50 protein-coding genes, 5 tRNA genes and 1 pseudogene (1 of these 56 running past the window's edge) are annotated in these 57671 nt (G+C 35.4%); 44 read left to right on the top strand and 12 right to left on the bottom strand.

The window, feature by feature from the left end; all coding sequences use genetic code 11:
- On the top strand, positions 1-469 hold the end of the coding sequence (locus tag ACFEMA_RS08650; RefSeq protein WP_411767742.1) for an O-antigen translocase. 821 nt of this gene lie to the left of the window's left edge; 469 of the gene's 1290 nt are visible here — the last part of the coding sequence; the start codon falls outside the window, past its left edge; the stop codon is at positions 467-469.
- 14 nt (positions 470-483) lie between these two features.
- Here ACFEMA_RS08650 and ACFEMA_RS08645 read toward each other — a convergent pair whose 3' ends face one another.
- On the bottom strand, positions 484-1623 hold the full coding sequence (locus ACFEMA_RS08645) for a glycosyltransferase (RefSeq protein ID WP_411767741.1): 1140 nt from the start codon (positions 1621-1623) through the stop codon (positions 484-486).
- 23 nt (positions 1624-1646) lie between these two features.
- On the opposite strand from ACFEMA_RS08645, the gene ACFEMA_RS08640 reads away from it, so the two are divergent.
- Entirely contained in the window at positions 1647-2735 is a 1089-nt protein-coding gene (locus ACFEMA_RS08640) for a glycosyltransferase (RefSeq protein ID WP_411767740.1), read from the top strand.
- Positions 2736-2738: 3 nt separating this feature from the next.
- Positions 2739-3152, top strand: coding sequence for a sugar 3,4-ketoisomerase (locus ACFEMA_RS08635; protein WP_411767739.1), 414 nt, complete (start codon positions 2739-2741; stop codon positions 3150-3152).
- On the opposite strand, the gene ACFEMA_RS08630 is transcribed toward ACFEMA_RS08635, so the two are convergent.
- Together ACFEMA_RS08630 and ACFEMA_RS08625 are read right to left on the bottom strand one after the other, a co-directional pair.
- Complete coding sequence (locus ACFEMA_RS08630; RefSeq protein ID WP_411767738.1) at positions 3129-4067, bottom strand: glycosyltransferase family 2 protein; 939 nt, start codon at positions 4065-4067, stop codon at positions 3129-3131. The two genes, ACFEMA_RS08635 and ACFEMA_RS08630, sit on opposite strands and share 24 nt — an antisense overlap.
- Complete coding sequence (locus ACFEMA_RS08625) at positions 4064-5023, bottom strand: glycosyltransferase family 2 protein (protein WP_411767737.1); 960 nt, start codon at positions 5021-5023, stop codon at positions 4064-4066. The genes ACFEMA_RS08630 and ACFEMA_RS08625 overlap by 4 nt, the downstream gene beginning before the upstream one ends.
- Before the next feature lie 21 nt (positions 5024-5044).
- Between ACFEMA_RS08625 and ACFEMA_RS08620 the strand changes: the two genes are divergently transcribed.
- Positions 5045-6652: a right-handed parallel beta-helix repeat-containing protein gene (locus tag ACFEMA_RS08620; RefSeq protein WP_411767736.1), complete on the top strand. Its 1608-nt coding sequence runs from the start codon at positions 5045-5047 to the stop codon at positions 6650-6652.
- On the opposite strand, the gene ACFEMA_RS08615 is transcribed toward ACFEMA_RS08620, so the two are convergent.
- Positions 6649-7332: a cell division ATP-binding protein FtsE gene (locus tag ACFEMA_RS08615; RefSeq protein ID WP_411767735.1), complete on the bottom strand. Its 684-nt coding sequence runs from the start codon at positions 7330-7332 to the stop codon at positions 6649-6651. The genes ACFEMA_RS08620 and ACFEMA_RS08615 overlap by 4 nt on opposite strands.
- A 254-nt stretch (positions 7333-7586) precedes the next feature.
- Between ACFEMA_RS08615 and ACFEMA_RS08610 the strand changes: the two genes are divergently transcribed.
- The 3 genes from ACFEMA_RS08610 to ACFEMA_RS08600 all read left to right on the top strand — a co-directional run bounded on the left by ACFEMA_RS08610 (position 7587) and on the right by ACFEMA_RS08600 (position 15888).
- Positions 7587-10610 (top strand): tetratricopeptide repeat protein, encoded by a 3024-nt coding sequence (locus ACFEMA_RS08610; protein WP_411767734.1) that lies wholly within the window; start codon positions 7587-7589, stop codon positions 10608-10610.
- Positions 10611-10615: 5 nt separating this feature from the next.
- The gene (locus ACFEMA_RS08605) at positions 10616-12388 is read left to right on the top strand and encodes a TonB-dependent receptor (protein ID WP_411767733.1); all 1773 of its coding nucleotides are present in this window, start codon (positions 10616-10618) and stop codon (positions 12386-12388) included.
- Positions 12389-12660: 272 nt separating this feature from the next.
- Positions 12661-15888 carry a S41 family peptidase gene (locus tag ACFEMA_RS08600; protein WP_411767732.1) on the top strand — a complete coding sequence of 1076 codons (3228 nt, stop codon included), beginning with the start codon at positions 12661-12663 and terminating at the stop codon, positions 15886-15888.
- Between the two features lie 51 nt (positions 15889-15939).
- Here ACFEMA_RS08600 and ACFEMA_RS08595 read toward each other — a convergent pair whose 3' ends face one another.
- The 3 genes from ACFEMA_RS08595 to ACFEMA_RS08585 all read right to left on the bottom strand — a co-directional run bounded on the left by ACFEMA_RS08595 (position 15940) and on the right by ACFEMA_RS08585 (position 18292).
- Positions 15940-16623: a class I SAM-dependent methyltransferase gene (locus tag ACFEMA_RS08595; RefSeq protein WP_411767731.1), complete on the bottom strand. Its 684-nt coding sequence runs from the start codon at positions 16621-16623 to the stop codon at positions 15940-15942.
- A 91-nt stretch (positions 16624-16714) separates the two neighbouring features.
- The gene (locus ACFEMA_RS08590; protein ID WP_411767730.1) at positions 16715-17425 is read right to left on the bottom strand and encodes a DUF6090 family protein; all 711 of its coding nucleotides are present in this window, start codon (positions 17423-17425) and stop codon (positions 16715-16717) included.
- Positions 17426-17536: 111 nt separating this feature from the next.
- Positions 17537-18292, bottom strand: a complete 756-nt coding sequence (locus ACFEMA_RS08585; protein WP_411767729.1) for a DUF6090 family protein — start codon at positions 18290-18292, stop codon at positions 17537-17539.
- A 68-nt stretch (positions 18293-18360) separates the two neighbouring features.
- On the opposite strand from ACFEMA_RS08585, the gene ACFEMA_RS08580 reads away from it, so the two are divergent.
- The 6 genes from ACFEMA_RS08580 to ACFEMA_RS08555 all read left to right on the top strand — a co-directional run bounded on the left by ACFEMA_RS08580 (position 18361) and on the right by ACFEMA_RS08555 (position 22649).
- Positions 18361-18855 carry a YkgJ family cysteine cluster protein gene (locus ACFEMA_RS08580; protein WP_411767728.1) on the top strand — a complete coding sequence of 165 codons (495 nt, stop codon included), beginning with the start codon at positions 18361-18363 and terminating at the stop codon, positions 18853-18855.
- Positions 18856-18866: 11 nt separating this feature from the next.
- On the top strand, positions 18867-19778 hold the full coding sequence (locus ACFEMA_RS08575; RefSeq protein ID WP_411767727.1) for a hypothetical protein: 912 nt from the start codon (positions 18867-18869) through the stop codon (positions 19776-19778).
- Entirely contained in the window at positions 19778-20617 is an 840-nt protein-coding gene (locus ACFEMA_RS08570; protein ID WP_411767726.1) for a sterol desaturase family protein, read from the top strand. The genes ACFEMA_RS08575 and ACFEMA_RS08570 overlap by 1 nt, the downstream gene beginning before the upstream one ends.
- A gap of 31 nt (positions 20618-20648) precedes the next feature.
- Positions 20649-21479: a glycerophosphodiester phosphodiesterase family protein gene (locus ACFEMA_RS08565; protein ID WP_411767725.1), complete on the top strand. Its 831-nt coding sequence runs from the start codon at positions 20649-20651 to the stop codon at positions 21477-21479.
- 144 nt (positions 21480-21623) lie between these two features.
- Complete coding sequence (locus ACFEMA_RS08560; protein ID WP_411767724.1) at positions 21624-22079, top strand: hypothetical protein; 456 nt, start codon at positions 21624-21626, stop codon at positions 22077-22079.
- A gap of 138 nt (positions 22080-22217) precedes the next feature.
- The gene (locus ACFEMA_RS08555) at positions 22218-22649 is read left to right on the top strand and encodes a hypothetical protein (RefSeq protein WP_411767723.1); all 432 of its coding nucleotides are present in this window, start codon (positions 22218-22220) and stop codon (positions 22647-22649) included.
- Positions 22650-22755: 106 nt separating this feature from the next.
- Here ACFEMA_RS08555 and ACFEMA_RS08550 read toward each other — a convergent pair whose 3' ends face one another.
- A complete protein-coding gene (locus tag ACFEMA_RS08550; RefSeq protein ID WP_411767722.1) occupies positions 22756-24045 on the bottom strand; it encodes an exo-beta-N-acetylmuramidase NamZ domain-containing protein in 1290 nt (429 codons plus the stop codon).
- A gap of 8 nt (positions 24046-24053) precedes the next feature.
- On the opposite strand from ACFEMA_RS08550, the gene ACFEMA_RS08545 reads away from it, so the two are divergent.
- Together ACFEMA_RS08545 and ACFEMA_RS08540 are read left to right on the top strand one after the other, a co-directional pair.
- A complete protein-coding gene (locus tag ACFEMA_RS08545; protein ID WP_411767721.1) occupies positions 24054-25286 on the top strand; it encodes an ABC transporter permease in 1233 nt (410 codons plus the stop codon).
- 81 nt (positions 25287-25367) lie between these two features.
- A complete protein-coding gene (locus tag ACFEMA_RS08540) occupies positions 25368-26348 on the top strand; it encodes a PLP-dependent cysteine synthase family protein (RefSeq protein WP_411767720.1) in 981 nt (326 codons plus the stop codon).
- A gap of 2 nt (positions 26349-26350) precedes the next feature.
- On the opposite strand, the gene ACFEMA_RS08535 is transcribed toward ACFEMA_RS08540, so the two are convergent.
- Positions 26351-26809 (bottom strand): YciI family protein, encoded by a 459-nt coding sequence (locus ACFEMA_RS08535; RefSeq protein WP_411767719.1) that lies wholly within the window; start codon positions 26807-26809, stop codon positions 26351-26353.
- 85 nt (positions 26810-26894) lie between these two features.
- Here ACFEMA_RS08535 and ACFEMA_RS08530 point away from each other — a divergent pair, with 85 nt between their 5' ends.
- From ACFEMA_RS08530 to ACFEMA_RS08395, 28 genes are all read left to right on the top strand, one after another.
- Positions 26895-28169: a DUF2851 family protein gene (locus tag ACFEMA_RS08530; protein ID WP_411767718.1), complete on the top strand. Its 1275-nt coding sequence runs from the start codon at positions 26895-26897 to the stop codon at positions 28167-28169.
- Between the two features lie 12 nt (positions 28170-28181).
- On the top strand, positions 28182-28409 hold the full coding sequence (locus ACFEMA_RS08525) for a PspC domain-containing protein (RefSeq protein ID WP_411767717.1): 228 nt from the start codon (positions 28182-28184) through the stop codon (positions 28407-28409).
- 2 nt (positions 28410-28411) lie between these two features.
- The gene (locus ACFEMA_RS08520) at positions 28412-29434 is read left to right on the top strand and encodes a potassium channel family protein (protein ID WP_411767716.1); all 1023 of its coding nucleotides are present in this window, start codon (positions 28412-28414) and stop codon (positions 29432-29434) included.
- A gap of 93 nt (positions 29435-29527) precedes the next feature.
- A complete protein-coding gene (locus tag ACFEMA_RS08515; protein ID WP_411767715.1) occupies positions 29528-31150 on the top strand; it encodes an alanine/glycine:cation symporter family protein in 1623 nt (540 codons plus the stop codon).
- Between the two features lie 16 nt (positions 31151-31166).
- The gene (locus ACFEMA_RS08510; RefSeq protein ID WP_411767714.1) at positions 31167-32036 is read left to right on the top strand and encodes a ComEA family DNA-binding protein; all 870 of its coding nucleotides are present in this window, start codon (positions 31167-31169) and stop codon (positions 32034-32036) included.
- A gap of 12 nt (positions 32037-32048) precedes the next feature.
- Positions 32049-33215 carry an acyl-CoA dehydrogenase family protein gene (locus ACFEMA_RS08505; RefSeq protein WP_411767713.1) on the top strand — a complete coding sequence of 389 codons (1167 nt, stop codon included), beginning with the start codon at positions 32049-32051 and terminating at the stop codon, positions 33213-33215.
- Positions 33216-33223: 8 nt separating this feature from the next.
- Entirely contained in the window at positions 33224-34645 is a 1422-nt protein-coding gene (locus ACFEMA_RS08500) for a carboxypeptidase-like regulatory domain-containing protein (protein WP_411767712.1), read from the top strand.
- Positions 34646-34730: 85 nt separating this feature from the next.
- Positions 34731-34925, top strand: a complete 195-nt coding sequence (gene rpsU, locus ACFEMA_RS08495) for a 30S ribosomal protein S21 (protein ID WP_411767711.1) — start codon at positions 34731-34733, stop codon at positions 34923-34925.
- 114 nt (positions 34926-35039) lie between these two features.
- Positions 35040-35933, top strand: coding sequence for a tyrosine-type recombinase/integrase (locus tag ACFEMA_RS08490; protein ID WP_411767710.1), 894 nt, complete (start codon positions 35040-35042; stop codon positions 35931-35933).
- Positions 35934-35957: 24 nt separating this feature from the next.
- On the top strand, positions 35958-36257 hold the full coding sequence (gene hpf, locus ACFEMA_RS08485) for a ribosome hibernation-promoting factor, HPF/YfiA family (RefSeq protein WP_411767709.1): 300 nt from the start codon (positions 35958-35960) through the stop codon (positions 36255-36257).
- 114 nt (positions 36258-36371) lie between these two features.
- Positions 36372-36445 (top strand) — tRNA-Thr (locus ACFEMA_RS08480).
- Positions 36446-36542: 97 nt separating this feature from the next.
- Positions 36543-36625: transfer RNA gene (locus ACFEMA_RS08475), tRNA-Tyr, on the top strand.
- Positions 36626-36860: 235 nt separating this feature from the next.
- Positions 36861-36933, top strand: a tRNA-Gly gene (locus ACFEMA_RS08470).
- A 69-nt stretch (positions 36934-37002) separates the two neighbouring features.
- Positions 37003-37074: transfer RNA gene (locus tag ACFEMA_RS08465), tRNA-Thr, on the top strand.
- Between the two features lie 104 nt (positions 37075-37178).
- A complete protein-coding gene (tuf, locus tag ACFEMA_RS08460; protein ID WP_411767708.1) occupies positions 37179-38366 on the top strand; it encodes an elongation factor Tu in 1188 nt (395 codons plus the stop codon).
- A 110-nt stretch (positions 38367-38476) separates the two neighbouring features.
- Positions 38477-38549: transfer RNA gene (locus tag ACFEMA_RS08455), tRNA-Trp, on the top strand.
- Positions 38550-38565: 16 nt separating this feature from the next.
- Complete coding sequence (gene secE, locus ACFEMA_RS08450) at positions 38566-38760, top strand: preprotein translocase subunit SecE (protein WP_411767707.1); 195 nt, start codon at positions 38566-38568, stop codon at positions 38758-38760.
- Positions 38761-38784: 24 nt separating this feature from the next.
- Entirely contained in the window at positions 38785-39342 is a 558-nt protein-coding gene (nusG, locus tag ACFEMA_RS08445) for a transcription termination/antitermination protein NusG (protein ID WP_411767706.1), read from the top strand.
- A 66-nt stretch (positions 39343-39408) separates the two neighbouring features.
- Positions 39409-39849, top strand: coding sequence for a 50S ribosomal protein L11 (gene rplK, locus ACFEMA_RS08440; RefSeq protein WP_411767705.1), 441 nt, complete (start codon positions 39409-39411; stop codon positions 39847-39849).
- A gap of 11 nt (positions 39850-39860) precedes the next feature.
- Positions 39861-40556: a 50S ribosomal protein L1 gene (rplA, locus tag ACFEMA_RS08435; RefSeq protein ID WP_411767703.1), complete on the top strand. Its 696-nt coding sequence runs from the start codon at positions 39861-39863 to the stop codon at positions 40554-40556.
- A 23-nt stretch (positions 40557-40579) separates the two neighbouring features.
- Positions 40580-41101 carry a 50S ribosomal protein L10 gene (rplJ, locus tag ACFEMA_RS08430; RefSeq protein ID WP_411767702.1) on the top strand — a complete coding sequence of 174 codons (522 nt, stop codon included), beginning with the start codon at positions 40580-40582 and terminating at the stop codon, positions 41099-41101.
- 59 nt (positions 41102-41160) lie between these two features.
- Complete coding sequence (gene rplL, locus ACFEMA_RS08425) at positions 41161-41538, top strand: 50S ribosomal protein L7/L12 (RefSeq protein WP_411767701.1); 378 nt, start codon at positions 41161-41163, stop codon at positions 41536-41538.
- A gap of 134 nt (positions 41539-41672) precedes the next feature.
- Entirely contained in the window at positions 41673-45485 is a 3813-nt protein-coding gene (rpoB, locus tag ACFEMA_RS08420) for a DNA-directed RNA polymerase subunit beta (protein ID WP_411767700.1), read from the top strand.
- Positions 45486-45556: 71 nt separating this feature from the next.
- Complete coding sequence (rpoC, locus tag ACFEMA_RS08415; protein WP_411767699.1) at positions 45557-49858, top strand: DNA-directed RNA polymerase subunit beta'; 4302 nt, start codon at positions 45557-45559, stop codon at positions 49856-49858.
- Between the two features lie 430 nt (positions 49859-50288).
- On the top strand, positions 50289-50606 hold the full coding sequence (locus ACFEMA_RS08410; protein ID WP_411767698.1) for a DUF3467 domain-containing protein: 318 nt from the start codon (positions 50289-50291) through the stop codon (positions 50604-50606).
- 38 nt (positions 50607-50644) lie between these two features.
- The gene (locus ACFEMA_RS08405; RefSeq protein ID WP_411767697.1) at positions 50645-51100 is read left to right on the top strand and encodes an SMI1/KNR4 family protein; all 456 of its coding nucleotides are present in this window, start codon (positions 50645-50647) and stop codon (positions 51098-51100) included.
- A gap of 14 nt (positions 51101-51114) precedes the next feature.
- Complete coding sequence (locus tag ACFEMA_RS08400; protein ID WP_411767696.1) at positions 51115-51351, top strand: hypothetical protein; 237 nt, start codon at positions 51115-51117, stop codon at positions 51349-51351.
- A 165-nt stretch (positions 51352-51516) separates the two neighbouring features.
- Complete coding sequence (locus ACFEMA_RS08395; protein WP_411767695.1) at positions 51517-52104, top strand: hypothetical protein; 588 nt, start codon at positions 51517-51519, stop codon at positions 52102-52104.
- Positions 52105-52219: 115 nt separating this feature from the next.
- On the opposite strand, the gene ACFEMA_RS08390 is transcribed toward ACFEMA_RS08395, so the two are convergent.
- From ACFEMA_RS08390 to ACFEMA_RS08380, 3 genes are all read right to left on the bottom strand, one after another.
- Positions 52220-52453: a (4Fe-4S)-binding protein gene (locus tag ACFEMA_RS08390; protein ID WP_411767694.1), complete on the bottom strand. Its 234-nt coding sequence runs from the start codon at positions 52451-52453 to the stop codon at positions 52220-52222.
- 136 nt (positions 52454-52589) lie between these two features.
- Positions 52590-54182 (bottom strand): peptide chain release factor 3, encoded by a 1593-nt coding sequence (locus ACFEMA_RS08385; RefSeq protein ID WP_411767693.1) that lies wholly within the window; start codon positions 54180-54182, stop codon positions 52590-52592.
- Positions 54183-54284: 102 nt separating this feature from the next.
- A complete protein-coding gene (locus ACFEMA_RS08380; RefSeq protein WP_411767692.1) occupies positions 54285-54866 on the bottom strand; it encodes a TetR/AcrR family transcriptional regulator in 582 nt (193 codons plus the stop codon).
- 329 nt (positions 54867-55195) lie between these two features.
- Between ACFEMA_RS08380 and ACFEMA_RS08375 the strand changes: the two are divergent.
- Positions 55196-57671, top strand: a pseudogene (locus ACFEMA_RS08375) (hypothetical protein); the annotation flags it as partial.

The following is a 57671-nucleotide window of genomic DNA, read 5'->3' as shown; positions in this document are numbered from 1 at the left end:
GGTTTTTATTTCTGGGCTTTTAACCCTTTATGTTATACCACAGTTTGCCAATATATATAATCAAAAGGTCTTTAAACTAGAACTATTAAAGATTTATAAGACCATTTTACCTCTATTTGGTATAGGGATGGTCTTGATTTATTTATTTCGAGATTTAGTAATTGAAATCATCTATCCAGATTTTACTGGTATTAAACCTCTCTTTAAATGGCAGTTATTGGGTGATTTTGTACGACTGTGTTCTATAATAATTGCGCATCAATTTTTGGCAAAAGGTATGGTTAAGAGTTTTGTGATAACTGAAGTCATATCGTTGCTGTCATTCTTTATGTTAGCTCTTGTTTTAATTACAGATTATAAAACAGAAGGAGTGGTAATAGCTCATTTTATTCGTTATATAATTTATCTTATAGCGGTTGTAATTGCTATAAAAATCTACTTTAAAAGTCAATCAGTTGGTTCAAAATAAGCAGTGCTTATTTTCTAATTTAATGTCCACTTTTTCAAATAACGATTAGCACATTCTTTATGATCGTGAAATTTTTCAACATGCTTCCGAGCAGCAACCGAAATTTTATTTATTTCATTAGGATTATTAATTAACCATTCTAATTTCGCAACCAAGTAATCTATATTAGGTAGAGAGTTTATGACAACAGAATCTTCTTTAACCTTATAGTGATCTTGCCATTCTTTTTCAGCACCAGAAAACACCACTTTACCCATTGCCATAGCCTCAAGAGCATTAAACCCTAAATCATAAGAGTAGACTTGATCTAATAGGATATGACAAGACTCAATCGCTTTTATATATTCGGAATATGGGAGGTTAGTCACTGAAACTATTTTTACTTGAGACGCATATTTTTTTTCAATAACATTTAGCGCTTTTTCGAAAAGGTAATTTCCTTTCATGTAGTAATTGTCTTTGTTAATACCATGGAAAATGACTATTTCATTATTAATCTTTTGAGAGTTAAATTCAATAGTATCTAGATTTATCGCATGTGGTATAAGACCAAGATATTTTGGGTGATCTTTTAGAGGTAAGTGGTAGTCAAAATCACAAGCAATGACTCCCTTTACTTTTGAATATACAAAGTCATGATAAGCTATATACTTTGGCTCTATATAATTTAGAGCAAAGCGATAATTAGATTTTAAATCCGGATTTTCAAAAAATGGCGATAGGATTGAATATCGTAGTTTTTCATCATGCGCATAAGATATACTGGGATAATCCTTTCCAGATGATAGAACAAAGGCTTTTGTATTCCAGCTTACCAATTTGTTCAGAGCTTTCTTTTGACTTGAAATATTAATGGTGAAAGGGGACTCGCTTATAAATTGCACAATGTCAAAATGGGATAATTCGTGTTTATTTGACCTTATAACATGGTTGACATAAATCCCTAAAAGATCAATTTTAAATAATTTATAAAAGAGTATTCTAAGTTTTGAAGGCAGAAATCGTGTAAACGGGTTTTTTATTTTAATATCAACATCGACCTTCTTAAATCCATCTTGCATTCCGAAAGTTACAGCCTCGTGTCCATGATATTTTAGCCCTTCTTTTATATTCCAATGTGCTCTATTATATTCTCCTACCAGTAATACTTTCATTTTATATCTTTACCATCTACGATATGCAAAATAAACATAAAAAAAAGATATGCCTTGTAGTATTTTCCTTAGGTGAAGGAGGGGCGGAGAAATCGTCTGCGATATTATCAAAAATTTTGTACGATTTAGGCCATGACATCCATATTGTCAGTGTTTTAGATAAAGTTGATTTTGCTTATAAAGGACAATTATTAAACCTCGGGTTATTGAAAAAGAAGAATCCGGGTATTCTTGGAAGACTTAAAAGATTAGCAGTTTTTAAAAAATTTTTGAAAGAGAATAGTTTTGATTTTGTTATTGATAACAGGCCAAGAATTGGATTTTTAAAAGAATTTGTTTTATCTAGGTTAGTATATAAACCGCAAAAAACAATTTATTGTATTCGAAGCTATAATACAGATTTATACATTCACCCAAATCCTTTTTTGGCAAGATTAATTTATGGAAAGGCATTTAAATTGGTGGCTGTTTCTAAGGCAATATTTATAAAGTTAAAGGATGATTATAGGTTTAGTAATATAGAACTAATTTATAACCCAATTTCGTTTGAAGATAACGCTTCAGAATTGCAGGAAAATGACGGTGTTTATATTTTATTTTTTGGACGATTAGATGATGATGTTAAGAATATTTCGTTATTGCTTGAAGGCTATACAAGGTCAATATTACGACAAAATCAAGTTAAACTAAAAATCCTTGGTGATGGTAAGGACTACCAATTTCTTAAAGCTAAAGCTGATGATATGGATTTGGGCGATTCTGTTGAGTTTATGGGTTACATTAAAGAACCCGATTCTATTATTCGCAAAGCTTTGTTTACCGTATTGACAAGCCGTTGGGAAGGATTCCCAAGAGCATTGTTAGAATCATTGCAATATGGTATCCCCGTTGTATCGGTTGACTGTAAATCTGGACCAAGTGAAATTGTTCAGCACGAGCAAAATGGACTTTTAATAGAGAATAATAATCCAGATGCATTAGCTGATGCTTTAAACCGAATGTACGATGATAAACAGTTATATTTACATTGTAGATCAAACGCAAAATTAAGCGTCGCTCGTTTTTCTGAAGATGCTATTGCAGAATCCTGGAAAAAGATCCTAAATAATTAATACATGTCGTTCATAGAAAACATTCAGTTAATAGACATACCAAAAGTCCATGAGGAAAGAGGCAAGTTAGCCGTTATAGAAAAAGATATAATTCCCTTTGACATTAAGCGAGTGTATTATTTGTATGATGTGCCTAGTGATGCTTATAGAGGTGGACATGCACATCTTCATCAAAAGTCTGTTGTCATTGCCTTAAGTGGAAGTTTTGAAGTGATTATTGATGATGGAATGAATAGGAAATCTATTATGCTCAATAAGCCAGGTAAGGGGTTGTTTATACCAAATATGATGTGGCGTGAGATTGAGAACTTTTCTTCTGGTGCTGTTTGTTTGGTAATTGCATCAACTGAGTTTGAGGAGAATGATTACATAAGGGATTACGAGCAGTTTAAATCACTTAAAAGCAGTAAAGTATAAGTGATTTTGGATGAGGAAATAATGGGTTTTTTTAAGCAGTTTTAAAACTGGTTTAGGAAGTTTCAAAATCATATTTTGTAGCCTATTTAGGTTTGAAGGATCTATATCTTTTTTGAGGGTCTGATAAAGTTCGTTTTCATTATTCAACTTACATCTTAGTGCTACTGCATATCGATTTATATCTAGATATTCTTTTAATGAGCTATTATTTTTTTCTTGATCTTTGAAATTCTCTATAAAGTTATATCGAATTGAATTTAGGTCAGTTCTAGATAAGCTATTCCTGTCATAAAAACTGTAAGTCATGGTGATTTTTGGGTTGAATACAATCTTATATTTTAGAGCATATCTAATCCATAAATCAAGATCTTGAGCTGTTTTTAAGTCTTCATTATAACCACCAATCTGATTAAATGAGGATTTTGAAAAACATGCAGATGATGTCCAAACTATAGAGTTTTTTCTATTCGCTTTAAAAAAATCGTCAACTATAAAAGGTTTAGTCTTAATTGGAACGCTAAAACGTGCTGGTTTAATAAAATTATTGCCAAAATCAATTTCATAATTGTTAGAGAACAAATCACCTTCTGGAAATTTGCTTATTGTTTTTTGTAATTCGTCTAGATGATTATTATGCCAAATATCATCAGCGTCTAAAAGTGCAATATATGTTCCCCGAGATTGCGAAATACCATAATTTCTAGCTGCTGCTACACCCTTATTTTCAGTTGTGTATATTTTAAAACTAGGGTGCTTTATAAGTTTTATTTTTTCTAAGCTACCATCTGTAGAGCCATCATTTATAATTATGATTTCAAAATCTTTATAAGATTGATTGATAGCACTGTTAAGAGTGTTATAAATATAGTCTTCCTTATTGTAGAGCGGGATAACAACTGAAAAAAACGGGCTCATCTTTTATGATTAATAGAACTAAAGTAACCAAATCTGTATAAATCGTAAATAAAGAGCGATGGTGTCTTAGAACATAACTGTGCTTGGAAGGGTTTTTTTAAGACCGAATACATAAACTTTAGAATAAAGGTTACACCTAATCTTTCAATCTTTTTATAAATTCTAAGAAACCTAACAAAATTGTAATCAATTGTTTTTGAATAATAAAGACTTTTGAGATTCTGTAATGACAAATCCGTTTTATTTAAAAACTCAATATTTGTGTCAATAGTGTTATGGACGACCTCATTATCTATGTGCAATACGTTAACATTAGATAACGATAGTTGATAAGCCAGTAGTGTGTCCTCATGGCCATACGTATTGATGTCTGAACTGAACTTCACTGAAGAAAAGACAGTATTTTTTATCACTGTATTATTGAAAAGCAAGCATTTAAATTTTTTTAATTGTCGTTTTTGGGCATTTAAATCTTCACGTGCTACACCATACTTCCAGCGTAAGGTCTGTTGGGGCTCAACTTCTTTTGGATGAACCCTACCACCATATACAACATGATAGCCCTTCTGTAAAACGGTAATATATTTTTTAATATAATTAGCATTTGTTATTAAAGAATCGTTATCAATAAAGAGTAAATATTCGTATTTAGCTTTACTAGCGAGTTTATTTCGTATTAAACTACGCCCGTAATTTTTATCAAGTAGAGCGTAAGTGGTATGAGAAAACGCGTTAACTTTATTATTGTTCTCAATAATTGATGAGCTTGTAGAGCCATCATCAAAACATAGAATTTCAAAGTCAATACCCGACTCTGTCAATTGTTGGTGAAGTTCTTTAACGAGTGAATAAATACTGCAGTCGTAAACAGGAATTAAAACGGATAACATCAAAACAAATATAGCGTTTGTAATCTGTATTGTATGGTCTAAGTTTAAGATTTTTAATCTTGGCAAGATTATTGAAAACCTGTATACATGAAGTTTTTTTATACAACACTTTTTACAATCATTTTTTCCTTTGGCACAGCTCAACAGGAATACCACGTATTCCCAACAACCCATGAAGTCACTCCTGGAAAAACAACAGGAGATGGAAGTTTAAAATTTCCGTGGGATTTACAAACTGCATTGAACAAAAAGGCTGTTGTTAAAGCTGGAGATAAAATTTGGTTGCATCAAGGTGTTTATAAAGGCCGATTTACCAGTTCAATTTCTGTGGCTAATTTTAAAGGCATTCCTATTGTCATTTCTGGGTATTCAAAAGATAAGGTAATCATTGATGGTAATGTATCTTCTAATACACAAGCTGTTTTGGATATTAATGGAAATGGTTTGGTCTTCAAAAACTTTGAAATCACATTTCAAGGTAATTTTCCAAGAAAAACATCAGAAGCAGGGTTTAAACCAGTAACTGGAGTCAATCACAGACAAGGTGCTAATTGTAAGTTCGTAAATCTAAAAATTCATAATGTACCAGGGTCGGGGATAGGCTCATGGAAACGCACTTCCAATTCTGAAATAAAAAACTGTATTATCTATAATAATGGTTACTTAGGTGGAAGACGAGGTCATGGAGTTGGTATTTATGTTCAGAATGAAAGCAATCAACAACGGATTATTGAGGGGAACATTATTTTTGCTAATTATTATAAGGGTATTCAGGTGTGGTCTGCGTCTAATGGTAATGGCAATCAGTTTGTGAAGAATGTCCTTTTAAAAGACAATGTTATTTTTAATTCTGGCTTGCCTTCCGGACAGTTGAAGGATAATTTAATTGTTGCGACTGGGGATGGCAGTGGAAAGCATATTGCCAAAAACATTACTGTTAAGGATAATGTGTTTTATCACAATACTGATGTAAAGAACGGTCAGATTATCGGAGGTGGCATGAGCTTGACTCTCGGGTTTCATAAAAATGCACCTGTTACTGATATAAAGGTATTAAATAATGTCATAGTTGGCGGAAAGGATGGCCTGCGATTGATGCACGTTAAAGGGTTGGAGTTTAAGGGCAATACGGTTTATTCAGAATTTGTTCGTTTAAATCCAGAATTTTTAAGAAAAAGCAATCAGTTATCATTTTTAAATAATAGGTATTACACGCGACGGGCAACCCTATTTAGAGTTGCCAAAACAAAGGATTACAATCTTGTAGATTGGAAAAAAGAATTGAAATTAGATGCACAAAGCTCATGGGCTCCTTCAAAAGAATTTAAAACGGAAGCTGTCTTAAAATTGCTTCAGATTGAAGGCCAATCTAACGAGTTTTTAGTCAATTTATTTGACCCAAATGCTAAAGAGGTCACTATTGATTTTTCAAAATTCTACGGTTTAAAGGGTCAAACCTTTAAGGTTTATGATATTGAAAATGCTGATAAAATTTTAAAAACAGGGCAGCTATCTGATGATTTAAAGGTAAAGATTAATATGGCTGCAGCGTATTCAGCCAACCCTTCAGCCCAGAAGTCTTTGGCTAATTTTGGGGTGTATAGAATTGTATTCGAAGATTTTAAAACCACATCAAACTCTAGAAAAAGTGGAGGCTCTTTATTGGGTAAACTATTTAGGAAATTAGGCTTTTAAGCCTTTCGTTGTACCACTTCAAAGACCTTATTTTCGTCGCACTTCAACGTTTTACTTGGGTATTTAAGCAGTAAGGCATAGTCGTGAGTGGCCATTAAGATTGTGTTGCCGTTCTTGTTGATGTCCTGCAAAACTTCCATGACTTCAATACTGGTCTGTGGATCTAAATTTCCTGTTGGCTCATCAGCTAAAATGAGTTCTGGGTCATTAAGTAGTGCTCTGGCAATGGCAATACGTTGTTGTTCCCCGCCAGAAAGTTCATGCGGAAATTTAAAGCCCTTGGTACCCATATCGACTTTTTTCAAGACTTTTTCTATACGCGCTTTAATTTCATCTTTTTCTTTCCAGCCTGTAGCTTTTAGAACAAATTCTAAATTCTGGTTAATTGTTCTGTCTGGTAATAACTTAAAATCCTGAAAAACAATACCGAGTTTACGTCGTAAAAAGGGAATGTCATTTTCTTTCATGGTCCGTAAATTAAAATCAACAATAGAACCTTCGCCCTCTGTCAATTCTAAATCCCCGTAAAGCGTTTTCATAAAACTACTTTTCCCGCTTCCTGTTTTTCCAATCAAATAAACAAAGTCGCCTTTTTGCATTTCAAAATTTACATTGCTCAATACTAAACTATCTCCTTGGTAAATAGCTGCATTTTTGAGTTGTAGCACTGTTTCTGGCATAGAAGTTTTAGAATTTTATGGTCTCTGTAAAAATATCATTTAATAAATGAATATCAAATAACCATGACTAGAGATTAACGATTGTTTTTGTCGGATGTTATTTTCTGGTACTATTTTTTCACTGATAACTAAAATGTTAAATTTTAATAAGTCCGTTTATAATTATAATCAAATTCTGGCGTTATAGATTCGGTATTGATTTATCTTTGAATCGGTGCGTTTCATCATAAAAACAGAATCAAAAAACTATGCTAATGTCCTTAGTAAAAAAATTCCTCATTATACCCCTTGTTATTTGTTCTTCATTTGTTTTTGCTCAAAAAACAGCAATTTACACAAGTGACTTACAAGAGTATCAAAAAGCATTGACACTCTATAATAATCAGCAGTACACAGCTGCACAATCCTTATTTGATGATATTAAATACGAAACTAAAAACGAAGTTTTAAAGTCCGATTGCTCGTATTACATTGCCAATTGTGCTGTGCGTTTAAATCAAAGAAACGCTGATGATCTTATAGAGGAATTTGTTGAAGAATATCCAACTAGTACAAAGCGAAATACAGCATTTTTAGATGTTGGCGATTATTATTTTGAAAATTCTAAATATGCTTATGCCCGCAAATGGTATGATAAAGTAGATGAAAATAGTATTAGCAGAAAGGAGCGAGATAAGTTCAATTTCAATTTTGGGTACAGCAATTACGCCACAGGTAATAAAAATGGAGCCAACAAATATTTGAATCGTGTTGTGAATTCTAAAGAATATGGGTCTCAGGCCAAATATTACATTGGTTACATGGCGTATGAAGGTGATGATTACGACACCGCAAATCAATATTTTGAACAAGTCAGCGATAATGAAAAGTATCAAGAGAAACTGAATTACTATCAGGCGGATCTTAATTTTAAGTTAGGCAAGTTTGAAAAAGCTATTGAACTTGCTGAAGAACAATTACCAAAAAGTAATGCGGAGGAAACATCAGAACTGTCAAAAATTATTGGCGAAAGTTATTTTAATCTAGAGCAATACGAAAAATCAATCTCTTATTTAAAAGCCTATAAAGGTAAGCGAGGAAAATGGAATAATACTGATTATTACCAATTGGGTTATGCCTATTACAAGCAAGGCAATTACGAAGATGCTATTTCAGAATTCAACAAGATCATTGATGGTAATAATAGTGTGGCTCAAAATGCATATTATCATTTAGGAGAAAGTTATATCAATTTAGATAAAAAACAAGAGGCACTGAATGCTTTTAGAAATGCTTCGCAAATGGATTTTGATTTAAAAATTCAAGAAGATTCCTGGTTAAACTATGCGAAAATTAGTTATGAAATCGGGAATCCTTATCAATCAGTACCTCAGGTTTTAGCAGGCTATTTAGATAAGTACCCTAAAACAGCTTATAAAGAAGAAATCGAAACCTTATTAATTGATTCTTACATCACCTCCAAGAATTACGAAGAAGCGTTAGAGCTTTTAAAAGGAAAAAACAGTTTTGAAAACAAGGTCGCGTATCAAAAAGTCGCTTTTTACAGAGGTATAGAACTGTATAACGAAAGCCGATATGCAGAGGCTTTGGAGATGTTCGAAAATTCTTTAGATCAACCCCGAGATCCAATCTATGTAGCGAGAGCAACCTTCTGGAAAGCCGAAGCAGATTATAATTTAACCGATTACAATGAAGCCTTAATTGGGTTTAAACAATTCCAGCAATTTGATGGAGCTTCAGATTTACCAGAATCAAAAAATCTGAACTACAATTTAGCTTACACCTATTTCAAACTTAAAGATTACCATTCGGCTTCTACTTATTTTGAACGTTTTGTATCTAAGAATTCGGATGATAAGCTTAGAACTAATGATGCTTATTTACGTTTAGCTGATGGCTATTTTGTGTCCAGTAACTATCAAAAAGCAATTAATGCTTACGATAAAGCCATTGGTTTAAATGAAATTGAAACCGATTACGCAGCGTTTCAAAAAGCAATGAGTTACGGTTATATTGGTCAAGGCAGTACAAAGGTAAGAGAGTTAAACACCTTTATCAATGGCTATCCAAAATCTGGATTGCGAGACGATGCGTTATATGAGTTAGCCAATTCTTATGTAAAGGCGAATGAGACGACACAGGCCATGCAGACTTATGAGCGGTTAAATAAAGAGTATCCTCGAAGTGCGTTTATTTCAAAATCATTATTACGTCAAGGGTTAGTTCACTACAATTCAAATGATAACGAGCGCGCCTTAAGTAAGTTTAAGCAAGTAGCAAGCCAATACCCAAGTTCGGTAGAAGCCGTACAGGCTGTTTCTACAGCACGATTGATATATATCGATTTAGGTCGGGTTGATGAATATGCGCGTTGGGTAAGAACCTTAGATTATGTTGAGGTAACAGATGCAGAATTAGATAATACAACGTATGCGGCAGCCGAAAAACAATACTTGGATAATAATACAGACGAGGCCATAAAACAATTCAATAAATATTTGAATGCTTTCCCCAATGGCATCCATGCCTTGAAATCTCATTTCTATTTGGCACAGCAGTATTATAAAAAGAGTTTGTTTGAAAATGCAGAACCGCATTACAACTATGTAGTCGATAAAGCTAAGAATGAATATACAGAGCAGGCGATTGTTAAACTGAGTGAAATTTATTTGAACGGTTCTCAATGGAATAAAGCCATCCCGATTTTACAGCGCTTAGAATCTGAAGCTGATTATCCTCAAAACATCATTTACGCACAATCCAATTTAATGAATGCCTATTACCAGACAGAGGATTTCAATGCTGCCGAACGCTATGCTACGCAAGTATTATCTCAATCTAATTTAGATCCAAAGGTGAAGAATGATGCTCAATTGATTATTGCACGTTCAGCTATCAAAACGGGTAATGAATCTAAAGCAAAAGAAGCGTATGCCACAGTAGAAAAGGCAGCATCAGGAAGTGTTGCTGCAGAAGCCTTGTATTACAACGCCTACTTTAAACATAAAGAGGGTCAGTTTGAAGCCTCTAATACAGTCATTCAGAAACTAGCAAAAGACTATAGTAGCTATAAACTGTACTCTGCAAAAGGATTGGTTGTTATGGCGAAGAACTTTTATGCGCTTAACGATGCCTTTCAAGCTACTTATATTTTAGAAAGTGTTATCTCTAACTTCTCGAATTTTGATGATGTCGTCAACGAGGCAAAATCAGAATTACGACGTATAAAGTCGGAAGAAGCAAAAACAAATTCATCAATCACAACAGGTGATAACTAATTCTTATGGAACAATCTATTCAAAAGAATTATTCGTCACAAAAATCAAAACACATGAACATTAAATATAATCCATTATTAATAGCACTGTTAAGTTTCAGTTTTGTTGTTGCACAAGAACGCACAAAAGATACTATCGATAGTCAAACGGTTAATGTGATAAAGCCATATACACCGACAATTTCAGATGCGTTTAAAATTAAGGATATTCCATCTTTAGATGACGAAAATACAATCAAGAAAAAGGAAGTGAAATACAATATCTTCTCAATTCCTGTAGCATCGACATTTACACCGGCGAAGGGAAAAGCGGCTGATGTGGATAAAGCAAAGCCACTCCTGTTATATGATAATTATGCATCCTTAGGTTTTGGGACATATACGACAATGCTCGGGGAGTTGTATCTAAATCACGCTATTAATTCTACAGAAAATGTTGGTGGTTATTTCAGTCATCATTCCTCACAAGGAGGTATTGAAGATGTTATTTTAGATGATGCGTTTTCAAAAACAAGTTTAAATGCTAACTATTCTCAAAAACTGAATGACTTTTCGTGGAAGATTGATTTGGGTGCAAGTCTTCAAGCGTCTAATTGGTATGGATTACCACAAGATTTTTTTGATGCTACAGACGCACAGATGATTGACCCGCAAATTAAATACAATAGTTTCTATGTTGGGGGTAAATTAAAGTTCGATGATTCTTTTATGGATGACGGCAGTGTTCGCTTTAGGCGCTTTGGCGACGATAGAGATTCTGGTGAAAATCGATTTGTAGCGAAAACACGATTTTCGATTCCTGTTGTAGATGAGGAAATTGCTACCGAACTCCGTGTGGATTATATCAGCGGTAATTTTAATCGTAATTTCTTTAATGAGCAAGAAATCAATTATGGTAATGTCATTGTTGGTGCAGCAGCATTTTATGAACTAAAAGAAGATGATCTTACAGTAGAATTAGGCGCGAACTTTGTCTATGCAAAGGATACCGAATTTGATGATAACCGATTTTTTATTTACCCTAATATTGAAGCCTCATACCGAGTGGTTTCCGATATTCTGATTGGTTACGCTGGGATTAAAGGTGACCTGATTCAAAATTCATATTACGATTTTGTACAGACCAATCCATTTGTGTCCCCAACATTATTAGTTACTCCTACCGATCAACGTTATAGAGCATTTTTGGGGTTAAAAGGACGATTGTCTAATAACGTGAGTTATAATATTAAGGGGAACTATTGGGCAGAACAAGCCAAGCCATTATTTAAAGCTAATCCAGTACAAACATTTGCAGAAGAAGATTACCAATATGGCAATTCTTATAACGTAGTTTATGATGATGTAAAAACCTATTCTATAGCAGGTGAATTGAATATTGATGTTAATAGAAATTTCACCTTGGGCATAAAGGGTGAATATTTTGGGTATTCTACCGAAGACCAAGAAGAAGCATGGAACTTACCGGATGTTAAGGGCTCTCTGTTTTTGGATTACCAAATATCTGAAAAGTGGTTTGCCGGAGGTAGTTTGTTCTTTATTGGAGAGCGAAAAGACCAAATCGTTGTTGATGGCACTTTAGGGCCAGTTGAACCTGAAACCGTTGTATTGGATAGTTATTTTGATGCCAATGCGCATTTGGGATATCGATTAACGGATCAGTTGTCATTTTTTGCCAAGGCTAATAACATTGCTAACCAAGATTACCAACGCTGGTTAAATTTTCCAGTTCAAGGTATTCAATTTTTAGCAGGAGCAACTTATCAGTTTGATTTCTAACTCAGGGTGTCATCCTGCTCAGGGTGTCATCCTGAACTTGATTCAGGATCTCGAAAAAATTTAACTTAATGTCATTCTGAGCTTAGCGAAGAATTTCAAAAGCGTTTCAATACGAAGCGCTTTTCTTTTTTATAAACTATTAAAACTTACTAAAGCTTATAATCAACAAGGCTTAAGTAATTTGAAATTGAAATGTAATTGTCAGCTTAATATTTTGTAAATTAGGGGATTAATCAATTAACCAACTTTCCATTCATCAAACTTTTAGACTCATGAAACATTTCATTTCTGCAATAACATTGCTATTTACTGTGACAATTTTTGCACAAGATTCGCCTTTATGGTTACGTTATCCTGCAATCTCACCTGACGGAAACACAATACTTTTTAACTACCAAGGTGATATTTATAAGGTAAATGCCAACGGAGGACAAGCAGTGCCAATAACCCTTTCTGAAAGTTATGAATACAATCCAGTTTGGAGTCACGATGGGCAACAAATTGCTTTTGCTTCAGACAGATACGGTAATTTTGATGTTTTTGTAATGGCGGCTTCTGGGGGAGAAGCAAAACGGTTAACTTATCATTCTACCAATGAAGTGCCGAGTGACTTTAGTAACGATGACAAAAAAATAATATTCAGTGGTGTTCGCCAGGACTTACATACAAATGTTCAATTTCCTTCGGGTGTAATGGCGGAATTATATAGCGTTCCAACTACCGGTGGACGTGTTAGCTTAGAACTGACGTCACCTGCCCATAATGCTACTTATAGTCCTGATGGAAACACTTTAATTTTTCATGACAGAAAAGGGTATGAAAATGATTGGAGAAAGCATCATACATCTGCTGTAACCAGAGATATTTGGTCTTACGATTTAAGTACAAAAGAATATAAGCAATTATCGAGATTTAATGGTGAGGATCGTAATCCGGTTTTTGACAGTAACAACGCAGATTTTTATTATTTATCTGAAGAAAATGGGTCGTTTAATGTACATAAAAGTTCTTTGACAAACCCAAATCAAAATGTTGCATTGACCTCATTCACAAAACATCCTGTACGTTTTCTATCATCAAGTGATGATAACACATTATGCTTCAGTTTTGATGGTGAAATATATACGATGTCTCCAAATGAAGAGCCGAAAAAAGTGAATATATCATTGAATTATGATGGTCGATCGAATTTAAATAAAATTGTGCCTGTAAATAACGGTTTTACTGAATCGGCATTATCACCAAACGGGAAAGAAGTTGCTTATGTGTTTAGAGGTGAGATTTTTGTGAGCAATATCGACAATGGAACAACAAAGAGAATTACAAATACACCGTACCAAGAACGTAGTGTGAGTTTTAGTCCTGATGGGAAGTCATTAGTTTATGCGGCAGAAGCAGACAATAGTTGGGGAATATATGAAACTTCTATAGTTAGAGAAGATGAGCCATATTTTTATGCTTCAACGCTATTAGAAGAGAAAGAGATTGTACAAACAGATAAAGAAGAATTTCAACCGGCCTATTCGCCAGACGGGAAAGAAGTCGCTTATCTCGAAGATAGAACAACTATAAAAGTGATTAATCTCGCATCTAAAAAATCGAGAACTATTGTACCTGCAAAGCATAATTATTCTTATGCTGATGGAGACATATGGTATCAGTGGTCGCCAGACAGTAAATGGTTTTTGTTTCAGTTTGGGCAACCAGAAGCGATTATGTCAGATGAAGTTGGATTAACTGAAGCGTCTGGCAAAGGTGAAATTCGAAACTTAACCCAAAGTGGTTATTTTGACTTTGCTCCGAAATGGTCTTCAGATGGAAAAATGATGACCTGGGTTACAACCCGTCAAAGTGGTAGAATGGAAAATGGTTTTCCCAATCAAGTAGATGTCTTTGCGATGTTTTTTTCAAAAGAAGCTTACGATACATTCAATTTATCCAAAGCAGACTTTGATCTTTTAAAAGAAATGGAGGATAAAAAAGATGGCAAAGACGATGATTCTAAGAAAGACGATGACAAAGAGGATACAAAAAGCGATGAATCTAAGGATCTAATTTTCGATTGGGAAAATATGACTGATAGAAAATTGAGGTTAACGACACATACATCAAACCTTAGTGATTGGCTACTCTCTAAGGAAGGTGACAAGTTGTATTATTTGTCGAGTTTTGAAGGTAAAAATGATCTTTGGGTTTCTGATTTAAGAAAGAAAGAGAATAAATTATTTGCCAAATTAGGTGTTGGTAATGGTAATATGATTCTTTCTAAGGATGGCAAATTCATTTTATTATTAGCCGATGGTAAACTTAAAAAAATTAGTACTTCGGATGGAAAAGTAAAACCAATAAGCACTAAAGGTGAAATGGTTTTAAAACAATCTGATGAACGCGACTATATTTTTAATCATAGCTGGAGGCAACTTAGAGATAAGTTTTACGTAGAAGACCTTCAAGGTGTGGATTGGGATTTTTATTATAAAGAATACGAGAAATTTCTTCCTCATATTAATAACAATTACGATTTCGCAGAAATGCTAAGTGAAATGTTAGGGGAAATGAACGCTTCGCATACAGGTAGTGGATATCGATATAATATGCCAAACGGAGATAGCACGGCATCTTTAGGGTTGTTGTACGACTATAACCATTCTGGTTCTGGCGTTAAGGTTGCTGAAGTTTTAAATGGTGGTCCAGTAGATAAGGCAGCATCTAAAGTAAGAGCTGGTCATATTATTGAAAAAATCGACGGTGAAGTTGTTACTCCAGAACTAGATTTCTATCAATTTTTGAATAGAAAACAAGATAATTTTGTTTTGCTCTCAATCTATGATCCAACAAACAAATCGAGATGGGAAGAAGTGGTTAAGCCAACCTCTTTAGGTGCTGAAAATCAACTTTTATATAAAAGATGGGTAGAATCTCGCCGACAAGAAGTTGAACGATTATCGGATGGAAAACTTGGTTATGTCCACGTTAGAGGGATGAATGACCCAAGTATGAGAGTGGTTATAGAAGAAGCTTTAGGTAAGCATTTAAGTGCGGACGCTTTGGTTGTTGACACACGTTTCAATGGAGGAGGAAATTTGCACGATGTACTATCTGACTTTTTAAATGGAAAAAAATATATGGAGATAATTCCACATGGTCAATATGTTGGTCATCAACCTAGAAGCCTATGGGTTAAGCCGTCGATTGTAGTGATGGGCGAAAGTAATTATTCTGATGCCCATTTATTTCCGGTTGCCTATAAAATAAAGGGAGTAGGTCAAACTCTTGGTATGCCAGTTCCAGGTACAGGAACTTTTGTCTGGTGGGAAACACAGATAGATCCAACGATTTATTTTGGGATTCCTATGGGAGGTTGGAGACCAATAGGACAGCCGTTTTTAGAAAATAACCAATTAGAGCCAGATATCAGAGTACAAAATATGCCAGGAATTATGGCGCAAGGTAGAGATCAACAAATTGAGGAAGCAGTAAAGACGCTCTTGGAAAACTAATTGGAAATTATAATTAGTATAGAAATGTCATTCTGAGTTTAGCGAAGAATCTCATTTTTGAATAGATATCCTCGACAAATAATCATAATGCTCACCAGCCATTACTTTTTCGCAGTGTAAGCCATTGGTAATACATGCGGATTTTAGTGTGTCAAAATCGAGATACAACCATTTCATAGGTTCTTCTTGTTCGCCTTTATAGCTGAGGTAGTAATCGAGTTCACCAAAATAGTGTTCAGAATAGTAGTCATCATACATGTATGAAATGTCTGAGGAATCGATTAATAGTTGTCCATTTGGATTTAGAAGCGATTTTATATGCTTTAAATACTTGGATACTTGTGATAATTCCTGAAAAATACCAGTACCATTCATGAGTATAAGAATGCTATCAAACCTTTCCTTTTCCTCTAAAAGTGATAATTTTTCAACGTTTAAAACACCACGGCTCTTAGCTACCGAAACAGCGCCTTTAGAAGTGTCTATAGCCTTAACATCAAGACCCTTATTCTGTAGCCATAATGAATGACTGCCAGATCCAGAGCCCACGTCGAGAATTTTGCCTTTACTTAATTGCAAGGCTTTTTGCTCTAGTTTTGGCATTTCAGTATAATCCCTGAATAAATAGGGCAGTGGTAGTTCATCGTCGTCCGAAATATTGGTAGACGTTATAAGATCTTCAGTATAATTTCCGTTATGGTAGTCTAATAAAGCTTTGCCAAATAGGTCTTTCATATTTTCTCATTCCTGCTTTCGCAGAAATGACATTAATTTTTATTGGTTAGTGAACTACGAATATATCTGAAAAATTTAATCATAACCAGTATTAATTCAATTCATTATTTACTTCTACCAATCGAGTTAACACCTTCTCTGTGGTGTTTAATAGGTCATTATATTTTAATCCTGTATATCGATTCATCATTTTTTTGGCGGTAATAAAGCCTTGGACGGTTTTAAACAAATCATCTTCGTTTACATTTTCCCAGGACTTTTCTATTAACGGGCCTTTTAAAGAATTAAATTCGTGAAGACCGTATTTTGATGTTATATAATCAATTTGTTTATCAAATCCTTCATTATTTACTTTGATTATAGACCCAGCAATGGCTTGTTGGTTTTGTAAATCTAAAAGAAGTGCATAGGTTTCATTATCAAATAATTCTATTGTGCCATTGGCTTGCATGGCTAAAAAGGTTTTATCATTCGGTGGTCTGTAGGCTTTACTATTGATTCTTAACTCATATCGTGCTATCTTAATTAAGGAATCAACTGTAGCATGTTCCGAAGACAAACGCGAGCTAATTTTTTCTATTGACAGGCTATCATCATTAATATATTTTGTAACCATATTGAGTGTTGTGGTATCTTGTTTTAAATCCTTAATTAAAGATTCTGTATAGGTTTTCCAAGACATTCGCTTTTTCTTGGTCTCATTCCAATTATTAATCTGCAGTGCAATAAGGATTCCGATAACGACTAGTATAATCTCACCAATGGCGTATTTAAAGTAACGACCAGTTTTGTTTTGTGCCATGAGGTTGTATCTTATCCTTCTGAAAAATTTTATCATAATCTATCATTCCTGCTTTCGTAGGAATGGCAACGATTTTTATTGCTTAGTGAACGACGAATATGCCTAAAGAATTTAATCATAACGCTCCAATTCTTTATCTATGGCTCTTATTAAACTATTACAACTCTGAGCAAAATTATTACTTAAACGTATTCTCGTTTGACTTGTATTGAGAAAAAATTCTGCTTTTCTGAAATAGCCTGTATATATTTTAGAATTAGGGTTGTGTATCCAAGTAGTGTCTATATCACTTAAATTTAAAGGCTTTTCATTTAATCTATCTATCAGCAATTCTAAAGGGTAAATATCTTTATTGTAAGCAATATCTTGACCATTACTATTTATCTCTAAAAATGCACTCTCATATCTTTTTGAAAGGCTATAATGCTCATCTATTAGACTTTTTAGATTCTTATTGTTTAGTGAATAAAAACTGCCATTATTCAGCATTTCATTGTAGGTGCTGTTAGTGACTTGGAAGGTCATCCAAGTAGTAGCTATGAGAGAGTCTAAAGTCAAAAATTGATAGATTGAAGGCTTGTTCTTTAATAAGTTAATGCCTTGAGTATTATTCTTTTCGTCTGCTGAATATATAGAATCGATTACACTTAATTGATTAATGTTATTTGTCAATTCCTCTTTTAAGTTGCTTAAATAATTTAATTCCTGTTTGTCACTCAACCTATTTTGATTCCAGTTATTTATTCCTAAGGCTAACAAAATACCTATCATTACAAGGATGATTTCGCCGATGGCGTATTTGAAATAACGACCTGTTTTATTTTCATTCATAAGGTTGTATCGGATTTTCCGGAAGAATTTTAGCATAGTTGGTTGGTAGTAAGTATTCAAATATAGATAAAAAGAGTATCAATTAGTTTCGGTAATTTTGTGTTATGCAAGACATTATCAAAAATCTACCAAAACACGCAAAGGAAAAGCAAAAAGAAAATAGAACCTTTTTTGCTAAACTTCAAAGAAAGCCACCTAAGCATTTGGACTATACCATGCAGGAATTGCATGAGGCTGAGTTTGAAAGAACGGATTGTTTGGAGTGTGCCAACTGCTGTAAAACAACGGGCCCCTTGTTTACGGACAAGGATATTTCTCGCATTTCAAAATTTTTTAAAATGAAGCCTAAAGAGTTTACGGAACAATTTTTGAGGATAGATGAAGATAATGATTATGTGCTGCAATCAGTACCGTGCACTTTTTTGGGAGCTGATAATTACTGTTCTATTTATGAGGTAAGACCAAAAGCATGTCGGGAATTTCCACATACAGATAGAAAGAAGTTTCAGCAGATATCTGATTTAACGCTTAAGAATGTGGCTATTTGTCCAGCAGCTTATAACATTGTCGAAGAAATGAAAAAGACCATTAAAATTTGATATTAAATACTATGAAAAAGAAAATAACCGTCCTTCTAATTTTATTTTTCTCTCTTAATATAGTTTACAGCCAACAATGGATGAACTCCTTAGAAATGGCAAAGCGTTTGGCATTATCCAATGATAAAATGGTATTGATGGTCTGGGAAGAGTCTGTGCTTGTGCCTTATCCTGCAATAATTAAGGATGAAAATGGTAAACAATTATTTATCAAAAACATGTTTGATGATGAAAGCGTCAGTGAGGTGTTTTGGAACTATTTTGTTCCAGTAATAGTCAGCGATCATCTGTATCCAGATTTATACGAGGAAGTTAAAGGGAAACGGAAGTCTTATATCGATAAGTTTAATGACGATGGCTTTAAAATATTGGATGCCAACGGAACTATAATTAACACAAATCCTATTACTGAAGAATATCTTGATCTCACATCGTTTATCAAAAACTACGGATTAAACACTAAATATTTAGAACAGGAGCTACGCAATTATAGAAAGGAAAAAGATTTTTACTCGGCATTTTACCTAGCAGACAGATACATTGATTATGCTACTCGAGTTAATAAAAAAGTAACTTCAGAATTTATAAACCTTTCTAGTGTTTATCTTAATGAAGCAAAAGACTTTTTAGAGAGGTCTGAGTTAGAGAATAAGCCGACCTTAATGCAGCGTTGTGAGCTATTAGAATTAAAGCAATACTTGGTACAAGCGCGTCCCAGAAAAGTATTGCGAGAATTAGAACGGATGGAGAAAGATCCCGGAATTGAAAAGACCAATGAGTCTCTGAAAGCATTTTTATACTTCACAGCGTACTTTCTTGTCAATGATGAAGAAAATGCTGATAAGTGGAAAAGTGAAGTTTCTTTAGTAGATTTGAAAAAAGTACAGGCAATTGTCGATAGTACTATTGGTCAAAGAAAGTAATGGAAACTTTATTTAATTATTTTGAAACCATACCGTCATCACACCGCAGTTTAATTCTTGTTGGTGGTATTACCTTTTTTTGGTTATTAGAAGGAGCCATTCCGCTTGTTAGATTCAATTATAAAAAGTGGCGCCACGCTATTCCTAACTTCTTTTTTACCCTAACAACTATTCTTATCAACTTTGGGTTGGCATTTCTTTTATTGGCAACAGCTGACTGGGTAAAGGCGAATGATTTCGGAATTATTAATTGGTTACCAGAAATGCCCTTATGGCTCTACGGACTTCTTGGTGTAATGCTTTTGGATTTTTTCGGTGCATACCTTTCTCATTTTGTGGAGCACAAAGTCAATCCGCTTTGGATGGTCCATTTGGTGCACCATACAGACCATAATGTGGATACGACTACTGCCAATAGACATCATCCCATAGAAAGCGTTATTCGTTTTGTCTTTACGCTTTTAGGAGTGTTTGTGGTTGGTACACCTATAGCTATTGTGTTTTTATATCAGTCTCTTTCTGTGGTTTTTACACAATTGACGCATGCCAATATTAAACTGCCAAAATCAGTGGATAAGGCGATAAGCTATGTTTTGGTATCGCCAGATATGCACAAAATCCACCATCACTATGTGTTGCCATATACAGATTCTAATTATGGTAATATTTTTTCGATATGGGATCGCTTATTCGGAACTTATAGGTACATGGACCGTGAAAATCTGGTATATGGAGTCGATGTTTTCTTTGACGAAGAGGAAAATGGAAAGATTGGAAACCTCTTAAAACAACCTTTTCAAAAATATAAACGGCCTACAATCATTCCTGATGCGGAATAACTGTTACCTTTTTATAATACTTTTGCTTGTTATGGGATGTCAACCAAATAAAGGCTTAGATATTCAAGGGCATCGCGGCTTCCGTGGTTTGTATCCCGAAAATTCTCTGATTGGTTTTGAGAAAGCCATCGATTTAGGTGTCACTACATTAGAACTTGATATTGCCATTACAAAAGACAATGAAGTCATTGTAACCCATGAACCTTTTATAAGTCGAAAGATTTGCCTAAACCCGAAGGGTGAAATCATTGACGAAAAGTTCGATATGCAATACAACCTATACAAGATGACACACAATGAGATTAAGCTGTTTGATTGTGGCTCTAAAGTGCATCCTGATTTTTCAGAACAGGAAAAAATAAAGGTGTATAAACCCTTGCTTTCTGAAGTTTTTGACCTGATCAAGCAAAAAGAATCGGATGTTAGGTTGAATATCGAACTAAAATCAGACCCATCCTATTATGGCTATTTCACTCCAAAGCCTAAGGACTACGTTACTATTGTTTTAAACACAATAGAAGAAAATGGATTTTTAGATAAAGTGAACCTCCAATCCTTCGACATTAATATTCTTGAAGAAATCCATAGTCAACACCCTAGTATGAAAATTGCCTTACTCATTGACGGTAATGAAAGCATCGAGGAAAAAAGAGATCAATTATCATTTAAGCCAGAAATCATTAGCCCTTATTTTTTATTGTTGCATAAAGAATTGGTGGTATCGCTTCAAGAAGAAGGTTATAAGGTCATCCCTTGGACGGTGAATACTGAAAGTGAACTAAAAGGAATGCTGAATTTTAGGGTCGATGGTATCATAACAGATTATCCAAACCGACTTTTTACAATTTTAAACGAGGACTAAAAACTAGTCTATTTTACACTTCCTCGAATATTTATTGCGTTTTGAAGATGTTTTTGTGTAGTATGTAAGAAATGGTTTTATGTTAGACTCGGATTAATTAATGACTGTTGAGTGGCACTTTTGTTGAACTTAATGGTTTTTTTAATGCATAAAACTACACTAGTCCTATTATTGGGGCTTATTTTTTCTTCTTATAATTCGGTATTTGGCCAAAATGATTTTGCCAGGATTGAAAAGAATCGGAATATCCGAGCTGAGAGTTTGTATCACGACTTAAACAAAACTAAGGATACACTGATTCTAAGCAGTAGCTCCAAGATTGGTTACGTGTATTCTATAAATAGAGAATATCAACGAGAAATAGATACTTATATCTTTGATTACGAATGTAAAATTCCGTTGACGAATCTAAGTAAAGGAAAACATGTGTTTGCGGTAGGACACATGTCAATGGCCATAGTTTTTGTAATTTATAAATTAGAGGACAACAGAACTGATAACACTATAGTTGCCGAACTACAATCAGCAAAAATTAATTCTGATATTAATTTTCTGGAAACCAATAAAGTATCGGACAACCCTAAGAAATCTCGTCATTAAAGAGATCTAAGTTTGTTATTGCTGTCGTAAATAAGGGGAACTCCAAAATTTACGATATCATTTCTAGCAAACTTTCTTTTACCTACATCCAACAAATCCCAACTTTTTACGTTAGTAGTTTTACTTAACCTATTTATTATGAAAAACATCTCCCTGTGTTTTTTATTAATGGTATTTGTATTGGCGTCATCTACTATTAATGCACAATCTGACTTTGCCAAAATCCGAAAGAATAAAAACTCAAGAGCAGCTGGGCTTTATCACGATTTAAACAAAACTAAGGATACACTAGTTCTAAAAAGTGACAGTAAAATCAATTATGCCTACGCTATTGATACTGAAAATGACTCTAAAAAGACTGAATTCCGTATTGATGGCACCTCCTTCAAAATCCCACTGAATCAATTCAAAAAGGGACGGCATGTTTTTGTAGCAGTACAATCGCCTTTAGAGATTGTTTTTGTGATTAATGTGTTGCAGGATGCAAAGCCTCAATTAGATTTAAAACCACTGAAATCGGTGATAAAAGAAGCTGTTGTTGGCACAGACGAAGAAGAGATTGAGAATTAGAAAAACCTTTATATTTCAATCAAATTCGTCGCTTCGAGTGTTCCGATAACTATCGGAATGTATCGAGAAGTAGAGTTTCATCAAAATTTACTAGATGAAATAAATGTTAGTCGTAAATAAGATATTTTTCTCTTACTTCTAAAAAGGCGGCTAACCCTTCTTGCCAAGTAGCTCTTATTTCAGCTTCACTTTTATCAGATTCTATCTGCTGTTGAAGTTTTGCCGTACCAGCATGGGTCGTAAAATTATCAGTATTAAAGACTTTCGATTTATCTGTGGCATTGGCGTAGGCATCCATGACGTACTTTAAGGTAAACTGTCGTTCTGCATTTATTTTAGACAAATCCACTCCATAACAAGTCTCACCTTTATGCTTTGGGTATTTAGAACCAAAATTGGGTTCTGGTGTGTAGCTAAATGAATAATACTCATTATTTAAAAACGGTGCTCCATAGCGCTGAAACTGAAATTCAGTGCCTCTCCCAGCATTGATATTCGTTCCCTCAAACAATCCTAAGCTAGGATATAGGGTTATAGCTTGGTCATTAGGTAGATTTGGTGAAGGTCTTATTGGTAGACTATAGCTAGAGTTGTGTGTATAATGTTTCGTTTCAATAATCGAAATATCACAGGTTACACCATTTGCAAGCCAACCTTCCCCGTTAATCATTTGCGCATATTCGCCAATCGTCATACCATGCACCAGCGGAATGGGGTGCATACCTAAAAAACTACTATGTTGCTCTTCAAGAATTGGACCATCAACATAATTTCCGTTTGGATTTGGGCGATCTAAAATGACCAACGGAATGTTATTCTCAGCACAGGCTTCCATCACATAATGTAAGGTAGAAATATAGGTGTAAAATCGAACTCCCACATCCTGAATATCAAAAATGACAATATCCAAATCGCTTAGTTGGTCGTTACTTGGTTTTTTATGTTTTCCATGAAGAGAAAAGATAGGTAAGCCGGTCTTATTGTCTTTGCCATCACTCACCAATTCACCCGCATCAGCAGTGCCTCGAAACCCATGCTCTGGAGAAAATACTTTTTTAATATCAATACCCAGAGCCAATAGGGAATCTACAATATGGGTATATAAATTGTCTTCCTTCTCTTCTCTCTTCTCTCTTCTCTTTTTAAAAATAACCGACGTCTGATTAGCCACAATCCCAACACGCTTTCCTTGTAGTAATGGTAAATAGCGTTCCGTTCTATTGGCACCAACAATAATGTTTTTTTCATCCTTTGGCTTCGTGCTTCGAGCTTCCTGCTTCAAACTTTCAGCTGTCACTTTTTCACTTCCAGCTTTTCCAGCACATGATATAACCATTGAGATAATACCGAAAATTATCGGGAATAAAACAGTATTTTTGAAAACCACTAAAGGCATAGACTAGATTGAATTTAGAGTTATTTATTGCAAAACGAATTATTGGTAATAAATCGTATAAAAGTAGTGTTTCGGCACCGATTATTAAAATTGGTATCGCTGCTATTGCTATAGGGATTATCGTAATGTTGGTGGCTATCGCTACTGGTTTAGGTCTTCAGCAAAAAATCAGGGATAAGGTCGTGGCTTTTAATGGGGATATCATTATCGATAATTACGATTCTAATGCCTCGGACGAGTCTCAGGTGCCCATATCTATAAATCAGGATTTTTATCCTGAATTTAAGACTGTTGAAGGCATAAAACATGTCCAAGGTGTGGCTACAAAGTTTTGTGTCATCAGAACTGAAAGTGAATTTGAAGGTGTTATCGTCAAGGGTGTTGGTAAGGATTATCGATGGGATTATTTTGAAGACTTTTTGGTCGATGGGCGGTTACCAAACTTTAAAGAAAATCTCAATAATGAAATTCTAGTATCCCGATATATTGCGAATCGCTTAGCACTGAATGTAGACGATAGGTTTCAAGCATTGTTTGGCGACTCTTTTGACCGTCTGCCACGACAAGTAGCTTTCGAAATTGTTGGTATTTATGACTCTGGATTTCAAGAACTGGATGAAAAATTTGTAATTGCAGATTTAAGACATATTCAGCGTCTCAACAAATGGGAGGAAGACCAAGTAGGAAATTTTGAAGTTTTTGTTGATGATTTTTCAGAGCTTGAAGCTAAGACCATTGAAGTTCATAATAACAGTCATCAGTTCTTAAAAGCAAAATCGGTGAAAGAAAAATATTTTACCATATTCGAATGGATTAAAATTTTTGATAACAACACCTATGGCATTATCGCCATTATGATTTTAGTGGCTGGGATTAATATGATCACGGCATTATTGGTTTTAATATTAGAGCGTACCCAGATGATTGGCATTTTAAAAGCGCTGGGATCTGCTAATTGGTCTATAAGAAAAGTGTTTCTGTATAATGCTTCATATTTGATTGGTTTAGGATTGTTATGGGGAAATCTAATTGGCTTAGGGCTACTATTCGCTCAAAAGTATTTTAAGTTTTTTCCTTTGAATCCACAAACCTACTACGTTACAGAAGCACCTGTTTACATTAGTTGGGATTATATAGTGGCTCTTAATGTTGGTACCTTTATTGTGAGTTTGCTCATGTTATTAATTCCTTCAATAATTGTATCTCGTATTTCGCCAGTTAAAGCGATACGATTCGATTGATTTCTGTGGTAATAAAACATAACTTACTTTTAACTTTCAGCTTCCTACATTTCACGTATTTTTGCATCGCAAAATAAAGACATGGATTACGCAAAAAACATACTCGAAACGATTGGTAATACGCCACTGGTTAAAATAAATAAATTGGTTGAAGAGTTGCCTTGTATGGTATTGGCCAAATACGAAACGTTTAATCCGGGCAATTCCGTAAAAGATAGAATGGCCGTTCAAATGATTGAAGATGCTGAAGCGGATGGTCGTTTAAAACCTGGAGGAACAATTATCGAAGGGACTTCTGGTAATACAGGGATGGGCTTAGCTTTGGCTGCCATCGTAAAAGGCTACAAGTGCATCTTTGTGATTTCAGATAAACAATCCAAAGAGAAAATGGACATTCTTAGAGCTGTTGGTGCTGAGGTTGTTGTTTGTCCGACGGATGTAGAACCCACTGACCCAAGGTCGTATTACTCAGTGTCAAAACGATTGGGTGAAGAAACACCTAATTCTTGGTACGTGAACCAATACGATAATCCAAGCAATACAAAAGCACATTATAAATCAACAGGTCCAGAAATCTGGAAACAAACCGATGGTAAAGTCACACATTTTGTAGTTGGTGTTGGTACAGGAGGAACTATTTCGGGAGTTGGAAAATATTTAAAAGAACAAAATCCGGAAGTTAAGGTTTGGGGAGTAGATACCTATGGTTCTGTATTTAAAAAGTATCACGAGACTGGCATTTTTGACGAAAAAGAAATCTACCCTTATGTCACCGAAGGTATCGGGGAAGATATTTTACCAGAAAACGTAAATTTTGAAATCATCGATGGCTTTACTAAAGTCACGGATAAAGATGCTGCTGTTTACACGCAAAAACTAGCTAAAGAAGAGGGTATGTTTTTAGGGAATTCTGCTGGTGCAGCCATTAAAGGGGTGTTGCAACTAAAGGAGCACTTTAAGCCAGAAGATGTTGTAGTTGTCTTATTCCATGATCATGGAAGTCGTTATGTCGGTAAAATGTTTAATGACGATTGGATGCGTGAGAAAGGGTATATTGACTAAGATTACATCCCTTTTTTCCAAACTTTATCTGAGGCTTCAAGATATTCTGACAAGGCCGCAGAACCATACCAATCATAAAGTTCGGCTTTTAAGAGATTGGCTTTAATAGCTGGGTCAGTTTGTAAAAGCTCTCTGGCTTCTTCTTTGCTTTTTACATTTAATATAAATAGTCCTCGATAAGAATCATCATTCTGTCCAAAAGGCCCAGCAACAACCAATTTGCCAGCCTCAGCCATAGTATTCATATTGCTCATGTGCCCTGCAAAACTTTCGCTTATAAATTCTTTGTCGGTTGTCGTATTAGACCCTGTTTTTAAGATGACGAAAATATAACTCTTCATTCCGTAGTCATCAGCTCCTAATTTGGTGGCAAGTGCTTCATCGTAATTAGGGTTAGTTTCTTGTGCTGATGTTATTTGAAATGAAATTAAGAAGATAAAGAATACGAATAGTGTTTTCATCAGTATAAGGTTTTAAAGACTCTCGAATCTATAAAAATAAAAATAATCTTATTGCTTTAATCATTTTGAAGGCCTATTTTTAAATATGCAAGAAGCCTTTCTACATTACATCTGGAAATTTCAAAAGCTAGACAGTACTAAGTTGATAACTACTAACGGAAAGGCTATTCAGGTTAACAATGTAGGTCAGCATAACTCAAACGCAGGTCCAGATTTTTTTAATGCCCAAGTGCTGATTGGAAAACAATTGTGGGCTGGTAATGTGGAAATTCATATAAAATCTTCGGATTGGTATGTGCATGGTCACGAAAAGGACAAAGCTTATGACAATGTTATTCTTCATGTCGTTTGGGAGCACGATACAGATATTTTTAGAGCAGACAATTCAGTAATCGATACTCTGGTTTTAGAGCCTTATGTGTCAAAATCGATTTTGAATTCCTATAACCATTTAATGTCTAATGAACAACGCTGGATTAATTGCGAAAATGATTTCCCAGACATTGATGACTTTACCATTTCTAACTGGTTAGAGCGTCTTTACATTGAACGCCTAGAGCGGAAATCCATAGAAATTGAAGACTTACTTACGAATTCTAATAATGATTGGGAAGCGGTTCTTTTTAAAATGTTGACTAAAAACTTTGGACTTAAAGTCAACGGAAAGCCTTTTATGAGTTTGGCGGAATCGATAGATTTTTCGGTGGTAAGAAAAACAAAAACAGAACTTTTGGATTTGGAAGCGCTACTTTTTGGCCAGACAGGATTACTGACTGAAGACGTAGAAAATAGCTATTATGTGGATCTTCAAAAGCGATATGATTATTTAAGACAAAAATTTAAACTCAATAATAGAGGTGTTTTACCACTGCAATTTTTTAGACTAAGGCCGCCAAATTTCCCTACAATCCGCCTCTCACAATTGGCAAATGTATTCCATAAACATTCCAATTTATTTTCAAAAATAATAGCAATGTCAAAGCTTGATGAGTTTTACACTCTATTTAATATAGAAACTTCTGAATTCTGGAAAACGCATTATACCTTTTCAAAAACATCTAAAAAAAGTGCTAAGAAATTAACGAAACCTTTTATAGATCTACTCATTATTAATACCATTATCCCTATAAAATTCAGTTATTCAAAATCAAGAGGAGAGAAAATTGAAGATCATATTTTAGAGCTTATTAAGAGCATAAAAATCGAAAACAATAGTATCACCAATACGTTTTTAGAATTAAAACCACTTGAAAAATCAGCATTGACTTCACAGTCCTTAATCCAATTAAAAACCGAATATTGCGATAAAAATAAGTGCTTGCTATGTGCTGTTGGAAATCAATTAATACTCAAAAAATAAGTAACTTGCAGTATGAATCTCTTCTACCGTACATTACTGTATTTTCAAAAACGTGGTTACGATGTTTGCCAACGCATTGCAGACCGTTTGGGAATTAGGGCAAAGATTGTAAGAACCTCTTTTATGTATTTAACCTTCGTAACTGTTGGTTTTGGTTTTGCCTTATATTTGTTTTTAGCATTTTGGATTCGGATAAAAGATATTATATACACCAAAAGAACTTCAGTTTTTGACCTTTAATTATGATTCTACCTTTAATTAAATTCTTTAGGTCAAAAATATATATTGCAGTGGCATTGTTAATTAGTTTATTGATTATCGGTGTTATGGGATTCCGATATGTGTCTGGTTACCCATGGATTGATGCTTTTTACATGACGGTCATTACGATAACCACAGTAGGCTTTTCTGAAGTACAGCCATTAGACCCGGCTTCTAAAATATTTACAATTTTTTTAATACTAGGTAGTGTAGTCATTGTTGGGTATGCCATTTCTGTTATTACAGAATATATATTAAGTAGAAATAATTTTGAAGATATAAAACAGCGACAAATGCAAAAAAGAATTGATAAAATGACCAATCATATTATTATTTGTGGCTATGGTCGAAACGGAAAACAAGCTGCAAAGAAATTATTGGATTATGATAAGGAATTTGTAGTTATTGAAAAGGATAAAGATGTTGCGGAACGGTTTCAAACAGATGATATCCCCTTTGTAGTTGGTAATGCAAATGAGGATGATATCCTTAAATATGCGGGTATAGAACGTGCATCTGTATTGATTACTGCACTGCCAAGTGATGCAGATAATTTGTTTGTCGTTCTATCAGCTAGACAAATTAATAAAGACTTGTCTATTATAAGCAGAGCCTCAGAGGAGACTTCTTATGAAAAATTGAAATTGGCAGGTGCAAATAATGTTATTCTCCCAGACAGAATAGGTGGTGATCACATGGCTTCTTTAGTTGTGGTTCCAGATTTAATTGAGTTTATCGATAATCTTTCTATCGTAGGCGAAAGTAACATCAATATTGAAGAGTTGGCTGTGGAGCAATTGTACAATGCCCAAAAAATGAAAACTATTCGCGATTTGGATTTAAGACGTATTACGGGTTGTACGGTTATTGGTTTTAAAACCGCAAAAGGGAATTATGTTGTTAATCCTGAAGCGGATACCAAATTGGCACCCGGTTCTAAAATCATTGTCTTGGGTCGCCCCGAGCAAATTGAAAAATTAAATTCAGAATACGATATCGACTAGTGCGTCATGTATTTTAACTCGACTGGTTTTAATAACTCAGTTTTTTTTAGCATCTTGTCGCCTTTAAAAACTAAACTAACTAATAATTTTCCTATGAAGAAATATCTTCTTTCAATTTTTGCATTGATAATTCCATTTTTGGGTATTGCACAAGAAAGTGCTTCCGAAAAAATTGATACTGTTTTTAAAGATTATACAAGCTGGTTTGTAGATGCTATTTTTTATGAGATACCATTTTCAGAAACCTATCAAATTCCTTGGGTTTTAATTGTGTTAGTCGGCGGTGCAACGTATTTTACCTTTTACTTCAAGTTTATAAACTTTACGGGTTTTAGAACAGCATTAAAGGTTGTAAGCGGAAAATATGAAGACATTGAGAAGCATGGTGCAGATACATTATACGGTGATCAAACACCAAATGAGGGTGAAGATATTATAGAAACTATACGTGACGAAAGTGCTGACGGAGAAGTTTCACATTTCCAAGCATTAACTGCGGCACTATCTGCAACAGTAGGCTTAGGAAATATAGCAGGTGTTGCTGTGGCCTTATCCATTGGTGGTCCTGGGGCAACATTTTGGATGATTTTAGCAGGTCTGTTAGGTATGGCCTCAAAATTTGCTGAATGTACATTGGGTGTAAAGTATAGAGATGTTGGAGAAGATGGTACAGTTTACGGTGGGCCAATGTATTACTTGTCAAAAGGACTCAAATCAAAAGGAATGGGTGGTTTTGGTAAAGTTTTAGCAGTACTTTTTGCAGTTTTTGTCATTGGAGGATCCTTTGGAGGCGGAAATATGTTTCAAGCTAACCAAGCAGCTGCACAATTTGTAAAGTTGTTTGATTTAGGTGGATCAAATGCTGGACTATATTTTGGTTTAGTAATGGCTGTTTTAGTGGCTATAGTAATTATTGGTGGAATAAAAAGAATAGCCAAAGTAACTGAGAAAATAGTGCCATTTATGGCAGGTATCTATGTGTTAGCTGCCTTAATTATTCTAGGTGCTAACTTTTCTCTTATTGATGATGCATTTACTCTGATATATAAAGGTGCGTTCTCTGGTTTAGGAATTGCTGGTGGTCTTGTGGGTGTAATGATACAAGGTATACGTAGAGGTGCATTCTCAAATGAGGCTGGTGTTGGTTCTGCTGCTATTGCACACTCTGCTGTTAGAACAAAATATCCTGCAAGTGAAGGTATTGTGGCACTTTTAGAGCCTTTTGTAGATACGGTTGTAATCTGTACAATGACTGCCTTGGTTATTGTAATAACAAATTTTGACGGATCATTTATGGAATATGGAGTAGAGGTTAAAGAAGGTGTTGAAATTACTGCTCAAGCTTTTGATACCGTTATTCCTCATTTCTCTATCATCCTAACTGTAGCGGTTATACTCTTTGCGTTTTCAACAATGATTTCTTGGTCATACTATGGTATGCAAGGATGGGTTTATTTATTCGGAAAAGGAAAAATGACCGATTTAATTTATAAAATTCTCTTTTTATTCTTCGTTGTGGTAGGAGCTTCAATTAGTCTTGGCGCTGTCATTGATTTTTCAGATGCCATGATTTTTGCCATGGTTGTTCCTAATATTATAGGGGTTATTTTGTTATCCCCGATAATAAAAAAGGAGCTCAGCAAATATTACAAAGCTATCTCAGTTAAAGATGAAGCAATTGAGGAGGGTGCAGAAGACCTTAATGAGAAATTATAGAAGACAATTCTAAGAAATGAAATCCCACTTCCAGTTTAGTAAACAACAACGGAGTGGGATTTTTTTATTACTATCTGTTATTATCATCCTCTTAGGGGTTTTGTATTTTATTGATTTCAGTCCAGATGAAATAGAAGCAGATAATGAGTCATTAATCGTTTTTCAAAGAGAAATAGATTCCTTAAAACAGGTTGAGCTAGAAAATCGAAAGCCAAAATTATTTCCTTTTAATCCAAACTTTATTACTGATTACAAAGGTTATACCTTAGGCATGTCTACTGAAGAGATCGATAAATTATTAGCGTTTAGAGCTAAGGACCAATGGGTCAATTCAGCAAAAGAGTTTCAAAATGTAACAGGCGTTTCAGATTCATTATTATCGGTAATATCTCCTTATTTTAAATTCCCGGATTGGGTGACTGATCCTAAAACAAAATATACCAACTCTGGGTTTTCATCCTCAAACTCACCAAAGTCTTTCGAACAAAAAATAGATTTAAATAAAGCCACTGCCAGTCAACTAATACGTGTTTACGGAGTTGGAGATAAACTATCTCAAAGAATCATCGATTACCGAGATAAATATAAAGGTGGATTTATAGCAGATGTGGAACTTATGGAAGTGTACGGACTGTCCCCAGAAGTTATAGAACGCATCACTAATGAGTTTACTGTGAAAACACCTAGACCGATAACAACTTTTAATCTTAATTCGGCCACAAGAGATCAATTGGTGACAATTCCGTATATTGATTATGAAATTGCTGCACGCATTATTGAAGCCAGAACCTTGAGAGATGGGTTTAAATCTCTAGATGAATTAACAAAAGTTGAAGATTTCCCAATCTCTAAAATCGAGATAATTAAGTTATATTTACAGCTTTAAAAAAAGCAATTAATGTCAGACTTATATTTTACAGAAGAACACCAATTATTTAGGGAGAGTTTACGCGATTTTTTGAAGAAAGAAGTTGTTCCCCATATTGAAAAATGGGAAAAAACAGGAGAGATAGAACGGTTTATATGGAAGAAATTCGGAGATATGGGCTATTTCGGATTGGCCTATCCTGAAGAGTATGGAGGCTTGGATCTAGATCTATTTTATACCGTTATATGGCTCGAGGAATTGCAACGTATCAATTCTGGGGGATTTTCTGCAGCCATGTGGGCTCATGCCTATTTGGCCATGACTCATCTTAATAAAGAAGGGAATCACGAGCAAAAAGAAAAATATTTAGCTCCAAGTATAGCAGGTGATTTAATAGGCTGCTTGTGTATCACTGAACCTTTCGGAGGTAGTGATGTTGCAGGTATGCGAACGACTGCTGAGAAAAAAGGCGACACCTATGTCATCAATGGATCAAAAACATTTATAACCAATGGTGTCTTTAGTGATTATTTGGTGGTTGCAGCAAAAACAAACCCAGAATTAGGTAATAAGGGTATTAGCATTTTTGTAATGGATCGCGATACACCAGGTATTTCTGCAACAAAGCTTGATAAATTAGGATGGAGAGCATCAGATACAGGTGAAATTGCATTTGATAATGTTGAAGTACCTACTTCTAGTCTTATGGGAGAAGAGAATATGGGCTTTGCTTACATCATGCAGCATTTCTCATTAGAGCGATTGATAATGGGTGTCAATGCTCATGCCCGTGCCGAGTATGCGCTAGAATATGCCAAACAATATATGAGTGAGCGAACTGCTTTTGGACGTACAATCGATAAGTTTCAAGCGTTGCGTCATACGTTTGCAGATTGTGAAACTCAGATGGAAATTTGTAAACAGTTCAATTATTATGTTACCAAGCGATTGGACATGGGAGATTATGTTGTTAAAGAAGCAACCATGTCTAAATTGCAATCTACTAAAATGGCCGACGATGTTATATATCAATGTCTTCAATTTTTAGGTGGTTATGGCTATATGGAAGATTATCCTATGGCAAGGCTGGCAAGAGATAGTCGCCTTGGGCCCATAGGAGGAGGTACTTCGGAGATATTGAAGGAAATCATAGCAAAAATGGTCATAGATAATAAAGACTATAAACCGGCAACATAATTTGTGTTATGAAATTGACCTCAAGAACTTTTTTATACCTACTTATTGTAATTAGTTCTTTTGGCTATGCTCAAATTGAGTTAAAAAGCAAAGTGGTTGATTTCACAAATTTATTGCCCATTGAAAATGCCAGTATTTATATAAAAAATACGACGATTGGCACGGTGAGTAATTCTGACGGAAAATTTGTGTTGTCTGTACCAAGTAGGTTTGAAAACGATACGCTTGTTATTTCATCCATTGGTTTTAAAAGCTACAAAGCTGCTGTCAATAGCTTTATTAATTCTGAAGATATTTTTCTCGAAGAGGATGTTGCTTCGTTAGATGAGGTAGTTATCAATGCAGAGCCTAGACCCACAACTGGCAATGAGATTGTGTTAAAAGCGATTCGAAAATTGGAATCGAACTTACCAGATTCATCCTATCTTCAAAAAGGGTTTTTAAGACATAAAGAGCGGAACAACAAAGAGTTTAAGTGGTTGATTGAAAGTGCTATTACGGTTTATGACTCTGGCTACACTGCGAGTAGCGATAAACATTTAAAGGTTAATGTTGATGAGGTTAGAAAGAGCTACGATCTGCGAGATGTCGATAGCCTTTTTACCTATGTGTCCTACAAAAATCAAAACAATAGCGGATTACGTTTAAACTTAAAAGAAATTGATAGGGAAGACGTCCAAACTTCAGAATTAGTTGAAGCAATAAAATGGAATGACAAACGCGTCAATGGGCTTCAAAATATATTCCAAGGAAAACTTAACCTTCTTAGAAATTCAAAAGATAATAAAGCATTATTTGGTGAAGACATATTAAATAAGCATCAGTTTCAATTAGATACTATTTTAGTAGATAATGACCGCAAAATCTATAAGATTAAAATTTCAGAAAGCTCTGATTTTGTTGGGCTCGACACTAAAGGAATCTATAACGAAGGGTTTAATGCCAATGGCTGGTTATATATTTACTACGACAATTATGCTATAAAGAAAGTGGAGTACGAATTGGTTGCAGCTTCAGAAGTTCAAAAAGAACGAAGTAAGCGATTGTTGGGAACACAGATTAATCATAAGTTGGTCATTAATTATATGGAGTACAATGATAAGATGTATCCAAATTATATCTATTATGAAACTCCAAAATTAGTCAATGTCGCTTTAAAAGCAAAAGGAAAAATCACCGATGCCGAGAAAGACCGATACAATAAAGAAGAACGCTACTACACAACAGTACAAGAAATATTGTTTACAGAAGTCATTTTAGATGAAGCTGTTATAGAACAAGAACTACAATCGGAATGGGATATGGATATATTTTCGCCAAAACCATACAATAAGGATTTCTGGAAAAACTACAACGTGCTTTTAGAAAGTGAAGAAGAAGAAAAGCTCATTCAAGATCTTACAAAAAGAGCCACTTTATTTAAGGATTAAAAAATTTCAAAAAAATTAGTGTCAGTTTTTAAAGAGTTTTTATATTTGCGCCTTCAAAATCTAAAAGAGAGGAGGTTAAGACACTATGTTAGTAATTCCAATTAAAGAAGGAGAAAATATAGATAGAGCGTTAAAGCGTTACAAGCGAAAGTTTGATAAAACAGGAACGAAGCGTCAGCTGCAAACACGTAAGCAGTTTACCAAACCTTCTGTAGAACGTAGAGCGCAAATTCAAAAAGCACAATATGTTCAAGGTCTTAGAGATGCAGAGCAATTCTAATCTATTGAAATTATAATATTAAAATCCCGTATCCCTCGATGCGGGATTTTTTTATGCTCTTTTTTTATTGCTCAGATAAAACAGTTACATTTAAAATGAATTAGAAGGAACTCCATGTCTGTTGAAAAATTTTCCGATTACCTTACTTTAGAAAAAAAATATTCTAAGCACACCGTAACAGCATACATTAATGATTTAGATGCCTTTCAACTATTTCTAAATGATGTCTATGAGGGTGATGCAATCATAACGGCTAATTATGGACAGATAAGGCAATGGATAGTGGCTCTTGTCAACGACGGAATTTCTAACCGAAGTATAAATAGAAAAATTTCTTCTCTAAGTTCGTATTATAAGTACCTCCAAAAAGTGTCTGACTTAAAAGAAAATCCCTTGGTAAAACACCGTGCTTTAAAGGTTGAAAAAAAAGTTCAGATACCTTTTTCTGAAACGGAACTGAAGGAAGCTTTACTATTAATCAATGAAGAGGTTTCAGATTTTGAAAGTGCCAGAGATAAACTCGTTGTAGAATTATTTTATGCCACTGGTATTCGGCGGATAGAATTAGTGGAAATAAAACTCAAAGATATAGATAGATCTACTAAAATGTTAAAGGTGTTGGGTAAAAGAAATAAGGAGCGTTTTATTCCGTTATTAGATTCACTAGTAAGTTCTTTAGACACCTATTTAGTTCATCGAAATCAGTTAGAAACGATTACTGATAAAGACTATTTATTTTTAACAAAAAAAGGTCTTAAAATTTACGAAATGCTTGTTTACAGAATTATAAATAAGTACTTTAGTAAAGTGTCCTCAAAATTAAAATGTAGTCCGCATGTTATTAGACATTCCTTTGCGACACATTTATTAAATGAAGGCGCTGATTTAAATGCCGTAAAAGAACTTCTTGGGCATTCGAGCTTGGCAGCAACACAAGTCTATACACACAATAGTATAGCAGAACTCAAAAAAGTGTACGCCAATGCACATCCAAGGAATTTGAAATAATGTTTAACCAAAAAACAATGTCGTATGAAAGTAAACACCCAATCTGTAAATTTTGTCGCTGACCAAAAACTCATCAACTTTATTCAAAAGCGATTAGATAAACTAGAATTATTTTACGACAAAATCATTCAATCAGATGTTTATTTAAAGGTTGAAAACACCAGTGACAAAGAAAATAAAATCTTTGAGGCAAAAGTAAGTATACCAGGAGATAGTTTAATCGTTAAAAAGCAATGTCGCAGTTTTGAACAAGGTGCGGATATGGCTGCTTCATCACTAGAAAGACAGCTTGTTAAACGCAAAGAAAAAATGCGTGCATATTAAAATAAAAATTTATCGAAAATGTTTTGAATAAATAAATAAAACACTACATTTGCAGTCCGTTAGAAATAGCGGACTTTTTTATGCTAATTTTTTAGCTGCAAAAAGTGCAAAAAAGCCGATGTAGCTCAGCTGGCTAGAGCAGCTGATTTGTAATCAGCAGGTCGTGGGTTCGAGTCCCTCCATCGGCTCTAAAATTTCTGCTTTCGCAGAAATCTCAAACCGTAAGATTTGAGTAACGTTATTTGACTTTTGGAATTTAATTTTTTGGAATTTCAAAAAGATTTTGGGGAGATACTCAAGCGGCCAACGAGGACAGACTGTAACTCTGTTGTCTTTCGACTTCGCAGGTTCGAATCCTGCTCTCCCCACAAAGAATTTTTTATAAGCTGTTGTCAAAAGCTAGCTTTTGTAAAACCGCGTTGAGAAATTCTTTGGATTGGGTCACCAATCCAGGATCACCGAACGTAGTGAGGTAATCCTCATAAAATGAGGATTAAGCAAAGCGAGGTAATCTTAAAATTGTAAGAGATACATCTTAATTAAACTTAGGATTATCTATTTGAAATATTGAACACCATTAATTAAGGCAACTTAATTATAAATGCGGGAGTAGCTCAGTTGGTAGAGCGTCAGCCTTCCAAGCTGAATGTCGCCGGTTCGAACCCGGTCTCCCGCTCTAGAATTTACGAATTACGAATTTCGATTTGCGAATCGTAAATCAGCTATCGGCAATCGTAAATCAATTGCCGGCGTAGCTCAGGGGTAGAGCGTTTCCTTGGTAAGGAAGAGGCCACGGGTTCAAATCCCGTCGTTGGCTCTATCAGTAGAGAGGCCATTACGCTACAAGCGTGACCGTTGGCTCTATTTCAGTAAAGAATTAAAATTGAACACTAATATTAAATAAGATAAAATAAATTAAACATGGCAAAGGCAACTTTCGATCGTTCAAAACCACACTTAAACATTGGTACTATTGGACACGTAGATCACGGTAAAACAACTTTAACTGCTGCTATTACTAAAGTATTAGCTGATGCAGGTTTATCTGAAGCAAGATCATTTGATCAAATTGATAATGCACCAGAAGAAAAAGAAAGAGGTATTACAATTAATACATCTCACGTAGAATATGCAACAGCAAATCGTCACTATGCTCACGTTGACTGTCCAGGTCACGCGGATTACGTAAAGAACATGGTAACTGGTGCTGCGCAAATGGATGGTGCTATCTTAGTTGTTGCTGCAACAGATGGTCCAATGCCACAAACTCGTGAGCACATCCTTTTAGGACGTCAGGTAGGTATTCCTCGTATTGTTGTATTCATGAACAAAGTGGATATGGTTGATGACGAAGAATTATTAGAATTAGTTGAAATGGAAATTAGAGATTTATTATCATTCTACGAATATGATGGTGATAATGGACCTGTAATTGCTGGTTCTGCTCTAGGTGCACTTAACGGTGAGCAAAAGTGGGTTGATTCAGTAATGGAATTGATGGAAGCAGTAGATAGCTGGATTGAAGAGCCTGTTCGTGAAATGGACAAGCCATTCTTAATGCCTATCGAAGATGTATTCTCAATTACTGGTCGTGGAACTGTTGCCACAGGTCGTATCGAAACTGGTGTTGCTAATACAGGTGATCCTGTTGAGATCATTGGTATGGGTGCTGAGAAATTAACATCTACTATTACTGGTATTGAGATGTTCCGTCAAATCTTAGATAGAGGTGAAGCTGGTGATAACGCTGGTATCTTATTAAGAGGTATTGAGAAATCTCAAATCTCTAGAGGTATGGTAATTACTAAGCCAGGTTCTGTAACACCACACGCTAAATTTAAAGCTGAGGTTTATATCCTTAAAAAAGAAGAAGGTGGACGTCACACTCCATTCCATAATAACTACCGTCCACAGTTCTACGTACGTACAACTGACGTAACAGGAAACATCGCACTTCCTGATGGAGTTGAAATGGTAATGCCTGGAGATAACTTAACTATTACAGTAGAGTTAATCAACACAATTGCAATGAACGTAGGTTTACGTTTCGCTATCCGTGAAGGTGGTAGAACAGTTGGTGCTGGTCAGGTAACTGAAATTTTAGACTAATTACATAGTATTATATTAATTAAGGTGTTCCGAAAATTCGGAACGCCTTGATTAGTATTAACGGGTTTACCTAATCTCAATACATTTTGAGACATAGAGAAAACTCATTTACGGGTTTAGCTCAGTTGGTAGAGCACTGGTCTCCAAAACCAGGTGTCGGGAGTTCGAGCCTCTCAACCCGTGCAAATAAAGAATCAAAATGGCAGGATTAATTAATTACATCAAGGAATCTTTCGAAGAGTTAAAAAATAACGTAACATGGACTCCATGGCCAGAAGCACAGCGTCTAACAGTGTTAGTTGCTGTCTTTTCAATTATATTTTCTTTGGCGATTTGGGGAGTGGATACAGTGTTCAGTAGAGCAATTACGGCTTACTTTTCTTTGATTAATTAATCTGAAACAACGGAAATCGAATATATGTCTGAAAAGAATTCAAATAAAAAATGGTACGTTGTTAGAGCTGTAAGTGGGCAGGAAAACAAAATCAAAAACTATATCGAAAATGAAATTTCGAGATTAGGTTTAGAAGATTATGTGGACCAAGTTTTAGTGCCGACTGAGAAAGTTATTCAAATTCGCAATGGAAAAAAAGTAAACAAGGAACGTGTTTATTTTCCAGGTTATATTATGATTCAAGCGAATTTGAGTGGTGAAATTCCGCATATTATTAAATCGATAACAAACGTTATTGGATTTTTAGGTGAGACTAAGGGTGGAGACCCTGTGCCTTTAAGACAGTCTGAGGTTAATAGAATGCTAGGTAAAGTAGATGAGTTATCTCTAGAGGCTGATGCAAATATTGCTATTCCATTTACAATTGGAGAAACTGTTAAAGTAATAGACGGACCATTCAATGGATTTGATGGTACGATTGAAAAGATAAATGAAGAAAAGCGTAAGCTTGAGGTAATGGTTAAGATTTTTGGAAGAAAGACACCATTAGAATTGAGTTATATGCAAGTTGAAAAAGTATAATAATTGTTACATTATATAGCGTTGTTTTAAGCTTCCAATTTAGAGTAACGTGCAAATTAATTTAAAATGGCAAAAGAACTAGACAAAGTAGTTAAATTACAAGTTCGGGGAGGTGCTGCGAATCCATCGCCACCGGTTGGACCCGCTTTAGGTGCTGCTGGAGTTAATATCATGGAGTTCTGTAAGCAGTTTAATGCTAGAACCCAAGATAAACCAGGTAAAGTTTTACCTGTGGTTATTTCTGTTTTCAAAGACAAATCATTTGACTTTGTAATCAAGACACCACCAGCTGCAGTACAATTATTAGAAGCGGCCAAAGTAAAGAAAGGATCTGGAGAACCAAACCGAAGAAAAGTAGCAAAAGTCACTTGGGATCAAGTAAAGGCTATTGCAGAAGACAAAATGCAAGATTTAAATGCATTTGAGATTGGATCAGCTATGAAAATGGTAGCTGGTACAGCGAGGTCAATGGGTATCACAGTTAAAGGAGGAGAAGCTCCAAACTAAAATTTTTTGAAATGGCAAGATTAACAAAAAAGCAAAAAGAAGCTAGAGCTAAAGTTGATAGAAACAAATTTTATACTCTAGAAGAAGCTTCAGCTTTACTTAAAGAAATCACATACACAAAATTTGATGCCTCAGTAGATTTAGCCGTAAGATTAGGCGTAGATCCTCGTAAGGCAAATCAAATGGTACGTGGTGTAGTTTCATTACCACACGGTACAGGTAAAGACATGAAGGTTCTTGCATTAGTAACTCCAGACAAAGAAGAAGAAGCAAAAGAAGCTGGCGCTGATTATGTGGGGTTAGATGAATACTTACAGAAGATTAAAGATGGTTGGACGGATGTTGACGTTATCGTCACTATGCCAAGCATTATGGGTAAGTTAGGACCATTAGGTAGAGTATTAGGACCAAGAGGTCTTATGCCAAACCCTAAAACAGGAACAGTAACAATGGATGTGGCTAAGGCCGTAAGTGAAGTTAAAGCTGGTAAAATTGATTTTAGAGTAGACAAAACAGGTATTGTGCATGCACCAATCGGTAAAGCGTCTTTTAGCGCTGAAAAATTGGTGGGTAATGCTAATGAGTTGATTACTACTTTAATTAAAATGAAGCCTGTTGCAGCTAAAGGAATATATGTGAAGAGTATTTATTTATCAAGTACTATGAGCCCAAGTATTCCTATTGATCCAAAAACTAATCAGAAGTAAGACGTAGTTAAACTTTAATAATTATGACAAGAGAAGAAAAATCATTGGTAATTGAAGAGTTAACTGCTCAACTTGCAGATAATACAAATATTTATTTAGCAGATATTTCTGGGTTAAATGCAGTAGACACTTCAAATTTACGTAGAGCAGCTTTTAAAGCTAACGTAAGATTAGCTGTTGTAAAAAATACATTACTAGAAAAGGCAATGGAAGCCTCTGATAAAGATTTCGGAGAGTTACCAACGACCTTAAAAGGTAACACATCTGTAATGTATTCTGAAACAGGTAATGCTCCTGCTAAATTGATTAAAAACTTTAGAAAGAAATCAGAAAAGCCTTTATTAAAAGGTGCTTTCATAGAAGAGTCAATTTACATTGGGGACGAATTATTAGATACTTTAGTAGATATCAAATCAAGAGAAGAATTACTTGGTGAGATTATTGGATTGTTACAATCTCCTGCTAAGAATGTTATTTCAGCACTTAAATCAGGTGGTGGAACCATTGCAGGTATCTTAAAAACATTATCCGAAAAAGAAGGATAAAACGCGAGTACGCACTTAAAAATTAAAATAAAAACACACACTTATTAAAACGATAGAAAATGGCAGATTTAAAAGATTTCGCAGAACAATTAGTTAATTTAACTGTAAAAGAAGTTAACGAATTAGCTGATATTTTAAAAGAAGAATACGGTATTGAACCAGCCGCAGCTGCAGTAGCAGTTGCTGGAGGTGGAGCTGCTGCAGGCGGTGAAGCTGCTGAAGAGCAATCTGAATTCGACGTAATCCTTAAAGCAGCAGGAGGTTCTAAATTAGCAGTTGTAAAACTTGTTAAAGAATTAACTGGATTAGGATTAAAAGACGCTAAAGGATTAGTTGACGATGCGCCTAGCGCAATCAAAGAAGGTATTGCTAAAGACGAAGCTGAAGCATTAAAAGCACAGTTAGAAGAGGCTGGAGCAGAGGTTGAGCTTAAGTAAGCTTAACACATACCTACAAAATTTGGTTTAGGTTTATCCCGCAAAAAGATGCGGGATAAGACCTAAACCCTTTTGTGTATATAATAGTAATGTATACACGCACATTATATTTTTAATCAAAATTTCGTTCATCGATGTTATCACAAACAGCTGAAAGATTAAATTTTTCTTCTATTGTAAATAAAACTGGCTATCCAGATTTCTTGGATATTCAGATCAAATCCTTCCAGGATTTTTTCCAATTAGAGACAAAATCAGATCAAAGAGGTAATGAAGGGTTATACAATACCTTTATGGAAAACTTTCCAATTACCGACACAAGAAACCAATTCGTATTAGAATTTTTGGATTATTTTATTGATCCACCACGATATACAATCGAAGAATGTATTGAAAGAGGATTAACTTACAGTGTGCCGCTAAAGGCAAGATTGAAATTATACTGTACAGACCCTGAACACGAGGACTTTGAGACGATTGTTCAAGATGTGTACTTAGGTACAATTCCTTACATGACCCCTAGTGGAACATTTTGTATCAACGGTGCTGAACGTGTAGTTGTATCACAATTGCATAGATCACCTGGTGTATTCTTCAGTCAATCATTCCACGCTAATGGTACAAAGTTATATTCTGCAAGAGTTATTCCTTTTAAAGGATCTTGGATAGAATTTGCTACCGATATCAATAGCGTTATGTATGCTTATATCGACAGAAAGAAAAAACTTCCTGTTACAACATTGTTTAGAGCAATTGGTTTTGAGCGTGATAAAGATATTCTCGAAATATTTGATCTTGCTGAAGAAGTAAAAGTTTCTAAATCAGGATTGAAGAAAGTTATCGGTCGTAAGCTTGCTGCACGTGTATTAAATACATGGCACGAAGATTTCGTTGATGAAGATACTGGTGAAGTTGTATCTATTGAGCGTAACGAAATTGTATTAGATCGTGATACTATAATAGATAAAGATAATATTGAAGAAATCCTTGAAGCGGGTGTAAAAACAATTCTTTTACACAAAGAAAGTGCTCAGCAAGGAGATTATGCAATTATTCATAATACATTACAAAAAGATCCAACAAACTCTGAAAAAGAAGCTGTTGAACATATTTACCGTCAATTACGTAATGCTGAGCCGCCAGATGAGGAAACAGCGCGTGGTATCATTGACAAATTATTCTTTTCTGACCAACGTTACTCTTTAGGTGAAGTAGGTCGTTACAGAATGAATAAAAAATTACAGTTAGATATCGGAATGGATAAGCAAGTGCTTACTAAAGAAGATATCATAACTATCATTAAATATTTAATCGAGCTGATCAATTCAAAAGCTGAGATTGATGACATCGATCACTTATCTAACCGTCGTGTACGTACAGTTGGTGAGCAGTTGTCGTCTCAATTTGGTGTTGGTTTGGCACGTATGGCGCGTACCATTCGTGAGCGTATGAACGTTCGTGACAATGAGGTATTTACTCCAATTGATTTGATTAACGCTAAGACATTATCGTCTGTAATCAATTCATTCTTTGGTACAAACCAGTTGTCTCAGTTTATGGATCAAACAAATCCATTAGCGGAGATAACTCACAAACGTCGTTTGTCAGCATTAGGACCTGGAGGTTTATCTAGAGAAAGAGCTGGATTCGAAGTTCGTGACGTTCACTATACACATTACGGACGTTTATGTCCTATTGAAACACCAGAAGGACCAAACATTGGTTTAATTTCTTCATTATCTTGTTTCGCAAAGGTGAATTCTATGGGATTCATTGAAACTCCATACAGAAAAGTTGAAAAAGGTGTTGTTGATATTAAAAATGAGCCGACATATCTAAGTGCTGAAGAAGAAGAGGATATGTTAATCGCTCAAGCCACAATTGACGTTGATGACAAAGGGAAAATTAAAGCAGATAAAATTATCTCTCGTCAAGAAGGTGATTTCCCTGTAATTGACCCAATGAACGTTAATTATACGGATGTTGCACCTAATCAAATTGCATCGATTTCTGCATCATTGATTCCATTCTTGGAGCATGATGATGCCAACCGTGCATTGATGGGATCTAACATGATGCGTCAGGCCGTTCCTTTATTACGACCTGAATCTCCAATTGTTGGTACAGGGTTAGAAAGACAAGTAGCATCTGACTCAAGAGTACTTATAAATGGAGAAGGAGCTGGTGTTGTTGAGTATGTTGATGCTGATAAAATAACAATTAAGTATGAACGAACTAATGACGAGGCTATGGTTAGCTTTGATAGTGATACCAAAACGTATCCATTAGTGAAGTTTAGAAAAACGAATCAAGGGACATCGATCAACTTAAAGCCTATTGTTAAAAAAGGTGATAAGGTTGAAAGAGGACAAGTACTTTGTGAGGGTTATGCAACACAATCTGGTGAATTAGCTCTTGGTAGAAATATGAAAGTTGCCTTTATGCCTTGGAAAGGGTATAACTTTGAGGATGCGATTGTAATTTCTGAAAAAGTAGTTCGTGATGATATCTTTACATCTATTCATATTGATGAATATTCTTTAGAAGTTAGAGATACGAAGTTAGGTAATGAAGAATTAACTAATGATATCCCTAATGTTTCGGAAGAAGCAACTAAAGACTTGGATGAAAATGGTATGATTCGCGTTGGTGCTGAGATTAAACCAGGAGATATCTTAATTGGTAAGATTACACCAAAAGGGGAATCTGATCCAACTCCAGAAGAAAAACTATTACGTGCTATCTTCGGTGATAAGGCTGGTGATGTTAAAGATGCGTCATTAAAAGCATCTCCTTCATTGAATGGTGTTGTTATCGACAAGAAGTTGTTCGCAAGAGCAATTAAAGATAAGCGTAAGAGAGCTCAAGACAAAGAGGATATCGAAAAGTTAGAAGATGTTTACGATAATCGTTTTGATGAACTTCAAAGTATTCTTGTAGAGAAGTTATTTGCTATTGTAAATGGTAAGACTGCTCAAGGTATTTATAATGATTTAGGTGAAGAAATTATACCTAAAGGAAAAAAATACACCTTGAAAATGTTAAACGCTGTTGACGATTATACGCATTTAACATCTGGAAAATGGACCACTGATGATGCTACAAACGCATTGGTTGAAGATTTAATCCACAACTATAAGATTAAAGAAAACGATTTACAAGGATCGTTAAGACGTGAGAAGTTTACCATTTCTGTAGGTGATGAATTACCAGCAGGTATTATCAAACTTGCTAAGGTTTATGTAGCTAAAAAGCGTAAACTTAAAGTTGGTGATAAGATGGCAGGTCGTCACGGTAACAAAGGTATCGTTGCACGTATTGTTCGTCAAGAAGATATGCCTTTCCTAGAAGATGGAACTCCAGTCGATATCGTATTGAATCCACTTGGTGTACCGTCTCGTATGAACATCGGACAGATCTATGAAACTGTTCTTGGATGGGCAGGCCAAAAATTAGGTAAGAAGTATGCAACACCAATTTTTGATGGTGCTACTTTAGACCAAATTAATGGATTTACAGATGAAGCTGGTGTGCCTCGTTTTGGTCATACCTATTTATATGACGGTGGAACAGGAGATCGTTTCGATCAGCCTGCAACTGTTGGTGTCATTTATATGATTAAGTTAGGTCACATGATTGATGATAAGATGCACGCACGTTCTATTGGACCTTACTCATTAATTACACAGCAACCATTAGGTGGTAAAGCACAATTTGGTGGTCAGCGATTTGGTGAGATGGAGGTTTGGGCACTTGAGGCTTATGGAGCTTCAGCTACTCTACGTGAAATCCTTACCGTAAAATCGGATGATGTTATTGGTAGAGCTAAGACGTACGAAGCTATTGTAAAAGGAGAACCAATGCCAGAGCCAGGACTACCTGAATCTTTCAACGTATTAATGCACGAATTGAAAGGATTAGGATTAGATATAAGATTAGAAGAATAAAAATAGTCTGTAGTTTTTAGTCGGTAGTTTTCTATCGACTAAAGACCAAAGACTCAAGACTATAAAGAATTATGGCAAGAAATCAAGATAAGAATACAGTACAGAAATTTAACAAAATTTCTATCGGTTTAGCCTCACCTGAGTCTGTTTTAGCAGCATCTCGTGGTGAAGTTTTAAAGCCAGAAACTATTAATTATCGAACTCACAAACCAGAAAGAGATGGTTTGTTCTGTGAGCGAATTTTTGGTCCCGTTAAGGATTTTGAATGTGCTTGTGGTAAATATAAAAGAATACGTTACAAGGGTATTGTTTGTGACCGTTGTGGTGTAGAAGTAACAGAGAAGAAAGTACGTAGAGACCGTGTAGGGCATATCAACTTGGTTGTTCCTGTAGCACACATCTGGTATTTCCGTTCGTTACCAAACAAAATAGGTTATTTGTTAGGTTTACCGTCTAAGAAATTAGACATGATCATTTACTATGAGCGCTATGTGGTTATTCAACCAGGTAATGCAGTAAATGCAGAAGGTGAACCGGTACAGAAGATGGATTTCTTAACGGAGGAAGAATACTTAAATATTTTAGAATCTCTTCCACAAGAAAATCAATATTTAGACGATACTGACCCTAATAAATTTATTGCTAAAATGGGTGCTGAATGTCTAATTGATATTTTAGCGCGTATCGACCTAGATGAATTGTCTTACGACTTACGTCATAAAGCAAATAACGAAACATCTAAGCAACGTAAAACAGAAGCGTTAAAGCGTCTTCAGGTTGTTGAGGCATTTAGAGACTCTAACGAAAACAGAGAAAACAAGCCAGAATGGATGATCCTTAAGGCTGTTCCTGTGATTCCACCAGAGTTAAGACCATTAGTGCCATTAGATGGTGGGCGTTTTGCAACGTCAGATTTAAATGATTTATACCGTCGTGTTATTATCCGTAACAACCGTCTTAAGAGACTTGTTGAGATAAAAGCACCAGAGGTTATTTTACGTAACGAGAAGCGTATGCTTCAAGAATCTGTAGATTCTTTATTCGATAACACACGTAAGTCTTCTGCGGTTAAAACAGATTCAAACAGACCATTAAAATCACTTTCAGATTCACTTAAAGGTAAGCAAGGACGTTTCCGTCAAAACCTATTAGGTAAGCGTGTGGATTATTCAGCACGTTCGGTAATTGTCGTTGGACCAGAGTTGAAATTATTTGAATGTGGTCTTCCAAAGAATATGGCTGCTGAGCTTTACAAGCCTTTTATCATTCGTAAGTTAATCGAAAGAGGAATTGTAAAGACTGTAAAATCAGCCAAAAAGATTATAGATAGAAAAGAGCCAGTGGTTTGGGATATCTTGGAGAATGTTCTTAAAGGACATCCGGTATTGCTAAACCGTGCTCCTACGCTTCACCGTTTGGGTATTCAAGCGTTTCAGCCTAAATTAATTGAAGGTAAGGCGATTCAGCTTCACCCATTGGTATGTACTGCATTTAATGCGGATTTCGATGGTGACCAAATGGCGGTTCATTTACCATTAGGACCAGAAGCTATTTTAGAAGCTCAATTGTTGATGTTGGCATCACATAATATTTTGAACCCTGCTAACGGTTCACCAGTCACTGTACCTTCTCAGGATATGGTTCTTGGTTTATATTATATGACCAAGCTTAGAAAGTCAACAAAAGAAGTGCCTGTCACAGGTGAAGGATTAACATTCTACTCACCAGAAGAGGTAACTATTGCTTACAATGAGAAAAAAGTTGATTTGAATGCCGGAATTAAAGTGCGTACGAAGGACTTTAATGAAGAAGGAGAATTAACAAGTCAAATTATAGAGACTACTGTTGGTCGTGTACTTTTCAACGAAAAAGTACCTGAAGCAGCAGGTTATATTAATGATATTTTAACTAAGAAGTCTTTAAGAGATATTATTGGTAATATCCTTAAAGTAACTTCTGTACCTGAAACAGCAGAGTTCCTTGATGAAATCAAGACTTTAGGATACAAATTCGCTTTCCAAGGTGGATTGTCATTTAGTTTAGGTGATATCATTATTCCACAAGAAAAGCACGCAATGATTGATGCAGCCAATACTCAAGTTGATGGTATTATGGCTAATTATAACATGGGTCTTATTACCAATAATGAGCGTTACAATCAGGTTATTGATATCTGGACATCTACGAATGCTGAGTTGACAGAATTGTCTATGAAGCGTATTCGTGAAGATCAGCAAGGATTCAACTCTGTGTATATGATGCTAGATTCTGGTGCGCGTGGATCTAAAGAACAGATTCGTCAGTTAACCGGTATGCGTGGATTGATGGCTAAGCCTAAGAAATCTAACGCAGGTGGTGGTGAGATTATTGAAAACCCGATTTTGTCTAACTTTAAGGAAGGACTTTCAATTTTAGAATACTTTATCTCTACACACGGTGCACGTAAAGGTCTTGCGGATACGGCTCTTAAAACGGCTGATGCAGGTTACTTAACACGTCGTTTGGTAGATGTTTCTCAAGATGTTATCGTTTATGAAGAAGATTGTGGTACACTTAGAGGTATTGAGGTTTCTGCATTGAAGAAGAACGAAGAGGTTGTTGAGAAATTAGAAGCAAGAATCGTAGGTAGAACATCTTTAAACGATGTTTACGATCCATTAACTGAAGAGTTATTAGTACAAGCAGGTCAACACATTGATGACGTTATCGCTAAGCGCATTGACAATTCACCAGTTGAATCAATTGAGGTACGTTCACCATTAAGTTGTGAAGCTAAGAAAGGTATCTGTGTGAAGTGTTACGGTCGTAACCTTGCAACCGGTAAGATGGTTCAGAGAGGTGAGGCTGTTGGTGTAGTGGCTGCTCAATCTATTGGAGAGCCTGGTACACAGTTAACATTACGTACATTCCACGTTGGTGGTATTGCAGGTAACATTTCTGAAGAGAACAAATTAACTGTGAAGTTCGATGGTGTTGCTGAGATTGAAGACTTAAAAACAGTGAAGTCTAAAGATAGCGACGGAAAAGAAGTTGATGTTGTTATCTCTAGAACGTCTGAATTAAAATTAGTAGATGCTAAAACAGGAATTGTTTTAAGTACTAATAATATTCCTTACGGTTCATTTATTTATGTAAAGCCGGGAGCTAAAGTGAAGAAAGGTGACGTCATCTGTCAGTGGGATCCATATAACGGAGTTATTATATCAGAATTTGCTGGTAAAGTCCGTTACGAAAACATTGAGCAAGGTGTAACGTATCAAGTAGAGATTGATGAGCAAACAGGTTTCCAAGAAAAAGTAATTTCAGAATCTAGAAACAAGAAGTTGATTCCGACTTTATTGATTGAAGATAAGAAAGGTGAAACCATCCGTTCTTACAACTTACCAGTAGGTGCTCACATTATGATCGATGACGGTGATAAGATTGACATCGGTAAGATTTTGGTGAAGATTCCTCGTAAGTCTGCAAAAGCGGGTGATATTACAGGTGGTCTTCCTCGTGTAACGGAATTATTCGAAGCACGTAACCCATCTAACCCAGCTGTTGTTAGTGAGATTGATGGTGTTGTATCTTTCGGTAAGATTAAGAGAGGTAACCGTGAAATTATTATCGAGTCTAAACTTGGTGAGATTAAGAAATACTTGGTGAAATTATCGAATCAGATTCTTGTACAAGAAAATGATTACGTAAAAGCAGGGATGCCATTATCTGATGGTTCTGTAACACCTAATGATATCTTAAACATTAAAGGCCCTTCTGCAGTACAGCAGTACTTGGTTAACGAAGTACAAGAAGTATATCGTTTACAAGGGGTGAAGATTAATGATAAGCATTTCGAAGTTGTTGTAAGACAAATGATGCGTAAAGTACGTATTATCGATTCTGGAGATACTATTTTCTTAGAAAACCAATTAGTTCACAAGTCTGACTTTATTGAAGAAAACGATAAGATTTTCGGAATGAAAGTCGTTGAGGAAGCTGGTGAATCTGAGAGCTTAAAATCTGGTCAGATTGTTACAACAAGACAACTGAGAGACGAAAACTCTATCCTTAGAAGAGAAGATAAGCAATTGGTGACTGCACGTGATGCAAATCCAGCAACAGCAACTCCAATCTTACAAGGTATAACAAGAGCATCGTTGCAGACGAAGTCATTTATTTCTGCAGCATCTTTCCAAGAGACTACAAAAGTATTAAACGAAGCCGCTGTAAACGGAAAAGTAGATACTCTAGAAGGTCTTAAAGAAAATGTCATTGTAGGTCATAGAATTCCTGCCGGTACAGGTGTTAGAGATTACGATAATATCATCGTAGGTTCTAAAGCGGAATTTGATGAAATGATGAAGCAAAAAGAAGAGTTGAATTTTAACTAATTCTTGTCATTCCTGCGTAGGCGGGAATCTATAAAACCAAAAGCCTTCAAGCATATTAATGTTTGAAGGTTTTTTAATTTGTGCTTATTTCCTCCTTTTTTTATACGAGACTTCAATAAATTGTCATTCCCGCGTCCGCGTGCCGCCATAGCTTTAGCGGAGGCGCAAAGCGGGAATCTCCTAAAAACCAAAAACCGTCAGTTCGAGTTCGATTTTTTATAAAAATCGAGTATCGAGAACAAGGCTATCTAAGTCCTGCAAGGTTTTTAATCACAATATCTAAAAGGCCAAAAATAGACCTTGCAGGATAGAGCGTGTTTGCACCGACACTAATTTTCAATGATTGACAAGCTTCTATATCCAAAACCGATTATTCTTTCGTAAGTTTGAATTAAATAGATAACTGATCTAAAGATCTAAACATAAAAACATGGCAGACGAAAAAAAAGCACCTAAAAAAGGACAAATAAATATAGAGTTAGACGAGCAGATTGCTCAAGGCACCTATTCTAACTTAGCAATTATCAATCACTCAGTATCTGAGTTTGTGGTCGATTTTGTAAACATTATGCCGGGAGCACCCAAGAGTAAAGTAAAATCTAGAATCATATTGACACCTCAACATGCAAAGCGTTTGGTGAAGGCCTTAAACGACAATGTAAGACGTTTTGAAAAGGCCCATGGTGAAATCAAAGATTACGAGCAACCACCTATGCCGTTGAACTTTGGGCCTACTGGGCAAGCATAACTAGTTCTTATCCTTTAGTTGTACACAATTTACTAAAAATGACATTTGAAGATATAAAAGAAAAATATTCTGATCGAGAACCTGCTTTACCAGCGAATTGTCCTGAACCCATTGAAACTGATTTGAACGATTTAATTGAAAAATATAATTGTAAGTTTCCTAAGTCATTTATAGAATTTCAACTCAAATATTGCAAAGAAATTCCACTTGGAGATTTCGCTTTTGATGGATTTGGTTTTGCGAATAAAGAACTTGACCCTTATATGAATTTAGAAGTAATTCTCAAAGATTATGAGGAATTAGAATACCCTAAATACTTAACACCTTTTAGGCAAGATAATGGTGATTTTTGGTGCTTTGATAATCGGAGTTCTGAGAATGAATTTCCAGTAGTGATTTTTGACCATAATTCTAATGATATTGAATCTGACCCGAATTTTAAATGGAAAAATTTTGTAGATTGGATTGACAAAACTATGGAAGACGAATTTTAAAAAAAGAATAGGGCTTGACCGAATTTATTTTAGAAAAATATAAAATTCAATCGACTGGAGCTGATGGGGGACACGATTACATCATGTCAGAAGTTGAACATCAGGGAAAAACAAGAAAGCTAGTTGTTTTATTTGCTTGTAAATCCGATGAAAAAAGTTTAAAAGAAAATTTGCTTATACGAGTAAGAGGGCTAATTCAAGATGATGGTGAAAAGTATGATTTGATTATGAATAATGCAACAATTGAATAATAAAAAGCTATGTGCAACATTAGTTATAAGTAATTACTTGTTTTCGCTTACTTCTGTAAACAGGTAAAGATTTACAGTTTGTTGTGTATTAATAAGTTAAATAGCAAGTCACTGAGCTACTCATAGGTGAATAGCTACTAACAATTTAATTTTGACTCGTACTGTATGAAAAGAATAATATTAGGGCTGATATTTATAATTAGCGCAATATATCCAACATTTGGACAGAACTTACAAGAAGGACAAAAAAGATGGAGCTCTGAAGAAAAATTAACTATTAAAGATTTTAAAATCAAAATTAGTGATGAGAACAATGATGCAGTTTTCAGCCAATTTACGATTTTACATGCAATAGGTGGGTTTGACTTTATGAAACGCAATCTTAATCAAAAAATAGAAAATATATTTCTTGGAAACGCATCATGGATTGACACGACCAAAGTTGATGACATCCAAAAACAAATTGACTTTCAACAAATGCAGTTTGACCTTGCCGAAATCCATGCAAGAAAATTTAGAAAAAGAGCACTAGAGAATAAGAAAGAAATTGCTAAAGGTTTTGATATCATTAACCAAATCAACAATGGCATTATGAGTGAATTTTCAGAATACCGTTTAGAATTAGTAAAGGAAACTGAAGGTGGAAGAAATGAACAAAAAATTAAGGAATGGAAAAAGAGAATAGCTAAAGAACTTAAAAGTCTTGATGAATTTCGATACGAGAATAAAAAGAAAATAAAACTCAATAAATAAAAATTAATTGTCAAAACTATATAATACCCCCAATAAGTATATTTAATCATTATAAATCATAAAACAAAACCCTCTAAAAGAGGGTTTTTTAATTAAGCGGTCGTTTAGATAAGTTTTAAGCGACTTCTTCTTTTTGTCTTAAATGATATTGTAAAGCTCCAGATGGGCACTTTTTAATTTGTTTAATAATCCGTTTTGTCTTAGCACCGTCTAAATCTATCCAAGGGATGACCGTGTGTCTAAATACATCCGACAATTGCTTGGCACATAACTCTGCATTGATGCAGCATTTTGGCTCGTAGGTTACCGTAATTTCAGCATTGCTGAAAACATTAGCGTTTGCTTCCATAAGTAGATTAGTTTGGGGTTAATCTTATAAATGAATTTAGGCGTTTATATGACCAATATATAAAAATTATCGATTAAACAACTAAAAAATACGACGAAATACAATTTTTGTTCATTTTTTCGATGAACGACACTTGTTATTTCTCAAATTCAGACGTAAAATGGAAGGTAATACTCGGGTATTTCTGTTGTGTCATCTGTAATGAGAACATAGAATCTGCTAAAAACACAAGCTGTCCACGTTTGTCTTTAGCTAAGTAGCGTTGTTTCACGCGTAAAAACTCTTGAAACTCTTCGTTCTTTTCATCTTCAGGTTCTACCCAACAGGCTTTATGCACATTAAGGTTCTCGTAAGTACACTTGGCACCATATTCGTGCTCTAAGCGATACTGAATGACTTCATACTGCAACGCACCAACAGTTCCGATTACTTTTCGACCATTAAGATCTAATGTGAATAATTGGGCCACACCTTCGTCCATCAATTGGTCGATACCTTTATTAAGCTGTTTAGACTTCATGGGGTCAGCATTGTTAATATATCGAAAATGCTCTGGCGAAAAGCTCGGGATGCCTTTGTAATTGATGTCTTCGCCTTCAGTGAGCGTATCTCCAATTTTAAAATTCCCGGTATCGTGCAAGCCAACAATATCGCCAGGGTAGGAGATATCTACAATTTCTTTCTTTTCAGCAAAAAAGGCATTAGGGCTTGAGAATTTCAGTTTTTTATTATGTCTTACGTGCAGATACGGAGTGTTACGCTTAAATTCTCCGGATACAATTTTAACAAAAGCCAAGCGATCCCTATGGTTAGGGTCCATATTGGCATGGATTTTAAATACAAACCCTGTAAATTTCTTTTCATCGGGTTTAACCAATCGCTCTTCACTTTGCTTTGGCCTTGGGGTAGGAGCAATCTCCACAAAACAATCGAGTAGCTCTCTCACTCCAAAATTATTTAAGGCCGAACCAAAAAATACTGGCTGTTGGTCACCATCAAGATAGGCTTGCTTATCAAACTTTGGGTAAATGCCTTCAACGAGTTCAACATTTCCTCGTAATTCATCGGCAGCGTCTTCACCAATGAGTCGCTCTAGTTCTTCAGAGTTTAAATCGCTTATCTCAATGGTTTCTTCAATATTCTTACGGCTGTCACCACTAAAGAGGTTTACATTTTTCTCCCACAGGTTATAAATGCCTTTAAAATCGTAACCCATACCAATTGGGAAACTCATGGGAATCACTTTAAGACCCAATTTTTGCTCTACTTCATCCAAAAGATCAAAAGCGTCTTTACCTTCACGATCGAGTTTATTGATAAACACAATCATTGGTATTTTACGCATACGGCAGACTTCTACCAACTTTTCCGTCTGTTCCTCAACACCTTTTGCAACATCAATGACAACGATAACACTATCTACCGCCGTTAAGGTTCTAAAGGTGTCTTCTGCAAAATCCTTGTGACCGGGAGTATCTAAAATATTGATTTTAGTGCCTTCGTATTCAAAAGCCAATACAGAAGTCGCTACGGAAATCCCACGTTGGCGCTCAATTTCCATAAAGTCACTCGTCGCACCTTTTTTAATCTTGTTGCTTTTTACAGCACCAGCTTCTTGTATGGCACCACCAAACAACAATAACTTTTCGGTTAGTGTGGTCTTACCAGCATCGGGATGTGATATGATACCAAAGGTACGTCGGCGTTGTATTTCGGACTTAAAACTCATTTACAAAAATTAGAGTGCAAATATAAGTTTAATCAATAAAATTATTAAGGAGATTAGATATAATAAAATATGCTATTTATATCATGATAATAAGAAAGTAATTTACTGTTTTCTAAGTCCGCCAAAAATAAAATCAATAAATTCCTTTTCAACCTCTATAGGATTTGATTTGGAGTTAGGATTGGTGTATTTGTCATATAGCCAGCGTAATGCTGATAATATGGTGTTTGAGGCTACGTATACATCCAAGGGTCTAAACTGTCCCAGCGTGATACCCTCTTTTAATATTTCGCGTATATGGTGGCTATAGTTTTTTCTAATAGCAAGAATTTCGGTAAGCCTTGGCTCCTCCAAGTTTTTGTATTCGTTGATGGTAAGGGCTATTTCATAAGGCTTTTTTGCAATAATCTTTATATGCGACGAGAGAATTTGTTTCAACTTTTCTTCAGGGGAATAAGATGAATTAACAATGTCCTCCAAAGAATTATGGAACTCATAAGCAATATTAGTCATAATGATGCTTAGCATGGATTGCTTATTGTCAATGTAGTTATAGACATTGGATACTTTAAAACCCATTCGATCGGCAATGTCTCGCATTGTAGTGGCACTGTATCCTTTTTCATAAAAAAGTTTTAGGACTTCATCATAAAAGAGATCTTTTTTGGTCTTTATTAAGGACATATTTTTTTTTAACTAATTATTTTACTTTTCTTTGATGTCTAGAAGAGTTGTATTACGTTCAAAAATACATCAATATTTAAAGAAAAAAATTTAATATTTTGAAATAATTATAGGTTAACAGTCTTCCCAACGACCTATGATATTAGTTCTTGTTTATTTCCATAACAGAACATTTGTTCATATATAAATAATATTTGTAAATGTAATTATTAATTATATATTTGCATAAATTCACATAATATCGATGAAATATGCATTTCATCGATATTATAATATTAAAAGAATTGTAGAAAATAATATATTTTTTATATAGATTAATCCAAATCAACATGAAAAACTCTACTTTTAAAAGTAATATTACTTTTTTATTTGTATTTATTTGTGCTGCTTCAGCTCAATTATTTGCTCAAGATCCAGGTCAAATTTACACACCCGCAACTCCAAGTTCAAATCCAATGGATCCTAATGGTGATGGTTGGATAACTACTTCAGGTGCCACATTTAATGCTGGTGACGAGTTACCACAATTCGAAATTCCCTTTATTGAAGTGCCACAATTAGAGCCAGAACCGTCTTCTGATTTACAAACAGGCTCTTCATGTGCAGCGTCTGAAATCGTTAGTAATTCAGCAAATAATGCTTCTGGCGGTTACTATTATATTTCTGATCCTGACGGAATCCCTGATAATGGTGATGAGTTGATGATTTTCAGAATGCGAATTGCCCGACAAGCAAACGGTGCTTTTGGGTACAGTTTTTTATTCGATACAGATTTAAAATTTGCAGGTGAAGATCCAAACAGTGTGCCTGGCAACCCAGGATTCGAAATTGAGGTCATATATGGTAGTGGTAATAATAATGATGTACTTGTAGAGAATGTTGACGGTACTACAAATGGAGTCAATATAGGAACTTATGACCCAGCAAATAATTCCCAAAGATCAGAAGCGTTGTATAATGCACCTGGTTGTACACAAGACCCTATTTTTATTGACTGGATTGTACCACTCTCTGATATTGGAATAACGACGACACAAAATTTTAGAATAGCTGTTGCTACTGCTTCTTCGCCTTCCTCAGCTCTTGGTGGTTCGGCTTCAGATATTTTAGGAGTAGATGGTGATACTATTGCTGGTGATGATGATCAATTTACAGCTGCGGTATATGCATCATCAGATAATGATGGTGATGGCGTGTATGATGTTGATGATGAAGATGATGATAACGATGGAATTTTAGATACAGAGGAATCTGGCGGTGTAGATACAAGTGCAGATTCGGATTCTGATGGGCTTCCAGATTATTTAGATCCAGATTACCCAGGATTTGTAGATACAAATAGTGATGGTGTTAATGACAATTTTGATACTGATTTAGATGGTTTAGCAGATCATATTGATACCGATGCCGATGGTGATGGATGTAATGATGTCCTTGAAGCTGGTTATACTGAAAGTTCTACCATACCTGGTGAGTTAGATGGTACAGGTTATAATATTACTAATGGAAGAGTAACTGGCAATACTGACGGATATACAGGAACAAATGCAGATGTCACAAACCCTAGTGTTGATAGTGCATGTAGTACTCCTGTTGACACTGATGGTGATGGAGTTGAAGATGGAACGGATTCAGACCCAAACGACCCATGTGACCCAATGCAACCAGCAGGTTACACAGGCTATGATAACACAAATACAATCTGGCAGGCAGCGGACTGTGATGGTGATGGTGTGACCAACGGAGATGAGTTCACCAACGGTACGGACCCTTACAGCAATCCAGGTGATACCGACGGTGACGGTATCGATGATGACAATGAGACCAATGACGGTACTGACTTAAACGATTCATGTGACCCAATGCAAGCTGCAGGTTATACAGGCTATGATAACACAAATGCAATCTGGCAGTCAGCGGACTGTGATGGTGATGGTGTGATCAACGGTGACGAGTTCACCAACGGAACGGACCCATACAGCAACTCAGGTGATACGGACGGTGACGGTATCGATGATGATATAGAGACTACAAATGGAACTGATTTAAATGATCCATGTGATCCAGTACAACCGGCAGGCTATACAGGCTATGATAGCACAAATGCAATCTGGCAGGCAGCGGACTGTGACGGTGATGGAGTGAGTAACGGTGACGAGTTCACTAACGGAACCGATCCATACAGCAACCCAGGTGATACGGACGGTGATGGTATCGATGATGATACTGAGACCAATGACGGTACTGATCCTAACGACCCATGTGACCCAATGCAAGCTACGGGTTATACAGGCTATGACAGCACAAATGCAATATGGCAGACAGCGGACTGTGACGGTGATGGAGTGAGCAACGGTGATGAGTTCACCAACGGTACAGATCCATACAGCAACCCGGGTGATACGGACGGTGACGGTATCGATGATGACAATGAGACCAATGACGGTACTGACGTAAACGACCCATGTGATCCAATGCAACCAGCAGGTTACACAGGCTATGATAGCACAAATACAATCTGGCAGGCAGCGGACTGTGATGGTGATGGTGTGACCAACGGAGATGAGTTCACCAACGGTACGGACCCTTACAACAATCCAGGTGATACCGACGGTGACGGTATCGATGATGACAATGAGACCAATGACGGTACTGACTTAAACGATCCATGTGACCCAATGCAAGCTGCGGGTTATACAGGCTATGATAACACAAATGCAATCTGGCAGTCAGCGGACTGTGATGGTGATGGAGTGAGCAACGGTGATGAGTTCACCAACGGTACCGACCCATACAGCAACCCTG

The organism is Winogradskyella sp. A3E31 (genome assembly GCF_046720935.1).
Classification (GTDB): Bacteria; Bacteroidota; Bacteroidia; order Flavobacteriales; family Flavobacteriaceae; genus Winogradskyella.
The sequence above is the reverse complement of the archived record's forward strand: the minus strand, read 5'-3'. Positions and strand labels throughout refer to the sequence as shown.

What these genes read in the sequence shown, in the direction of transcription:
- ACFEMA_RS08605 (WP_411767733.1), top strand. Translation starts at nt 10,616, where the DNA reads ATGGAACAATCTATTCAAAAGAATTATTCGTCACAAAAATCAAAACAC.
- ACFEMA_RS08410 (WP_411767698.1), top strand. Translation starts at nt 50,289, where the DNA reads ATGGCAGACGAAAAAAAAGCACCTAAAAAAGGACAAATAAATATAGAG.
- ACFEMA_RS08560 (WP_411767724.1), top strand. Translation starts at nt 21,624, where the DNA reads ATGCATAAAACTACACTAGTCCTATTATTGGGGCTTATTTTTTCTTCT.
- ACFEMA_RS08395 (WP_411767695.1), top strand. Translation starts at nt 51,517, where the DNA reads ATGAAAAGAATAATATTAGGGCTGATATTTATAATTAGCGCAATATAT.
- ACFEMA_RS08385 (WP_411767693.1), bottom strand. Translation starts at nt 54,182, where the DNA reads ATGAGTTTTAAGTCCGAAATACAACGCCGACGTACCTTTGGTATCATA.
- ACFEMA_RS08390 (WP_411767694.1), bottom strand. Translation starts at nt 52,453, where the DNA reads ATGGAAGCAAACGCTAATGTTTTCAGCAATGCTGAAATTACGGTAACC.
- ACFEMA_RS08550 (WP_411767722.1), bottom strand. Translation starts at nt 24,045, where the DNA reads ATGCCTTTAGTGGTTTTCAAAAATACTGTTTTATTCCCGATAATTTTC.
- tuf (WP_411767708.1), top strand. Translation starts at nt 37,179, where the DNA reads ATGGCAAAGGCAACTTTCGATCGTTCAAAACCACACTTAAACATTGGT.
- ACFEMA_RS08540 (WP_411767720.1), top strand. Translation starts at nt 25,368, where the DNA reads ATGGATTACGCAAAAAACATACTCGAAACGATTGGTAATACGCCACTG.
- ACFEMA_RS08595 (WP_411767731.1), bottom strand. Translation starts at nt 16,623, where the DNA reads ATGAAAGACCTATTTGGCAAAGCTTTATTAGACTACCATAACGGAAAT.
- ACFEMA_RS08510 (WP_411767714.1), top strand. Translation starts at nt 31,167, where the DNA reads ATGAAATCCCACTTCCAGTTTAGTAAACAACAACGGAGTGGGATTTTT.
- ACFEMA_RS08640 (WP_411767740.1), top strand. Translation starts at nt 1,647, where the DNA reads ATGCAAAATAAACATAAAAAAAAGATATGCCTTGTAGTATTTTCCTTA.
- ACFEMA_RS08525 (WP_411767717.1), top strand. Translation starts at nt 28,182, where the DNA reads ATGAATCTCTTCTACCGTACATTACTGTATTTTCAAAAACGTGGTTAC.
- ACFEMA_RS08580 (WP_411767728.1), top strand. Translation starts at nt 18,361, where the DNA reads ATGCAAGACATTATCAAAAATCTACCAAAACACGCAAAGGAAAAGCAA.
- rplJ (WP_411767702.1), top strand. Translation starts at nt 40,580, where the DNA reads ATGACAAGAGAAGAAAAATCATTGGTAATTGAAGAGTTAACTGCTCAA.
- ACFEMA_RS08575 (WP_411767727.1), top strand. Translation starts at nt 18,867, where the DNA reads ATGAAAAAGAAAATAACCGTCCTTCTAATTTTATTTTTCTCTCTTAAT.
- ACFEMA_RS08515 (WP_411767715.1), top strand. Translation starts at nt 29,528, where the DNA reads ATGAAGAAATATCTTCTTTCAATTTTTGCATTGATAATTCCATTTTTG.
- ACFEMA_RS08615 (WP_411767735.1), bottom strand. Translation starts at nt 7,332, where the DNA reads ATGCCAGAAACAGTGCTACAACTCAAAAATGCAGCTATTTACCAAGGA.
- rpoB (WP_411767700.1), top strand. Translation starts at nt 41,673, where the DNA reads ATGTTATCACAAACAGCTGAAAGATTAAATTTTTCTTCTATTGTAAAT.
- ACFEMA_RS08610 (WP_411767734.1), top strand. Translation starts at nt 7,587, where the DNA reads ATGTCCTTAGTAAAAAAATTCCTCATTATACCCCTTGTTATTTGTTCT.
- ACFEMA_RS08555 (WP_411767723.1), top strand. Translation starts at nt 22,218, where the DNA reads ATGAAAAACATCTCCCTGTGTTTTTTATTAATGGTATTTGTATTGGCG.
- ACFEMA_RS08565 (WP_411767725.1), top strand. Translation starts at nt 20,649, where the DNA reads ATGGGATGTCAACCAAATAAAGGCTTAGATATTCAAGGGCATCGCGGC.
- ACFEMA_RS08530 (WP_411767718.1), top strand. Translation starts at nt 26,895, where the DNA reads ATGCAAGAAGCCTTTCTACATTACATCTGGAAATTTCAAAAGCTAGAC.
- ACFEMA_RS08600 (WP_411767732.1), top strand. Translation starts at nt 12,661, where the DNA reads ATGAAACATTTCATTTCTGCAATAACATTGCTATTTACTGTGACAATT.
- rplK (WP_411767705.1), top strand. Translation starts at nt 39,409, where the DNA reads ATGGCAAAAGAACTAGACAAAGTAGTTAAATTACAAGTTCGGGGAGGT.
- rplA (WP_411767703.1), top strand. Translation starts at nt 39,861, where the DNA reads ATGGCAAGATTAACAAAAAAGCAAAAAGAAGCTAGAGCTAAAGTTGAT.
- ACFEMA_RS08590 (WP_411767730.1), bottom strand. Translation starts at nt 17,425, where the DNA reads ATGGCACAAAACAAAACTGGTCGTTACTTTAAATACGCCATTGGTGAG.
- secE (WP_411767707.1), top strand. Translation starts at nt 38,566, where the DNA reads ATGGCAGGATTAATTAATTACATCAAGGAATCTTTCGAAGAGTTAAAA.
- rpoC (WP_411767699.1), top strand. Translation starts at nt 45,557, where the DNA reads ATGGCAAGAAATCAAGATAAGAATACAGTACAGAAATTTAACAAAATT.
- ACFEMA_RS08500 (WP_411767712.1), top strand. Translation starts at nt 33,224, where the DNA reads ATGAAATTGACCTCAAGAACTTTTTTATACCTACTTATTGTAATTAGT.
- ACFEMA_RS08490 (WP_411767710.1), top strand. Translation starts at nt 35,040, where the DNA reads ATGTCTGTTGAAAAATTTTCCGATTACCTTACTTTAGAAAAAAAATAT.
- ACFEMA_RS08380 (WP_411767692.1), bottom strand. Translation starts at nt 54,866, where the DNA reads ATGTCCTTAATAAAGACCAAAAAAGATCTCTTTTATGATGAAGTCCTA.
- nusG (WP_411767706.1), top strand. Translation starts at nt 38,785, where the DNA reads ATGTCTGAAAAGAATTCAAATAAAAAATGGTACGTTGTTAGAGCTGTA.
- rplL (WP_411767701.1), top strand. Translation starts at nt 41,161, where the DNA reads ATGGCAGATTTAAAAGATTTCGCAGAACAATTAGTTAATTTAACTGTA.
- ACFEMA_RS08645 (WP_411767741.1), bottom strand. Translation starts at nt 1,623, where the DNA reads ATGAAAGTATTACTGGTAGGAGAATATAATAGAGCACATTGGAATATA.
- rpsU (WP_411767711.1), top strand. Translation starts at nt 34,731, where the DNA reads ATGTTAGTAATTCCAATTAAAGAAGGAGAAAATATAGATAGAGCGTTA.
- ACFEMA_RS08535 (WP_411767719.1), bottom strand. Translation starts at nt 26,809, where the DNA reads ATGAAAACACTATTCGTATTCTTTATCTTCTTAATTTCATTTCAAATA.
- ACFEMA_RS08635 (WP_411767739.1), top strand. Translation starts at nt 2,739, where the DNA reads ATGTCGTTCATAGAAAACATTCAGTTAATAGACATACCAAAAGTCCAT.
- ACFEMA_RS08630 (WP_411767738.1), bottom strand. Translation starts at nt 4,067, where the DNA reads ATGAGCCCGTTTTTTTCAGTTGTTATCCCGCTCTACAATAAGGAAGAC.
- ACFEMA_RS08585 (WP_411767729.1), bottom strand. Translation starts at nt 18,292, where the DNA reads ATGCTAAAATTCTTCCGGAAAATCCGATACAACCTTATGAATGAAAAT.
- ACFEMA_RS08620 (WP_411767736.1), top strand. Translation starts at nt 5,045, where the DNA reads ATGAAGTTTTTTTATACAACACTTTTTACAATCATTTTTTCCTTTGGC.
- ACFEMA_RS08570 (WP_411767726.1), top strand. Translation starts at nt 19,778, where the DNA reads ATGGAAACTTTATTTAATTATTTTGAAACCATACCGTCATCACACCGC.
- ACFEMA_RS08505 (WP_411767713.1), top strand. Translation starts at nt 32,049, where the DNA reads ATGTCAGACTTATATTTTACAGAAGAACACCAATTATTTAGGGAGAGT.
- hpf (WP_411767709.1), top strand. Translation starts at nt 35,958, where the DNA reads ATGAAAGTAAACACCCAATCTGTAAATTTTGTCGCTGACCAAAAACTC.
- ACFEMA_RS08405 (WP_411767697.1), top strand. Translation starts at nt 50,645, where the DNA reads ATGACATTTGAAGATATAAAAGAAAAATATTCTGATCGAGAACCTGCT.
- ACFEMA_RS08520 (WP_411767716.1), top strand. Translation starts at nt 28,412, where the DNA reads ATGATTCTACCTTTAATTAAATTCTTTAGGTCAAAAATATATATTGCA.